We start from the raw sequence: 56,454 nt of genomic DNA, 5'->3' as shown, positions 1-56,454 counted from the left end.
CGTACAGCGTCCGCGACGGCCGCCGGATCTTGTCGAAGTAGGCGCCCAGCAACGCGTCGACCGCTTGCTGCGTCGCGGGGAACGGCAGCTCGACGAGATCCTTTCGCGCGAACTGCTGCCCCAGCTGGACCCCCGGCACGACCGGACGGCGCTGCGTGGTCTCCATGATCTTGCGCTGGGTGTCCGGCGTCCGCAGCCGTTCGGCGAGCTTGCGGTGCGCGTCCCGCGCGTCGGAATTCGCGCTCTGCAACAACGTCAGCGGATAGTCCGCGGTCACGACACCGTCGGAGGGATACACCAGCGTCAGCGGTTCGGGCAGTTTCCCGCTCGCGTTCATCGAAAGCAGGACGGACTCGTAGTTGATCAGGCCGTCGACCTTCTTGCCGGGATCCTGGCCGCTCGCCCGTCGTTGGTAGGCCTCGGAAAGCCAGCCCGACGAGCCCGCGGACATCGCCTGCGCGCTGAAGAACTCGGTCAGTTTCGGGGTGACGGAAGCGATCTGCTGAGCGTCGATCGCGTTGCCCGCCCCCGCGAGCGCCGACGCCACCCCGACGAGCGCCGAGAAACCGGAGTTCGACGCGGACGGATCCGTCATGCCGTAGGTGAAGGCCTTCTTGCCTGCCTGTTCGGCGATCTCACCCCAGCCCACCGGGCGCCCGGCCCAGCCGAGCCGTTGCGCCGCCGACGCGGACAGCCCGAGCACCACCGGCGAGCTCATGATCTTCACCTGCTCGCCCAGCCGTTTCGCGGCCTCCGGAACCGCCGCCGGATACCGGTTCGACGAGAACCAGACGGCGTCGTACTGGCCGTCCACCTTGCCGTTCGCGAGCGACTCGGTACCTTCCAGCGTCCCGGTGAACTGGAACTTGACCTTGACGCCGGTCGCCGCCGCCTCCTGTTCCAGCAGCGGCCGCAGGTCGGCCAGTTCGCTGCCCGCGAGCACCCGCAAGGTGCCTGCTTCGGCCTCCCCCAGCCCCGTCCCACCTTCGCTCGAATCACAGGAAACCAGTGACAGCGCGCAGATCGCCGCCACCGTGAGCACAGCCCAGCGTTTCACGATGCCCCCTCGGCCGCCGCCGTCTCGTGAGACCGGCGCAGATGGTCTTCGGCCCGCCGGATCTCCCCCGACAGCGCCTCCACGGTCGCCGCCATCGTCGAGACAGCCCCCGCCTTGAACTCGTCGATCGCGTCGATGCTCCGGTAGATCCGCTCGAACGACTCGCGGATCGTCGCCACCGCCACCGCCGGATCGCTGCCCGCGCGCCGGATCTCGGCGCTGCGCAGTTCCAGCATTTCGGCGTTGGCCCTGATCAATCCGTCGGTGGTCGCCTGCACGGCCTGGATTTCGTCGAGCACGTCGCGTTGCCCGGCGAGCGCCCCGCTCACCACCAGCGCGACCCGCAGCGCCGCGACCGTGGTCGATACCGCCCGTTCGATCCCGCGGATCAGCTCGTCGTTGTTGCGCCGCACCAGATCCAGCGCGAGATAACCCTGCGCGCTGACGGCGAGCTGGGTCAGCAGATCCTGATGCCGCTGCCGGATCGGATGCAGCGCGTCCGCCCGCAAGGCCTTGGCCCGCGCGGGGTCGGTGAAGTCGAAGATCCCGGCTTGGCGGTCGACGGCCGTGTCGACGGCTTCGGCGAACGCTGCCGCTTCCGACAGCTTGCCGAGCGTCGCCCACAGGCGTTCTCGTTCACCCTTGAGCGCGGCGTTGTCCCGTCGCAGATGGTCTTGCCGCGCCCGCAGATCGAGTACGAGCGCGTTCACCGGCTCGTTGGCCGCGCGGTAGCGGTCCAGAGCCTTCTTCGCGCTGCTCGCGACCGGGATCAGCCCCATCAGCTTGCGGCCGGTGATCGGCAGTTTCGCCGGATCGATCTCCGCCACGGCCCGCCGGAGCCCGGCCAGGCTCACCGTCGCCTGGTGTTGTGGCGACCCGATTTCCGTGAGCGCCCGCGTCGACCGGTCCAGCAGCGCACCGGCGACGGTCGCCGCCGCGCGCATGTCGGACTCGCCGACCGCGAGCAGTTCGTCCAGGACGCGCGTGAAGTCGGGCGACCGGACGTCGAGCGCTTCGAGGCGGCGGGCGAACCCCTCCGCGCGCTTCGCGATCTCAGCGTGGACCTCCGGCGCGAGGGTGACCAGGCCGGCCGCGCGCTCGGCCGGGATCGCCTCCACCGGTTCGGGTGGAGTGAGCGTGAAATCGTCCATCAGTACTGCTTCTTCACCGCGTCGAGCAGACGCTCCAGCGTTTCGTACGACGGCGGCTCGACGGCGTCCACCAGATCCGCGGGCACCGGCGCCTTGGCCGCGGCGACGACGTCGGCGAACAAACGCGGATCCCCGGTACGGAAACCGAAGGTCGCGGCGAGTTTCCCCAGCTCCGGGTCGGTCGCGAGCAGCCTGCCCACCTGGTCGCCGTTCGGTTTCAGCGGTACGAGCGTGTGCTTGGAGTACACCGTCGGCGCGGTGTAGAGCAGCCGCATGTCCGGCCGGATCGACCCGTCGGCGCGCACCAGCCGGTCGACGAACTGCGACTCGTAGATCAGCGCCATCGGGGTCTTGCCCATCCCCGCCGCGAGGTAGTCCTCGAACGGGCCTTCGGTGCTGTTCTGCGTGTATCCCTGGTCGATGAACAGCTTCGACACCGCGGGCAGCACCTTCGCCTCGGCTTCCGGCGTGCTGACGACGTTGTTCCCGTTGGCGACGAAGGAAACGATCGACAGATACATCGCCGCCGAGTTCGATTCGCGCGGGTCCGTGGTCGTGACCAGCACGTTCTTGCGCGCGGGGAACGCGGTGTTGCCGGGAAGCTGGTCCCAGCGCGTGCCCTTCTGGGCGGCTTCCAGGTACTTCGCGATGTCGAGCACCTGATACTCACCGGCGCCCTTGCGCACGATCCCGTTGGCGCTTAGGAGGTTCACGATCGGCTCGAACGTCGCGACCGCCATCGGCGACTGGAACGGCGTGTGCACGCCGGTCACCTGGTGATCGCGCTGGATCCGCTGCGCGGCGGGCGACGAGGACGGGAACGCGAACTCGTACTTCCCGAGGTCCATGCTCGCGATCTGCCGCGAGCCCGCGGTGTCGACCTCGACCTTCAGCCCGTGCTTCGCGAACGCGTCCGCCACCCGTTTGTCGGAGAAAAAGGCGAGCTTCTCCGAACCGATGACCCCTCGCACCGTGGTCAGATCCGTGCCCTGCGCGGTGTTCTCGTCACCGTCCCGGCCCCAGACGATCACCGCGGCCACGGCCAGCAGCAGCACCACGGCCAGACCGATCGACAGACGGCGTTTCACCGGCCAACCCCCTCGTTCACAGGCTCGATCTTTCAGCCCGTACGACTCTTTTGACGCGCGGGCGAGCCATTTCGAAGTGAACGATCGATGAACGGAAGCCGTCGGTAGTTTCTGGCGAAACCTTGGGGGATAAGGGAAATCAGATCACGGACTGCTCCGAGACCGGCAGGCACACGGTGAACCGCGTGTCACCCGGCGCCGAATCGACCCGCAGATCGCCCTGATGCCGTTCGACGACGATGCGCCAGGAGATGTCCAGGCCGAGACCGGTCCCCTGCCCCACCGGTTTCGTGGTGAAGAACGGCTCGAAGATCCGCTGCCGCACCTCCGCCGGGATACCGGGCCCGGTGTCGCCGATCTCGACGTGCACGTGATCGTCCACCCGGGACGTCCGCAGGGTCAGCGTGCCCTCGGTCCCCATGGCGCCGAGCGCGTTGTCGATGACGTTCGTCCACACCTGGTTGAGCTCGCCCGCGTACGCCGGGATCCTCGGGATCGTGTGGTCGTACTCCTTCACCACGCGGATCCCCGGGGCGATCTTGCCCGCCAGCATCACGAGGGTCGAGTCGAGGCCTTCGTGGACGTCGATCCACTGGTGCGGGGCGCGGTCCATCTGCGAGTACTGCTTGGCCTTGCCGACCAGTACCGAGATCCGGGTGGTCGAATCCTCGATCTCGCCCATCAGCATCTCGGTCTCGAGCGCGTACGCGAGCCAGCGGACGGCGCCGTCGAGGAAGGTCTCGCCGACCGCGTCGAGCAGCCGGTCGAGATCCGGCACCGTCAGCCCGGCGCGGACGTAGATGTCGGCGAGATCCCAGCCCTGGTCGATGCCGTGGTCGTCGAACCAGTCGCCGATCTCGTCCTCGCGGTCGGCCTGCTGCATCGCGGTCAGCTTCGGCGCCGCCGCGACCTGTTTGACCAGCTGTTCCTGGATGTCGAGCAGCTGCTCCAGCAGCGTCGGGTCGACGTTCTTCTTCGCCAGCATCGCGAGCTTGTGCCGCATCCCGGCGACTCGCTCCCGCAGTGACGCCGTCGCGCGGACGGCGGCGGCCGCCGGATTGTTGAGCTCGTGGGTCAGCCCGGCGGACAGCTCGCCGAGCGCCAGCAGGCGCCGTCGCGAACCGATGACGGTGTCGCTGTTGCGCCAGCCGAGGTACATGCCCTCCAGCAGATGCGTCGCCATCGGGAACCAGCGGCGGAACTCGGTGGCGAATTCGGCCGCGGGCAGGGTTAGGAAGGTGATGTCGCTGACAGCGTGCACCGAAGCGCCGTAGGTGTGCTCGGTCTCCTGGTGCACGAAGAACTGCGTCGCGCCGCAGTACGCACCGCGCTGGTCGGACCGGATCGTCTCGACCTCGGTGCCGCCGACGAGCCGCGTCATCCGCAACGCGCCCGACAGCAGGAGATAGAAGCACGTGGCCGGTTCACCCTCGCGCATGACCGTGGTGCCGCCGGTGTACTGCTCCAGCACGGCGTGCTCGTCGATCCAGTCGAGCTGTTCCTCGCTGAGGTGCTCGAAGAGGAAGAGCCCGCGCAGTTCTTCCCTGGGCAGAACGCTCATTGCTCCTCCAAGTACCGGTGGACCAGGGTGACCGCCATGGCGCCTTCGCCGACGGCCGACGCGACACGCTTCACCGACGCGGCCCGGACGTCGCCCGCCACGAACACGCCCGGGATGGACGACTCCAGGTAGTGCGGGTCGCGGTCCAGCGGCCAGCCCGGCGGCGGGCCGCCGTCGGTGAGCAGATCGGGCCCGGTGCGCACGAAACCGTGGTCGTCCCGCTGGATCTCGGTGCCGAGCCAGTCGGTGCGCGGGGCGGCGCCGATGAAGATGAACAGGTGCCCGGTGGGCACGGTCTCGGTCGCGCCACCGTTCTCGCACAGGGTCAGCCGTTCGAGGTGATCGTCGCCGTGCGCCTCGACCACGGTGGTCCGGGTGCGGACGTGGATGTTCTCGATCCCGGCGATCTGCTCGATCAGGTAGTGCGACATCGACGCTTCGAGCGACTGGCCGCGGACGAGGATGGTGACGTCGGCGGCGTGTTTGGAGAAGAACACGGCCGCCTGCCCCGCCGAGTTCGCGCCGCCGACGATGTAGACGTGCTCGCCCTTGCACTCGGGCGCCTCGGTCGCGGCCGAGCCGTAGTACACGCCGCGCCCGGCTAGCTCGGCGACACCGGGAGCCTCCAAGGCCCGGTAGGTGACGCCGCTGGCCAGCACCACGGAATGCGCGGAGATCTCGGTGCCGTCGCCGAACATGACCACCCGCGCGGAGCCGCGGGCCTCCAGGCCGACGACGTCGCGGGCGGTGAGCACTTCGGCGCCGAACTTGAGTGCCTGCCGCCGCGCGCGGTCGGTGAGCTGCGCACCGGAAACGCCGTCCGGGAAGCCGAGGTAGTTCTCGATGCGGGAGCTGGTGCCCGCCTGCCCGCCGGTCGCCTTGCGCTCGACGATGACCGTGCGCAGGCCCTCCGACGCGCCGTACACGGCCGCCCCGAGCCCGGCTGGCCCGCCGCCGATCACGATCAGGTCGTAGAACTCCTGGGTGGGCCGGGTGGAGAGGCCGACGGCGTCGGCGAGTTCCGGCCCGGACGGCTGGCGCAGCACCGTGCCGTCCGGGGTGACCAGCACCGGGATGTCGTGCGGTGCCGCGTCCGCCGCCTCGAGAATCCGGCGGCCCTCGTCGTCGTCGACGGAGTACCAGCGGTACGGCACGGCGTTGCGCGCCAGGAAGTCGCGCAGGTGGAACGACGGCGAGGAGTACCGGTGGCCGATGAGCTTGATCTCGTCGACCGGCCGCTCCCCCACCGCGCGCCATGTCTCCACCAGCGCGTCGACGACCGGATAGAGCTTCTCCTCCGGCGGGTCCCACGGCTTGAGCAGGTAATGGTCGACGTCGACGACGTTGATCGCCTGGATCGCGGCGTCGGTGTCGGCGTACGCGGTCAGCAGCGCGCGGCGCGCGTTCGGGAACAGGTCCATCGCCTTCTCGAGGAAGACGATGCCGTCCATCTGCGGCATCCGGTAGTCGGCGAGGATCGCGGCCACGGCGTCGCCGCGCAGCTTGATCTCGCGCAACGCGTCGAGGGCGTCGGCGCCGGAATCGGCCCGGATGATCCGGTAGTCCTTTCCGTACCTTCGGCGCAGGTCACGGGCGACCGAGCGGGATACGGCGGGATCGTCGTCGACGGTCAACAGGATCGGCTGGCTCACCGGATCAGCCTAAGCCCTCTTGCCGAGCCCCTAGCCCTTCAGGCTTGGGTGAGTTTCCGCAGCCGGAAGGCCAGGACGAGCAGCATCACGCCGTACAGCAGGGCGTAGATCCCGACCAGGAGGGCGATCCCGTACGCGCCGGCGATCGGGTTGAACACGATCACGATGCCCGCGATCAGGGACAGCGCGCCCGCCGCGATGAGGAACGCCTCGCCTTCGATCTGCTTGCGCAGCCGGATCGCCGCGACGATCTCGACGATGCCCGTGAAGATCGCCCAGAAACCGACCAGGAGGGCCAGCACCAGCACCGTGATGCCGGGCCAGATCAGGACGAGGACACCGGCGATGATCCCGAACGCGCCGAGGACACCGTAGGCGGCGCGATGAGCGGCGTCGCCCGGCCGGAAGGCCTGCATGATGCCGCCGATGCCGTCGAAGATGGCGTAAATGCCGTAGAGGATCGCGAGGGCCAGGACGGTCGTTCCCGGCCAGACCAACGCGAGAATGCCGAACAGGAGGGCGAAAACCCCGCGTACGGCGGCGAGCGGCCAGGCCAGGCGGGGTTCGACGACGGTGAGACCGACGAGAGGCATGTGCCGAGTATCGGAGCGCCCGCCCGGGAGCGCGCGGCACGCCACCCGTTGGGGTGAGGCCGGTGCGCGCCGCGACCGCCATCACGACGCGCACCGGGGTCATCAGGGATAAGCGACCAGGTTGGCCACGTTCGATCCCGAATTGGCCGGTCCACCGCGGTCGTTGATCACCCGGGCGATGGTCCCGTTCCCGCCGAGGGAGACGGCGACCATGCTGCGGAACCGGACGTTCACGTTGTTCGGCACCTCGATCGCGCGATCCGCCACCACACTCGGATTCACGTTGAAGAAGCAGTAGCTGCCCAGCCCGTAGGCCTCGTGGTTCGTCACCGAATCCGCCACCTTGTAGGCCGCGTAACCCCGCGTCGAGCCGTTCATCCAGGCGGCCTGATTCGGCGGGTCGTAAGGCATTTCGTTCTGGTAGAAGTACGTCCGGCCGCGTTCGCCGGTCCAGATCGTCTGGTACTTCTGGTAATGCTCGACGAACAGGCCGTACATCGTGACGTCGTCGCCGCTGACGATCAGGCCCGTGTCGGCGGTGTTGGTGCTCCACCCGACCCCGCTGCCGTGATCGGCGCGCCAGATCCACAAGTGGTCGCCGATGACGTCGTCGCTGTTGACCACCAGGCTGTTCGTGGCCTTGCCGACGCCCGCCCCGCCGATGCGGAAGAACACGTCGTGCAGCGAAGTCGGATTGGCCGCGTGGTCCTGCGCGGAGTTCGCCGGGCCGACCTCCATCAGCGTGTTCGAGTTCGCGGTGCCCGCGTCGATCAGCACGCCGGCGATCTTGACGCCGTCGACGTCAGCCACCGTCATCGCCGTGATGCCGTTGTCCGGGATCAGCGTCGCCAGGCCGAGTCCCAGCACGACGGTGTCGGGCCGCGTGACGCGCAGCGTCTCGTTGAGGTGGTACACGCCCGGCGTGATCAGGAGGTCCTTGCCTTCGGCGAGGGCCGCGTTGATCTGCGACGCCGTCGTGCCGGGCTTCGCGATGAAGAACCGGCTGATCGGCAGCGAGGATCCCGGCTGGCCGGCGCCCCAGGTGATCCCCGAGGCGTTGGTGCGCTTGGAAGGCACGAAGACCTGGTACGCACCCGCGGCATCGACGTAGAGGAACGGCTTCTCCCGCACGACCGGCGTCGTGTTCACCGTGGTGTACGGCGGAGTGGGGAAACTGGTCGACGGCGCGCCACCGACTCCGGCGAACACCATGTTCCAGTTGGAGCCGCTCCAGCTCCCGAACTGCGAATTGCGCGAGATCCACTGCTGCTGCGAGCCCGACCGCACCTGGCCGTCGACCTTCACGTCGGACATCCACCCACCGCTGGACCAGCCACCGTCGTCGAGCTGCAGGTTGCCGCGGACATGCATGCGGCGGTACGGCGCGGCCTGCGAAACGGCCCACCGATCGGTGCCGCCGTTGGGGTTGACGGACAGGTTTTCGGCGCCACGCCAGAAGTTCTGCGTCGCGTTGCCCTGGAACCAGTCGGCCTCCGCGTGCACCGCCCCGTTGATCGTCACGTTGTCGGGAGACAGGCCGAGCCCCAGCACCTGCGTGTAGAACCCGACGTTCACATCGACGTTGTACGAGCCCGGCTTGAACAGCAGTGCCTTCCGGTTCGGGCCGAACTGACTGGTCTCCTGCTGCGAGAACACGCTGTTCACCTGGGACTGGATCGCCGACTGCGACATCCCCGGATCGAAGACGAGCACGTTCGGCCCGAGGTCGGGGTTCGCGGCGCCGGAGACCGGGGTGAGCCGGAAGGACTGGGCGCCGGTGCCGTTGCAGGCGTACTGCTGGAGCTGGGTGCTGTCCTGGGTCGAGAGGCCGGGGATGTCCAGGCACTTGCCGCTGTTGCGGCTCACGAAGTGATACGTCCCGCCCGATTCCTCGACCGGCTGCCACTGCTGGTTGTTCCCGCCGCCGTAGGCCCACAGGTGGATCAGCCCACCGTCGGCCGTCGACACCTCGGCGACGTCCCACACCTGCGCCGGGGCGTTGCGGGTGTTGACCCGGTAGTAGCCGCCCGAGGTGGGCTGGAACTGCCAGTGCTGGGAAAAGGTCTGGTTGCAGGCGTACTGCTGGACGACCGTCCCGTTCGCCGTCCCGGCGGCGCGCGCGTCCACGCATTTCCCGCCGGTGGTCGACACGGTGTACCAGGTGTCGGGAACGATGGCCGCCTGCGCTGCCGGAACCACCACCAACAGCGCTCCGACCAGGGAAAACAGGGCTACCAGGACTGCTCTGGCCCTCATCAGGGTCTCCTCCGCGTCATTCGGGCAGGGCGAGCTGAGGCGGAGCCCAGTGGAGACGCGGCGTAGCGGGCGGGGACCTCGGCGTCACGATGCTCGAAAAGTAACGGCGGTCACACGCGGAGTCAATACACGGCTAAAAATAAGTCGCAAAGATGCAGGTCATCGACGTTCGACCGGCTCCCGGGCGCATAGAGTGACCCCCGAGTGAACGGCCTTCGCGGGCGGTGTAATGTATGGACACACGAGATGCGGAGAACAAATCCGCTCCGGGGCTATGGCGCAGCTGGTAGCGCACCTCACTGGCAGTGAGGGGGTCAGGGGTTCGAGTCCCCTTAGCTCCACAGTACGAAACACCGCCCACCTGGCAGATTCGCCGAGGTAGGGCGGTTTTTTCGTTGCGCCTCACTTTAAGAATTGACACGGCGAACCTCAGTCGGGCGGCGTGGTCAGCCATTCGTTTGGCTGGACGTCGCTCAACAGTCGATCCGCCATAGCCGGTGTCAGCACCATGTCGTCTTCCTTGTGCCATGTCGTCTTGGCCGGCTTGAGTCTGCCGTCACCTTTCCGTTTGAGCTCTCCACGTTTCGGTCGTTCGTAGATCCTGTTTTCCTCGGTTCGCACGCGGAAGTAGTACCGGTCGTAGATCGCTTTGACTTTGTTGTTGAGCGTGGTGAGGGTGATGTCCTGGCCCGACCCCCCGTGGTGGGCCCGGTTCCGCAGGACAGTGAGGGCGAGTACCGCGGCTGCGGCACCGGGCACGCGGTGATGCTCGTTCGCCGGCGTCAGATTGTGCGGATTGGAGACGATGTTCTCGATGTGACCGGCGGTCTCGTCTCTCCACTCGACGACCGCCTGGAGTGCTTCCGCTTTGTACACCGCGCGGAACCTGCGAAGGTCCTCCTTGCTCGCGTGCTTCAGTCCTACCAGCAGCACCGAGCACTCCCGGATGACACCGTCCATGTGCTCGTAGGTGGTCCTGAAGGCCTTGTACTGCTTGCGGAAATCTTGGTGGGCGGCGTCCTCGTAGTACTGGTTTCCCAGCTTGTTCCGTGCGGCGGTCCACTCGCTGTGTTCTTCGCTCGCGTCATCCACCCACTTCTTGGCATAGTCGTGCCACTTCGCCAGGGTGAGTTCGATCCCGGCGCGGGTCTTGCGGGTGATGACCTCGGCGTTCATCCTGGGGTAGCGGAGCCCGGACACCGGCTTTTCACCGGATCCAGCGATGGCGATCAACGCCCGGCAGAGCGCGGTGACCCCTGCTTCTTCGTCGAGATCAATGAGCCCGTGGTCGTGCACCGACTCGTCAAGCGCAGCCAGGGCGCCGCGCAGCGCTGTGAGTCGCACCGCGCTGGGATCTCCCCACCGTGGCGGGATCTCCGGGTGCAGGAACTCACGCGCCGCGAAAGCGGCTTGCAGGTCCTCGGTACGTACGTCTATCGCGCGCTTCGGCTGCCCGCCCGACTTGAACGTCACCTGCCGCTGGACAGCAACATTGACCGCGCGGTTTCCTGCCGCTCGCTGCAAGGCCAGCAGATTGTTGTGCGGCGGTCTTGGCGCACAGGGCTGTGCGGAGCAGGCGAATCGGGCTATTCGGTCTAGTTTCGCGCGCATTCGCCCAACGCAACCGCAGGGCGCACAGCCGCGCACTGTCCGAAAGGGCGGTCGTGAGGGCAGAAAATCCCGTCAGATGCCCGGACGCCGTACCGATGTGGTCGACGGGACCTTCGTGGTCTTCGTCCCGAAAGAGGTGAACGATCCGTTCCCACAAGGGGTCCACCTTCAAGCGCGCGATGCCGACGGCACCGTCGTATTCGAAGGGACTCTGTAGCCGACCACGCGAACGACTCAGCTGATGAAGCCCGCCGACTTGAGCCACTCGCGGGCGACCGTCGCCGCCTTCTGTCCATCGACACTGACCTTCTTGTTCAGGTCCGTGAGCGTCGCGGTGTCGAGCTTCGCGGCGATCGGCGTGAAGACCTGCTCCAACTGCGGGTACTTCTGGGCGAGCGGAGTCGCGATCGTGATGGCCGGGTTGTACGTCGGGAAGAAGTGCTTGTCGTCCTCGAGCACGGTCAGCTGCTGCGCGGCCACGCGACCGTCGGTGGAGGCGACCGAGCCGAAGCCGCACGGGTCCCCCTTGCCGATGCTCGGGTAGACGACGGCGTCGTTGAGCAGGTGCACCTGCGGGTCGGGCAGGGTGAACCCGTAGGCCTTCGCCAGACCGGGGAACCCGTCGTCCCGGCTCTTGAATTCCGGGCCCATACAGGTCGAGGCCGCGGCCGGGTCCCGTTTCACGAGGGCCGCGTAGTCGGACAGCGTCTTCACGCCGGTCCGGGTCACTGTCGCCGGGTTTCCGGCCAGGGCGTAGGTGTCGTTGGCCGGCGAGCGTGCCCACCAGGTGACGCCGTTCGCGGTGTCGGCCTGTTTGACCGCGTCGTACTGCGCCTGCGGGTCGCTGATCGGCTTGGTCTGGTTGAGGTAGCTGATCCAGGCGGTGCCGGTGTATTCCCAGTACAGATCGACCGCGCCGCTCGTGAGCGCTTGGCGGACGTTGCTCGAACCGGTGATGTTGGTCTTGTCCTCCGGGCTCGCCCCGGCCGCCTGCAGGGCGACGATGGCGATCTGGCCGAGGAGCAGTTGCTCGTCGAACTCCTTGGAGCTGACGCGGATCCGGGCGCCGTTCAGCGCGTCGATCTTCTTGATGGATCCCGCGCCCACTTGGGCAGCGGTCTCGTCCTTGCCGATGGTGCAACCCGCCGCGAGCGACGCTGACGCGACGAGCGCGAGTACGGCGGCGGTCGTGCGCTGAAGCATCCGCATGGGTGGGGCCTCCTTGAGTAGGTCGAGCTACATTCCGCGCGGGCGCAGGACCTCCTCGGCGACCAGCCCCAGCCAGTCGGCGAAAAGCGCCAGGGCGGCGACGATGATGCCGAAGGTCAGGCTCAGGATCGGCCGGTCCAGCCCGATCCCGGCGACGAGCCCGCCGCCGAGGCCGCCGCCGTCGATGAACGTCGCCAGTGTCGCGCTCGCGACGGTGAGCACCAGCGCGGTCCGGATCCCGGCGAGAATCACCGGGACGGCCAGCGGCAGTTCGATCCGCCACAGGACGGCCGTCTTGCCCATGCCCATCCCCCGCGCGGCGTCGACGAGGGTCGGGTCGACGCCGTCGAGTCCGACGATCGTGTTGCGCAGCACCGGCAAAGTCGCGTAGACGACGAGAGCCGTCACCGCGGTCGCGGTGCCCGTGCCCATCCAGAGCGCGAGCAGCACGACGAGCCCGATCGACGGGATCGCCTGGCCGAGGTTGCCCAGCCCCAGCCCGATGGGCCGCGCCCAGCGGGCACCGGCGCGGGTGAGCAGGACGCCGAGCGGGAGGGCGATGGCGATGGTGCACGCCGTCGAGATCAGGGTGAGCCGCAGGTGCTCGCCCAGTTCGGTGAAGATCGCGCCGGCGTTGAGGAAACGCTGTTCGATCGAGTCGATCGGATGTGCGCGCACGATCATGAAGAGCGCCAGCAACGCGAGTGTCAGCAGAACCGGGCGTACCAGCAGCCCGAGCCGACGTCGACGAGGTCGCGCGGGCAGCGTGGGGTCCGGCCGAGGCGTCTCCTCCACATCGGGGATCGCGGGAGCCTTTTCGGTGGACCTCAGCGCCGCGACCAGGATGGACACGTCGCACACCCCTAGCGGCCGCGCGGTGTCGCCTTCGGTGATCACGACGGCGGTGCGGCCGGTCCGCACCATCACGTCCAGCACGTCCCGCAAAGTGGCGTCGGGCCGGACCGCGGGCGAGCCGTCCGGCCCTTCTTCCTGCCAGAGGTCCAGGTCACCCACCCGGATCAGCGCGAGCCGCTTCAGGTTCCGCTTCGAGCCGGCGAAACTCGCGACGTAGTCGTCCGCCGGCGCGGCGAGGATCGCCTGGGGCGTGTCGTACTGGGCGATCACCGATCGCGGCCGCAGCACGGCGATCCGGTCGCCGACCTTCAGCGCCTCGTCGAAGTCGTGCGTGACGAACACGATCGTCTTGCGCACTTCCCGTTGCAGGCGAAGGAATTCGTCCTGCAGCCGGGCGCGCGTGATCGGGTCGGTGGAGCCGAACGGCTCGTCCATCAACAGGACCGGCGGATCCGCGGCCATCGCCCGCGCCACCCCGACGCGCTGCTGCTGACCGCCGGAAAGCTCACGCGGGTAACGGAAACCGTGCTCGCGGGTCAGGCCGACGACGTCGAGCAACTCGCGCACGCGGCCGGCGACGCGCTGCCGGGTCCAGCCGAGCATCCGCGGCACCACGCCGATGTTGGCGTCCACGCGCAGGTGCGGGAAGAGCCCGATCTGCTGGATGACGTAGCCGGTGTTGCGCCGATGTTCGTCGACGTCGAGCGCCGACACGTCGGTGCCGCCGATCGTGACGGCGCCCGAGGTGGGCTCGACGAGCCGGTTGATCATCCGCATGGTCGTCGTCTTGCCGCATCCCGACGGACCGGTCAGCACGACGATTTCGCCCGCGGGGATGCGCATCGTCAGGTTTTCGACCGCCGGTACCGCCCGGCCGGGGTAGTGCTTGCCGACGCCCAGCAGCTCGATCGTCGCACCGCCCGTTCCGGCCGCCGCACCCGAAGTCGCCGGTGCCGCCGTTCCGCGGACGCGGGGACGTCGTCGTGTGGTCAGCTTCCCGACCACCACGAAGGCCAGGTCGAACAGCAGCGCCAGCACCATGATCCCGAGCGTTCCGGTGAGGACCTGGTTCAGCGAGTTGACCGAACCGAACCGGCCGAGCCCGTCGAAGATCTCGTTGCCGAGGCCGGGACCTTTGACGTACGCGCCGATGGCCGCGATACCGATCGTGATCTGCGTGGAGACCCGGATGCCGGAAAGGATCACCGGCCAGGCCAGCGGCAGGCGTACGCGGAACAGCAGCCGCGTGCGGCCGAAGCCCATCCCCCGCGCCGCGTCCACCACGGCCGGATCGACGCCGCGCAGCCCGACGATCGTGTTGCGCGTGATCGGCAGAAGCGCGTAAAGCACCAGCGCGCACAGGACGTTCGTCAGCCCCAGCCCGAACGGGCCGATCAGAATGCCCAGCAGCGCGATCGACGGGATGGTCAGGAACGCCGCCGTCGTCGTGGTCGCCATCGCGCCCAGCCACCGCCGCCGGTAGGTGAGCAGGCCGATCGTCATCCCGATCAGCACGGCCAGCGCCATCGCCGCCAGAGTGAGATCCACGTGCAGGATCGCGTCGTTCACGACGTCGATCCAGTTCTCCCGGAGGTACTCCGACAGGCTCAGGGCGCCGCTCCTCGACGTCGCAGGTCAGAAAAAAGCCGACCACGTCAGGTCCGGCCCGGTCTCAGCCCAACATGCCCGCGGTACTCCTGTCCACAGCCCGACGTAAAGATCCGGTCCGAACGGAGCGCGTCACCGGCCGACCATCTCGTTCATCCAGCCGGTCACCGCGTCGTGCAGCAGCGGCGCGTTGGGCCCGAGGTTGATCGAATGCCCGTAGCCCGGCACCACGAACGTGCGTAGCCTCGCCCCGGGGGAGTAGTACCCGGCCTCGCCTTGCCGCAGGACTTCCGCGCCGGAGCAATCGCTGGCCAGCGGGCCGCAGAACACGCTGTCCTTCTCCCCCATGGCCACCAGCACCGGGACGTTGATCCGCCTGCTGTACGGAAGCACCAGACCGATCAGGACGGCGTCCACCATCTCGCCGGGCGCGATCAGGTCTTTGGTCGCCTCGTCCACGTCGATGACCTGCTGGTCGAACGGCCCCGGATTGTGGAAAGCGGTGTACCGCGTACCCGTCATCGTGGTCAGGTAACCCGGGTCCGGTCCGGCGACCTTGGACATCTTTTCGTCCAGCGCCGCCGGGCTCAGCGCGGCCACCGTGGGCACCACCGTCAGCGGGGCGATCCGGTGGGTGAACCCGGTGATCACCACGCCGTCCACGTCCTGGAAGGTGGCCGCCTCGATGATCGTGGCGGCCGACCCGAGCGAGTGCCCGACGAGGACGATCTTGTCGAACCTGGGTCCCAGCTTGCCCGTCCGCATCGCCTGGATGGCGTGGTGCACCGCGTTGGCCTGCGCGCTCGCGGTGAGCAGCCCGCTCAGCGGTTTCGAGCTGCGTCCCGAGCCGACCCGGTCCACCGCCAAGGTCGCGTACCCGGCGTCGTTCACCGGCTTGCGGAACGATCGGCTCTCCGACAGGCCGGGCGGGTCGTAATAGGTCGAGTTGTACGTACCACCCGGCACCAGTACCTGCAGGGTGCGGCTGCCACCCGGCGGGACGCACAGCCTGCCGTACATGGTCTGATCCTTGAGTCCCAGCAGCGGCACATTTACCAGCGAAACGGGGATGTCCAGGTCCTGGCAGGCCGCCTCGACGGCGGACGCCGGCACGGGGACGAGCACCGCACCCGCGCACAGCAGGGCCACCGCGGCGGCGAGGCGACGCAAACGAAAACGCACGGAATTCTCCTTTGTGGGGCCTAATCCCGCGGGCGCGCCGTCATCGGCATGCCGCGCGGGTAGGCGATGGTGGTGTAGCGCACCCGGACCGGGCCGGCGGGTTCGAGGCGCCATCGGGCGAAGATCGTGGCCAAGCCGATGACCACTTCGGCCCTGGCGAACAGGCGGCCGACGCAGTGCCGGATCCCGTTGCCGAACGGGATGAACACCCCCGGCGGCAACGACCGCACCCGGTCGGTGGACCAGCGGTCCGGATCGAAGACGCCGGGGTGGTCCCAATACCGGGGATCGGTGTGCAGGGCGAGCGGGCTGAACATCACTTCGTCGCCGGGCCGCAGCCGCACCGGGCCGAGGTCGATCTCCTGCTCGGTCCGGCGCATCAGGATCCACAGCGAGTACATCCTCAGCACCTCGCTGACCACCTGTCCGGTGTAGGCCAGCGCAGGCAGGTCGTCGAAGATCGCCGGGCGCCCGCCCAGTACCTGATCCACCTCCGCCCGCAGCCGGTCCGCGACGCCGGGGTGACGTCCCAGCTCGTGGCAGGCCCACGCCAGGATCAGCGCGGTGGTCTCGGTGCCCGCGGTGAGCAGGGTCATCACCTCGTCGTGCACCTGCTCCCGGGTCATCCGCTCCCCGGTCTCGGCGTCCCGGGCCAGCAGCAGCGTGGAGAGCAAGTCACCGTGATCGGTCTCGGCGTCGCGGCCCGCCATCAGCTCGTGCACCACGGCCTTCATCCGCGTGATGGCTTCGTCGAAGCGGCGGTTGAACGGGAGCGGCAGTTTCTCCACGAGGCCAGGGGAAAGCACCCGGTACATACCCAGCTGGATGACCAGCGGGATCGAGCGGCGGGCCTCGCGGATCGCCGCCTCCCCCAGCTCAGTGCCGAACAGCGTCTCGCCGACGTTGGTCATGGCCAGCGCCTGCATGTCCGCGTCGATCCGCCGTACCTCGCCCGGCCGCCAGGACTCGGTCAGCGCGGTGGTCGCCCGGACCCAGATCTCGGCGTAGCGGCGCAGGTGCTTCCGGTCGAAGGCGGGCAACATCAGCTTGCGTTGCCGTCGGTGGAAAGGCCCGTCGGACAAGGCCAAGCCGTTGCCCACGTACGGACGAAATTTACGGAACATGATCCCGGTGCCGAAGCTCGATCCGTTCGTCACCAGTACTCGGTGAATTAATTCCGGATTCGTGAGGAAATAGGTTTGCAATGGCCCCAACGACACCTTGACCACGTCACCGTGTTCCCGCAGTCCGGCGGTGAATCGGACGGGACGGCGGACCAGTGCGAGTGTGTGTCCCAGCAAGGGCCACCGGCCGGGTGCCACCCGGACGGACACGGGAACTCCTTGGCATTGACGGAAAATCCGGAAGGCCGCCACGGTACGGGCCCCTCGGCCGCGACGGCAGCGCCCGATCGGGTGTATCCCGGCCACGAAAGACGGATTAAGCCGATTTCCCTGCAGTGGGTATGCTGTTCCGTCTCCCGAACCGATTGAGGTGCGCGATGGCGGGTACACGGGACTGGGTCCCGGCCGGAGTCGATACAGCCACACCGAACGTCGCCCGGATCTATGACTATTGGCTCGGCGGAAACCACAATTTTGAAAAAGATCGCACTACGGCGGACCATCTCGAGCGGACCCTGCCGTGGGTCCGGCAATCGGTGCGGCTCAACCGGGCCTTCCTCGGGCGCGCGGTGCGTTTCATGGTCGCGCAGGGCATCCAGCAGTTCCTCGACCTGGGCGCGGGTATCCCCACCGTGGGCAACGTGCACGAGATCGCCCAGCGGGAGGCGCCCGAGGCCCGGGTGGTCTACGTCGACAAGGAAGCGGTGGCGGTCGCGCACGGCGAGCTGATGCTGGCGGGCGACGACCGCACCGCGGTCCTGCACGCGGATGTGCGGGATGTGGGGCGGGTGCTGGGCAGCTCGGAGGTCCGGCGGCTGATCGACTTCTCCGAGCCGGTCGGCCTGCTGTGCATGCTGCTGCTGCACTGGATCCCGGACGAGGACGACCCGGCCGGGCTGGTGCGCGCGTACCAGGAACCCCTCGCCCCGGGCAGCCTGCTCGCCTTCACCCACGTCACGTCCGACGTGCACCACGAGTTGTTCACCGCGGTGACCAACCAGATGGCCGAGCGGCGCGGCGAGGTACCGCTGGCCCGTTCCCATGACCAGGTCCTCGGCCTGCTCGGGGATCTGGCACTGGTCGAGCCGGGCCTGGTGGGCTGTGGAAGCTGGCGGCCGGCCGGGCCCACCGACATAGCCGAGGACCCGATTTGGAACGAGCTGCTCTACGCGGGCGTGGCACGGAAGTCCTGAACCCATGACCGACCCCGGCAGTCTGCCGTTCCAGGAGCCGTCCGAGAACGTGCGCCGCGAACGCGCTCTCCTCGCGCGCAAGTGGGCGTACCTGCTCGGCGGGATCGGTTACGTGCCGCTGGTGCACGCCAGTTTCGAGGCCGAGCTGGCCGCGCTGCTGGACGCCTTGTGCGCCGAGGTGTACGAGAGCGGGCAGGAACATTCGCCCGGCAGCACGGGTTCGCTGGAGGCCGCGGGCGCGCGGCTGGCCGAGCTGAACTGCGCGAGCGGGCAGGCGATCACCGTCACCATGGGCGTCTTGGGCAAGGGCCTGCTCACGCTGCCCGAATTCCAGCCCGCCGAACGATTCGCCGAACGCGTGGTGGGTGTGCTCGGCGCGCTGGCCGCGAGTGTGGTGGTGGCCGCGCAGAACGCCACCTTGGCACAGCAGGAAAGCCTGAAGCTGTCCATGCTCAAAGCGGTACGGGACGCCAAATACGAGCTGCGGACCGCGCAGGCGCGGTTCGACGAGGTCGCCACCTCCTCCGCCAGCGGCATCCTGGTCACCGACCTGGACGGCAAGCTGGTCACCGTGAACGCCGCGGCCGGTGTGATGCTCGGGCACGCCCCGGACGAGCTGACCGGCTGCGACCTGTTCGAACTGGTACACCCCGACTACAAACTGGTCCTGCGGGAGGATTACCGCGCGCTGCTGACGGGCGAGGTCGAGCGGATCAAGCAGTCGCAACGGTTGCTGCACCGCGACGGCGAGCCGGTGTCGGTGTCGTTGACCGCCTCGCTGCTGCGCGGCGCCGGTGACGAGCCCAGCCATTTCGTCACCGTCGTCGAGGACGGCACCGAGCTTTCGTTGCTGCAGAACGAACTCAGCAAGCAGGCCCTGCACGACGTGCTCACCGGCCTGCCCAACCGGCAGTGCTTCGGCACGCGGATGGAGAACCTGCTGGGCGCGGCCGATCCCGAGCTGGGCGTGACGCTCCTGCGGCTGGAGCTCGACTCCTTCGCGGTGGTGCGCAACGGCCTCGGCGAGCGTGCGGCCGAACAGCTGCTGATCGCCGTGGCGAAGCGGCTGAAGTCCTTGATGGCCAAGGAAAAGGCGCTCCTTTCCCGGTTCGACGGCGCGGAATTCGCGGTGCTGGTGGAGAACGGGCCGGGCACCCCGGACCCGGTGCGTCTGGTGCATGAACTGCGTCAAGCGTTGACCGAACCCACCTACGTGGACGGGCACGGGCTGGCGCTTTCGGTCAGTGTCGGCGTGGTCAATCGACCAGCCCAGGACCGCGAAGCCGCCGATCTGCTGCGCGAGTCCCATCAGGCGTTGCGCCGGGCGAAGGCCAACGGGCACGGGCAGTGGGAGTTGTTCCACCCCGAGCAGAACCGGCTGGATCGCGAGACCGACGCGCTGGCCGCGATCATGCCGGGCGCTTTCGAGCACGGGGACGTGGACGCGCGATACCGGCCGCTGGTGCGGCTGACCGACGGCGCGGTGCACGGGGTGGAGGTGCAGCTCAGCTGGGACCCGCCCGGTGTGGGCCCGCTGTCGGACCAGCACTGCCGCCGCTTGGCCGAGAAGACCGGGCTGATGCTGTCGCTGGGCGAATGGCTGCTGAGCACCGGATGCCGCCAGGTGGGCTGGTGGCGGCAGCGGCTGGACCGCGACCTGCGGTTGCTGATCAGTCTGAGCCCGCACCAGGCCGCCGACACCGACTTGCTCACCCGGCTGGTCGGCGTGCTGGAGGCGACGCGGTTCCCGCCCGAGCGGCTGCTGGTCGAGTTGCCCATGCTGGCCCTGGCCGCCGACCTCGGCGAAACGAGGGACAACCTGGGGGCGCTGGCCGACCTCGGGGTGCGGCCGGTGATCAGCGTCCGCGGACTGGGCGACGGCGCGCTGGCCTTGGTGGCCGACCTGCCGGTGCACGGCGTGCGACTGGACTGCGGGCTGCTGGACGGGATCGCGCCGGACTCGCCGGTGGCCGGTCTGCTGCGGGACCTGCCGGAGCTGGCGCACCGGACGGGCGCGGACGTGATCGTGGACGGTCTGGCCACCGCCGACCAGGCGCGATTCTGGCTGGCCGCCGGGGCCGAGCTCGCGGTGGGCGATCACTACGGCGGACCTTGCCGTCCGGACGAGCTGGCGGGCATTTTCGGCGACCGGGGTCAGGAGGAGCCCCCTGCCTGAAACGCCGTGCGGAGGGCGGACCGGAGATCGGTCTCGCCCTCCACACGGGGATACAGCCGGTCATCGCCGGACCGCCGGTTCACCTCCGCCGACCTCACTGGGAGTGCGCAGGGTCGCCATGGCCAGGAAGCCACCGGCGATCGCGATCCCGGCGGCGCCGAGGAACGCGGCCGAATAGCCGCCGGTCAGTGCGACCGGGTCGCCGACCCGTCCCGCACCGGCCGACACGGCGACCGCGGTCATCGCGGCCAGGCCGAGCGCCGACCCGATCTGGTACGAGGTGTTCACGATCCCGGACGCGAGGCCGCCTTCCTCCGGTTTCGCGCTGGAGATCGCGGTGCCGAGCGACGGGATGAACGCCAGCGCCTGGCCAAGGGCCGCGACCAGCGACGCGGGCAGGACATCGACGACGAAGTTCCCCGTCGGGCTGACGAAGGACAACCACACCAGGCCCGCGGCGAGCGCCCACAGCCCACCGATGATCATCTTCTTCGGTCCGAACCGGCCGATCAGCTTCGGCGCGACCGCGACCATCAGCACGACGATCAGCACCGTCATCGGCAGCAGCGCCGCACCACTGGCGAACGCGCCGTAGCCCAGGACCTGCTGCAGGTACAGGTTGAGGAAGTACCACATCGGGATCCACGCCGCGCCGAGCAGGAACTGCGCCAGGTTCGCGCCGCCGAGGTTCGGCGTCCGGAAGATCCCCAGCCGCACCAACGGGACTTCGCGCTTCCGCTGGATCGCGACGAACACCGCGAGCAGGGCGATGCCTCCGGCCAGCGCACCCCACGTGCCCGCCGAGTCCCAGCCCGCTTCCGGGGCGCGGACGACGCCGAACACGGTCAGGCCGAGGCCCGCGGTCGCCGCGATGGCACCGGCGATGTCGACCGAGCCACGCCGGGCCGGAGCGGACGGCATCAGCTTGCCGGTCGCCACGATAGCGACCAGCGAGATCGGGACGTAGAGCCAGAAGATCCACGGCCACGACAACCATTCGGTGATCACGCCGCCGAGGAACACGCCCGCGGTGCCGCCCGCGGGAGCCGCCGCGCCGTAGAGCGCGAGTGCCTTGGTCAGCTCACGCGGACGCGCGCCGAACAGCATCATCAGCAGGGTCAGCGCGGACGGCGCGATCAGTGCCGCTCCGGCGCCTTGCAGCACCCGGCCGAGCAGTTCGACCCAGGCGGTGCCCGCGACCGCGGCGACCACGGAACCGCCGAGGGTGACGACCCAGCCGGCGGTGAACATCCTCCGCGCGCCGAACAGGTCCGAGAGGCGTCCGCCGAGCAGAAGCAGCCCGGCGAGCGCGATGACATAGGCGTTGAACACCCACGACAGGTCACCCGGGGAGAACCCGAGGTCCTGCTGCATCGCCGGGAGGGCGACGCCGATGATCGAGGTGTCCATGATGACCATGAACTGGGCCAACGCGATGAGTCCCAGCGCCCACCACCGTCGTGGGTCCGGGGTTGTCTCCGCCATGACGACCGTCCTTTCAGGATTTCGATTACCCCTAGGGGGTATTGCGGAGTTGAAGTTAGACCGATCGGACACCGCCGCACAAGTACCCCTAGGGGGTATTAATGTAGTGGTGATCACAGGCGCTCCCTGGCGGAGAACCGTTGTGCGACACCAAGTAGGTCGACAGTTACCCCTTACAGGTATAAGGTTCCGGCGACCCGACAGAGAGGAGGAGCCGTGCAGCGTCTCAAATCGCTTGATCCGGCCGACGCGCCGTCGAAGTCCGCCGAGTTGCTCGGCGACCTCATCGAGCGGCATGGCTCGGTGGGCCCGATGGTCTCCGCGATGGCCAACTCCCCCGCGCTCCTTCAGGGCTACCTCGACTTCTCGCGCGCCATGAAGCGGGCCAAGCTTCCCCGGGCGCTCGGCGAGAAGATCTCACTCGCCCTGCAGGAGTGGATCGGTTGCGCACTGTGCCTGCAGGCGCACACCCAGGCCGCGCGGGCCGCCGGACTCGGCGACGACGACATCGCGCTGGCCCGCCAGGGCACTTCCATCGATCGGCGCGAGGCCGCGCTGATCGCCTACGCGGTGCGGGTCCTCGCCGAACCGTCGTCGATCGGCGACGAGGACGTCGCCGAATTGCGGCGACACGGCTGGAGCGACCGGCACATCGCCGACACGGTGGGGCTGGTGTCCCTCAACCTGCTCACCGGTTCGTTCAATCTCGTCGCAGGACTCGAACCCGCGCCTGCCGAGCAGTCCACAAAGGAGAAACACGATCATGTCGGCTGAACACGACCACGCGCACCACGAGCACCAGCACCACGGTGCCCACAGTGGACATTCGGGCGACGGGGGTCACGAACACCACCAGCAGGGCAAGGTGTCCTGGGGTATGGCGGCGTCGGCCACCCTGCACTGCCTCACCGGCTGCGCCATCGGCGAAGTGCTCGGCATGGTGATCGGCACCGCGCTGGGCTGGGGCAACCTCGCCACCATCGTGCTCGCCGTCGCGCTGGCGTTCGTCTTCGGCTATGCACTGACGATGCGCGGCGTCCTGCGCGCGGGTGTCGGGTTCAAGCAGGCCCTCAAGGTCGCGCTCGCCGCCGACACCGTCTCGATCATCGTCATGGAGATCATCGACAACGGCGTGATGCTCGTGGTCCCCGGCGCGATGGAGGCCGGTCTCACCAGCGGGCTGTTCTGGGGCGCGCTCGCCTTCGCCCTCTTCGTCGCCTTCCTGCTCACCACGCCGGTCAACAAGTGGCTCATCGGCCGCGGCGCCGGACACGCGGTGGTGCACGCTTACCACCACTGATTCACGACGGATCAAGGGCCGCCCTTGGTGCTTTTCGCACCGGGGGCGGCCCTTTGTCGTTGCTGCGTTCTGATCGGCGGTGGGCAGGTTGCGAAAGCCACTTTCGCAACGTTGAAGGTTGCGAAAGTGGCTTTCGCAACGTCAGCGGAGGCTCGCCGTGCTGCGGAATCCCTTGAGCCGCAGGCTGTTCGTCACTACGAAGACCGAGCTGAACGCCATCGCGGCGCCGGCGATCATCGGGTTGAGCAGCCCGGCCGCGGCCAGTGGCAGCGCCGCGACGTTGTAGGCGAAGGCCCAGAACAGGTTCCCCTTGATGGTGCGCAGCGTCCGCCGCGAGAGCCGGATCGCGTCCACCGCCGCCCGCAGGTCACCGCGGACGAGGGTGAGATCCGACGCCTCGATGGCGACGTCCGTGCCGGTGCCCATGGCCAGGCCGAGGTCGGCCTGCGCGAGCGCGGCCGCGTCGTTGACACCGTCGCCCACCATCGCGACCACCTTGCCCTCGCCCTGCAGCCGCTTGACCACGTCGACCTTGTCCTTGGGCAGGACCTCCGCGATCACCTCGGTGATCCCGACCTCCGCGGCCACCGCGCGGGCCACGGCCTCGTTGTCCCCGGTGAGCAGGACCGGGGTCAGGCCGAGCGCCCGCAGCTGCGTGATGGCTTCGGCGGAGGTCGGCTTCACCGTGTCGGCGACGACGAGGACCGCGCGAGCTTTCCCGTCCCAGCCGACGGCGATCGCGGTGCGGCCGTCCTTCTCCTCGGACGCCTTCTTCTCCGCGAGATCCGACGGCAGGTGGTGCGCCCACTCCTCCAGCAGCGCGCTGCGTCCGGCCAGCACCGCCTTCCCGTCGACGATCCCTTGCACGCCAAGGCCTTCGACGTTGGTGAACTCCTCGACGGCGGGCAGCTCACCCACCCGCTCCCGTGCCGCGCGGGCGATGGCCTGCGCGATCGGGTGCTCCGAAGCGTTCTCCAGCGCACCGGCCAGGCGCAGCGTCGTCTCCTCGTCGACGTCTTCGGCGACGTGGACGGCCACCAGCGACATCTGCCCGGTGGTCACGGTGCCGGTCTTGTCGAGGACGACCGTGTCGACCGAGCGCGTGGACTCCAGCACTTCCGGGCCCTTGATCAGGATCCCGAGCTGTGCGCCCCGTCCGGTGCCCACCAGCAGCGCCGTCGGCGTCGCCAGCCCCAGCGCGCACGGGCAGGCGATGATCAGCACGGCCACCGCCGCGGTGAACGCCGCCGCGACCGAACCACCGGCCCCGAGCCAGAACATCAGCGTGCCGACGGCGAGCGCGATCACGATCGGCACGAACACACCCGAAACGCGGTCGGCCAGCCGCTGGACCTGCGCCTTGCCGGTCTGCGCGTCCTCCACCAGTTTCGCCATCTGCGCCAGCTGCGTGTCCGCGCCGACCCGCGTCGCACGGACGACGAGCCGTCCGCCCGCGTTCACCGTCGCACCGACCACGGCGTCGCCGGGCCCGACCTCGACAGGGACGCTCTCGCCGGTCAGCATGCTCGCGTCGACGGCGGAGCTGCCCTCGACGATCACGCCGTCGGTGGCGATCTTCTCCCCCGGCCGGACCACGAACCGGTCCCCGACGACGAGCCGGTCGACCGGGATCCGCTCTTCCTTGCCGTCACGGAGCACGGCGACGTCCTTCGCGCCCAGCTCCAGCAACGCGCGCAGCGCGGCACCGGCCCGGCGCTTGGACCGCGCCTCGAAGTACCGTCCGGCGAGGATGAACGTCGTCACCCCGGCGGCGACCTCGAGATAGATGTTGCCGTCCCCGGCCATCCGTTCGACGGTCAACTCGAAGGCGTGCGTCATCCCCGGCGTCCCCGCGCTGCCGAACAGCAGCGCGTAGAGCGACCACAGGAACGCGGCGAGCGTGCCCATCGAGATCAGGGTGTCCATGGTGGCCGCGCCGTGGCGCAGGTTCGCCCACGCCGCCTTGTGGAACGGCCACGCCGCCCACACCAGCACCGGCGCGGCCAGCGTCAGCGAGATCCACTGCCAGTAGGTGAACTGGAACGCCGGCACCATCGCCAGCAGGATCACCGGCACCGACAGCACCGCGGAACCGATCAGCCGCTGCCGCAACGGCGCGATCGGGTCGGCCTCCTCGGCGGGCCCGCCCGGTCGCTCCTGCTCCTGCTTCGGCGGAGCCGGCAGGGCGGCCGCGTAACCGGCCGCCTCCACCTGCTCGATCAACCGCTGGGGTTCGATGTCCCCGCTGTAGGTGACTTTCGCCTTCTCCGTGGCGTAGTTGACCGTGGCGGTGACGCCGTCCAGCTTGTTCAGCTTCTTCTCGATGCGCATCGCGCACGACGCGCAGGTCATCCCGGTGATCGCGAGTTCGACCTCGGCCGTGGTGGCCTGGTCCAGATCGGAAGTCATCGTGGTCACTCCTTTCCGGCTCGGCCTCAGCCGTGTCCGCCGTGGCCGTCGCCGGCCGCCGGGGGTGGGGTCTGGTTCTGGGGCGCCGAAGCGGCCGGGGCGGGTGTGCCCGCGGTGGCGACGGTGAACTCGGCGGTGCGGACCTTGCCGTGGTGCTGGAAGTCCAGGAACAGCCGGTACGTCCCGGCCGAGGGGACTTCGGCGAAGAAGGTCACCGTGGGGCCGGGTTTCGTGCGGCCGTCTCCGGGCTCGCCGTCCGGGTGGACGTGCAGATAGGCGAGGTCGCCACCGCGCAGCGCCACCAAATGACCGTAGGCGCCCAGGTACGGCTGCAGATCGGTCACGTCACGGCCGTCCTTGGTCACCGTCAAGGTCACCTTCGACGACTTGCCCGGCGCCAGCTCGCCGTCCAGACGGACCTGGTAGCCGTCGACGTTCGCGACCCGCGAGGGCTGGTGCTCGACGGGTTCGAACTCCCCCGCCGCGGCCACGTCGACACCGAGTGTCGAGGCCGAGCCGCCCGTCGGCTTGAAGTCCGCGAAGACGCGGTAACTGCCCGCCTCGGGCAGGGCCAGCGGGACACTCCACACGCCGTCGGGCGCGAGTTCGGGATGCACGTGCTGGAATCCGGCCGTGTCGCGACGGACGACGATCAGGTGCATCCGCTTTTCGTGTTCGACGTCGTACGCGGTGACCGGTGCGCCGCCGGGGCCGAGAATCCTGAAGGAGAAGGGCTGGTTCGTCCCCGGCGTGAGCGTCGTGGTGGTGGGCGTGAGGGTGTAGCCGCCCCTGGACGACGCGAGCCCGCCGGGCTCGTCGGTCGGCGCCGCCTCCGCGACGGTGCCGCTGTGAGCGTCCCCATGCCCGGCGTCCTCGCCGCCGGGAAGGCCGGCCGCGCCGGCGAAAGGACCGACAGCGGTGCCTGCGGCCCAGGCGCCACCGGCGACCAGGGCAAGCGCCACACCGTAGGCGGAGAGCTTCGCAACTGTGTTCATCGTGAAGTCCTTAGTGCGGGCCGTGACCCGCGATCGGGAGCGAACCGCGGCTCAGGCGGTCAGCTCGTATCCGGCTTCTTCGACGGCGGCGCGCACATCCGCGACGGCGGGCTCCCGGGAGCCGGTCACGGTCACCGCGCCGGTGGGCAGATCCACGCGGACGCCGGTGACGCCGTCGATCTTGCCGACCTCTTCGGTGACGGAACGGACGCAGTGGTCGCAGGTCATGCCGGTGACGGTGTAGGTGGTCTCGCTCATTTCTCTTCTCCTCCGGATTCGTTGCGGTGCTTCAGGAACGGACGAGGCGGGCGATGACGTCGGTCGCCTCTTTGATCTTCTCGTCGGCCTCGTCGCCGCCCTTGGCGATGGCGTCGGACACGCAGTGCCTGAGGTGCTCGTCCATCAACCCCAGCGACACCGACTGCAACGCCTTCGTGGCCGCGGACACCTGCGTGAGGATGTCGATGCAGTACTTGTCCTCTTCGACCATTCGCTGCAGGCCCCGGATCTGTCCTTCGATCCGCCGCAGCCGGGTCAGGTATTCGTCCTTGCCTTGCGTGTATCCGTGCATCTCGACCTCCTGAAGAGGACTCTACATACCCTAGGGGGGTAGGGCAACAGGCATACCCCGGTGGCGTATGTCACCACCCGCTCCCGCGGCAGCCGCCTTCGACGCGCCACCTTCGGGCGGGCATGATTGGGACGTCCGCGAATCCCGACTCGAGGAGTGAGCGTGGCCGATCACGGCGACGACAAGGAGCGCCAGCTCAAACGCCTGCGACGCGTCGAGGGGCAGATCCGGGGGCTGCAGAAGATGGTCGAGGAGGACAAGTACTGCATCGACGTCCTCACCCAGGTTTCAGCGGCGACCCGCGCCCTGCAATCGTTCTCCCTCGAACTCCTCGAGCGGCATATGGCGGGCTGCGTCGTCGAAGCCGCCGCGAAGGGCGGTGCCGAGGCGGACAGGAAGATCCGGGAAGCCTCCGAAGCGATCGCGCGCCTGGTGCGTTCCTGACCCGTCCACACAAACGAGCGGGCGGGTGACCTCACGTCACCCGCCCTCTTCGCCGAATTACCGCACCGGCACAGCAAGTGCGTGCGGCCGCCGATCTCGTATTCGTTTGTCGGCCATCGTCGTCAGCCGACCACCTCGTAGCCGACCTCTTCGACCGCGGACCGCACCAGCCGCGCGTCGACCAGTCCCTTGTTCATGCAGCCCGAGCAGGTCCGTGCGAACGCGGCAAAGTCCCGATACGGGGTAAGGGTTTACAAGTCGGACTTCAGGATCTCGTCGGCGTCCTTCACCAGCACCATCACGTCCTGGTGGCGATCCCACGCCGCCTCGTCGTACCCGGCGAGACGCAGGCCGGGAGCCTCCAGCGCGCGCTGCACCGCCCAGCCGGGCGAGCTGAGCGAGATGCCGTAGCCGTCGTTGCCCGCGTAGTCGTTGTAGCCGAACCCGCACGCCTTGTACGCGGCGAGCATGCGATCGGTGGCACGGGAGTCCAGCCCGTAGTCCTTGCCCGCCTCGGCGCGCATCGCCATCCGGCGGCCGTGCGTGGTGACCACGGCGACGCCACCGGGAGCGAGCGCGCGCGAGAAGTAGCGCAGCAGCGGACCCCAGTTCGGGGCATCGAGATGGGTCAGCACCGAACCGCACCACAGCAGGTCCACACCGGTCACCTGCTCGATGTCGTCGACATCCGGGGCGCCGGGCACCGCCCGCGCGCCGAACGCCTCCGCGCAGGAGGCCAGCGCCGCCGGGTCCATGTCGCACGCGATCAGCTCCGCCGCCGGGAAGGCAGCGCGCAGCGAACGCATCACCCGGCCGTAACCACACCCGAAGTCCAAGACCCGCTTCGGTTCCGGCCTCCCCGTGACCTGCAACGCGGCGAGCACCGCGCGCAACGCGTCCCTGGACACGCTCATGTAGTGCGCGGTGTTGTTGCCCGCGAACATGCTGTCGCCCTCGGCGATCGTCGTGCTGACCTCGGGCATGATGCCCGCGACGGTCTCGTCCAACGTCTCGCTCATTCGTCCCCCTGGAAGGTCGGTCCCGAACGGGAACCGTAGCGGCCACGGCGCTCGCGCCGAACTTCGCCCGCGTTTCCGGAATGACGTGAATGTGGACGGAATCGCGCGGCCGTCAGCGTCTGCGAGTGGGAGTGGAACGGCGCGGGGTCGTCGGGCGGTTCGCGGTCGTCGGGGCGCGGTACGTGGTGGTCCGTGTGGTCCCGGGGGTGATCCGGGTCGTCGTGGTCGTCGCCGGGGTCTGCGGCGAGGCCGTCGTGACCGGACCGGTCGTCGTCGGAGCCGTCGCCGGGGCCGTCAGCGAAGTCGTCGCCGGGGACACCACCTGGCCGCGCCCCTGCCCGCCCCCGGCACACGCGCCGAGCAGCGCCACCACGCCCACGACCAGCCCGCACAGCCACACCCGCATGGCGCGGACCTTAACAGTCCGCAGGCCGGGAATCCGGCCGAACGACCGAATCCCACCCACCCCTCGGCTAGGCCGCGGCTCGCAGGCGATACAGCTCGGCCAGCGTGGCGCCCTCGGCGCCGATGTCCGCGCCGTTCTCCGTGCCCAGCCACGCGGCCGCCTCGTCTCGCGGCAGCGGGCAGACCTCGATCTCCGCGAGACAGCGGCCGGGCCGGACCACCGCAGGATGCAACCGCGCGACGTTCTCGTTCGTGGTCAGGCATACCAGGATGTCCAGGCCCTGGCCGAGCAGGCCGTCGGTCAGATTGAGCAAACGGGACAGAGCCTGGCCGGAGTCGCGCTTCGCGTCCGCGCCGACGAGTTCGTCGCAGTCCTCGAGGATCAGCAGGCGCCATTTCCGCTTGTCCGCCCGCTCTTCACCGAGCACCACCGATGTCAGGTAGCCCGGATCGGCGAACAGGACCTCGGGGTCGAGGACGTTGTCGACCTGGCACCAGTCCCGCCATTCGTGCGCGAGCGCGCGCACGGCGGTCGTCTTGCCGGTGCCCGCGGGGCCGTGGAGAAGGATCAGCCTGCCGGTGATGTCCTCCGGGCGCGCCGCCATGAGCGTGTCGAGCGCGGTCACCGCCGACCGCGGGTAGTTGCCGCGGATCGCCTGCCACGGCGGCAAGTCCATCGTCCTGGGCGCGCGTACGCCGGCGCCGCCGCATCCCTGCACGTGCCAGAACCCGACCGGTACGGCCGATTCCCCGGGAAGTCCCGTCCGCACGGTTCCGACCGCGGCCGCGAGCACCTCCTCGGCGAGCTCGCCGGAAGTGGCGCATACGCACACGGTCGCGGCGCCGGCGCGGCGGCGCATCGCGACGAGTGTCCAATCAGGACCGGAGGCGAGATGCGAGCGCTTGCCGTCCAGTTCGTACGTCAGATCCGCGGTGACTCCTGGCGGCAGCAGCGTCGCGTCCGGAGAGACCTCGGTGATTTCGGCGGCCCGTGAATGCGGCTTGGCCCCGGTGATGAACGGTTCCATGGCCAGCGCGTTCAGCACGCCCTCCATCGGCACGTTGCCACCGAAGAACATCCCGCGATCAAGAGACTGGGGTGATTCCGTTGTCCTTGCTGTCACCCCATCACGGTCCATCGCGCGAGGCGGGCGCACATCAGGGAGCGTCCCCGATTCACCCCTGACAGGGATCTTCACCGGACCGCCTGTCCGCCACGACCGCCGGGATGATTGTCTCTGGTCTGACACTGGACCGTTCGCGGAAGGAGGTGCGCGGTGAGCGATGACGGTTTCATCGAGGTGATCGCCCGCGAAGTGGAGGCCGACCCCGGCAATCTGGCGCTGCGTGAGGACTTCATCACGCTGCTGCTGGAGAAGGACCCGGACCGCGCCGCCACCGAACTGACGGCGTTCGAGGCCCACGGTGGTGATCAGGCGCGGATCCGCCTGCTGCGCGCCCGGCTGATGGCGGCGCGGTTGCGGACCTCGACCCCACCGCCCGCCGAGGCCGTGGCGGCCCCGTCCGATGAGGACCGTCACGCCGTGAGCGCCGGCGCTTCGGAGTCGCTGTGGGACACCGAGCGCCCGGCGGTGACGCTGGCCGACGTCGTGGGGCTCGCCGAGGTCAAGCAGCATCTGAACACCGCGTTCCTGACGCCGCTGCGCAATCCCGAACTGGCGGCGGCGTTCGGGCAGAAACCGGGCGGATCGCTGCTGATGTACGGCCCGCCCGGCTGCGGCAAGACGTTCATCGCCAGGGCGATCGCCGGTGATCTCGGCGCGTCCTTCATCCACGTGACCCTCGCGGACCTGCTCAGCAAATGGATCGGTGAAAGCGAGAAGGCGATCCAGAGCGTGTTCCGCCACGCCCGCGCGGCCGCACCGTGCGTGATCTTCTTCGACGAGTTCGACGCGCTCGGCGGACGGCGCACCTCCGGTGGCGGCGGGTCGCAGGCGATGCGGATGCTCGTCACCCAGCTCCTGGAGGAGCTCGACGGTGTGGCGGGCGCGAACGACGGGGTCTACTTCCTCGCCGCGACGAACCGGCCGTGGGACATCGACTCCGCGCTGCGCCGCCCGGGCCGGATCGACAAGACGGTGCTGGTGCTGCCCCCGGACGCGGTCGCCAGGGCGGCGATCGTCCAGGGCGCGCTGGACGGCAAGCCCGCCGACGACGTCGACGTCGTGGCCGTCGCGGCGGCGACCGAAGGGTTCTCCGGTGCCGATCTCAGTCACCTGACGACCACCGTGCTGCAACAGGCGATGGTCGAGTCGATGAGCAAGGGCGAGCTGGTCCCGGTCACCACCGGCGCGCTGCTGGCCGCCGTCCGCGGCATCACCCCGTCCACGACATCCTGGTTCGACCAGGTGGCACCGGTGCTGGAGTTCGGCGTCGACGACGGCACCTTCGACCAGCTCCGGGCGTACCGGGTCAAGCGGGGCATGCGATGAGCGACACCGTCGAGCGGGACCTCGACCTGGCTTGGGAACTCCTTGAGGCACAGCCGACGCATCCCCGCGTCGCCGAGCTGGCGGTGCGGGTGCTCGCGGCCCAGCCGGAGCGGAGCAGCGCGTCGATGGTGCTCGGCTATCACCGCGAGTCCTGCGGCGACACGGACGAAGCGCGGCGCCTCTATCTGCGGGTGGCCGGTCGCCGCGACAACCAGTTCATCTGGGCGGCTCGTGCGCTTCGGCATCTGGAGTCGGGGGAGCACAACCACCAAGACGCGTTGCGGTGGGCACGCACCGTACTGGGCCAGAACCAGGATGACTGGGACGACTGGATGCAGCTGGGCCACGCCCAGGCCTGCGCCGGGGAACACGAGGCCGGGTGGCGGCAGCTCGACGAGGCGGTGGCGCTGTGCGCGCGGACGGCGCCGGACGATCTCCCCAAAGCGCTGGCGAAGCGCGCGGAGTACCTGCTGGCCGGCTGCGCCCCGCCCGAACGGTTCGTTCCCGCGGCCGAGGAGGCCATCCGGACCAACGTGGCGGACTCCTGGGTCGCCATGCTGCTCGGCTACGCCTACCTGGCGCAGTACCGGTTCGACGACGCCGAACGACTCGGTCTCCGGCTGCTGCGTGAGGACCCGACCGACGACCTGTTGCACACCCTGGTGGAGACCGCTCGGACGATGCTGACGATCGTCGAAAAGGCGCGCGGCGACGACATCAGCCTGGCGGACATCCAAGCCACCGGCGCGCTCGAGATGGCTTGGCAGCAGATCCGCGACCTGAAGCTGGGCATCGACCTGGCCTCCGCGCTGGCGGCACTGGACGCCGTGATGCCCGCCGAACTGCGCGACACGCTACGGCCGGAAGCCTCGGCCGCGGAGCTGGCCGAGGGCGAGGACAAGGTCGGCTCCATGGCCGCGAGGGATCTGCTCACCTGGCACGACGGCCAGCCGCCCGGCTCCGGCGCCTCCTGGGGCTGGACCGAGCCGTTCCGCCTGATGTCGGCGGCCGAAATCATCGCCATGGACGCCGGGATCGAAGCCGACCAGGCGGCGCACCCCGACTGGCCCGAAAAGGAGGTCTGGGAGCAGGTGATGACCGACGACGCCGGGGCCTACCTGGTCGCCGTCGCGTTCGGGAAGCTGGTGAAACGCCGGCCAGGACAGCCCGACGAGCCCGTCGCCGACTCGATGGCCGACTGGATCTGGGACCGGGTGGCGAACTTCGGCGGGCAGGATCCGCGGCCGGCACCGCTGAAGACCGAGGAGCCCACGGCCGATCCGCTTCCGGCCCCCGGGACGCCGTTGACCGGTGTCATCGTCACGATGTGCGCCTCGTTGGGCGAGCCTGAGGACTCTCCCGCCTTCGCGGAACTTCGGCGGCTCTTCCCCGGCTCGACCGTCAGGCGGAGTGAGCTGGTCCCCGACGAGCCGAGCACCGACGGCGTCTACATCGAGGCGCTCGAAGGGCTGGTGACGAAGGTCAGCGTGGATGTCGCGGTCTGCCCGGCCGCGGACCGGCTGATCTCCGGGCTCGACCTCGGCGGACATCGTGGGTCCGTCGATGCCTTCGTGCGGGCGCATGGGGCCGTTCCGCACGACAGCTGGGTGAACCGTGCCAACGGCGAAGCCACGGTCGTCTACCACGTCGACGGGCATCGGCTCTGCTTGTGCTGGGCGGACGGGAGTATCGCCCGGATCTACGTCACCGGTGGCTGAGCGGCGGCTGGCGCTTTGACGGCTTGCCGTTCGTTGCCGCTTTTCGGCGACGGGTTCAGAACGGTGGTGGCTCGTCGGCTGCCGGGCGGGGTTCGTGGAGTGGCGGTGGTGCTGCCCGGTGGGTGTGGTGATCGTGAGGGTTCGGGTCTTTCCAACGCTCGCGCTTTCGCCGACCCTTGCCACTTTTCGGCGACGGCTCAGAACGGTGGCGGCTCGTCGGCCGCCGGGTGGGGTTCGTGCAGCGGTGGTGGTGTGCTGTCGTACTGCTGCCCGGTCGGTGTGGTGATCGTCAGAGTGCCATCAGAGGCAAGGTGGTAGATCCAGCCGGGTTCATCCTTCAATCGGTGGTCGCGGCGGCAGAGGTCGATGAGGTCGGTGTCGGTGGTGTGCCCACCGTGCTGCCACGGCACCGCATGATCGATGTCGCACGCCTGCGCCGGGCGATGGCAGCCGGGTCTTCGGCACTCCCGGTCCCGCACCCGCACGAACTCGGCCAAACCTACGGTCGGCCGGTACCGGTCCCGGCCCAGATCGAGCACTTGCCCGGACAGCGGATCGGTGACGATCCGCCGCAACACACTGTTCCCACCCGCGGCGATCTCCCTGGCCAACGCGGCAGGGATCGTGCCGTGCCCGGCCAGCTCCTCATTCAGCCCGAGATAAGTGAACAAATCCATATAGAGAAACACTTCGCTGCGCTCACTCGCCCCGCCCTGGCCACCGAGCAGAAGATCGAGCGCGACATCCGCCCGTACCTGCTCCAACGTACGAGTCTCACCACCAGCTCGGAGAGCCCGCGCTTCACGGTCGATCCGCTGATACGCGGCAGCGACTTTCTCCACCGGCCCATCCTCGACCTCGATCGACGCCACCCCCGTCTCACCATGCCGCACAGTCAGACGGCGGCCTTCACGATGACGCTCGGCCCGTTTACCAGCACCCTCAGGGTCAATAGTGTTCGCCGCATGGTTCGCGGCTTTCCGCACCTGATCCGGGTTCTTGTCCGCGATCCGCTCTTCCAGCAGCGCATCGACCGCTTGAGCGTCCTCGTCGGAGAGGCGGCTTGCGCCAACGCCACAGAATCCTTGTCATCCAAAGAATCCACCACGGAGTTCACCGCGGTCAACACCTCGGGATCGGTGAGACTTTCCAGGAGCGCCACAGGCGCGGTATGAGTATCCACCCCACGAACGACCAAAGCATCGCCGATTTTCGACAACACCGCACCAGCAAATAACGTGAAAGCAATTCCGGGGACTCGACTGTGAAGAAACCGGGCCGGCCGCACCGGAATTCAAGAGGCCTTGACCTCCGCCAGTGCGCGTTCGCGTACCTCCCGCACGACGCGGGACCGCGTGAACGCGGACGAAACCGCGCCCAGCCAGGCGCTTTCGTCCCGTGCGCTGGGATGCGGCCCCGCCGATCGGTTCGGCCAGCTCCGGCCGGCCTGCCGCATCACCAGTGCGGCGGCGAGTTCGGCGGCGGCGCGCGTGGGTTCGTCGACCGGGGTGCGCAGCCAGTCCCCGACGTGCGGCGGGACGTGTGCCCGCAAGGCGAGCAACCCGTCACGGATCTCGATCACCCTGCGGTACAAGGTGAATTCGAGGTCGTGCCGCACGGGCAGCGCGATCTGCGGGTGGGCGGCGACGAGTTCCTTCCACAACGGTGTCACCGCCCGGATCCTCAGCCACGCACGCGCCAGCCGGAGCGCGCCGTCCCAGGTGGTGAACAGGCCACCGAGGACCCACAACACCATCGCGCAGAGCCCGACCAGGCGGGCGCGGGGCAGGAAGTCGAGGTCCGCGAGATCGGTGATCTCCAGCCACAGCGAGGGAAGCCCGGAGAACAGCGCCCAGCCGATGGTGACGACGGCGGCGCAGACCAGGATCCGCAGCCCGGTCCGGAACGCCCCTCGTGGACGGCCCGCGGCGCTGCGGACGAGCGTGCGGATGAACAGCACCAGGCACGTGACCGCGTACGTCGTGAGGACCACCTGGTACGCCACGATGCTGAGGCGCCACTGGAACTCGGGTGTGCCCGCCTCGGACCGATGCGGCGCGAAGTCCAGGTAGCACACCACCATCAGGGTCCAGCACACCACGATCGGCCAGAACGGCGTCGGTTTCTCCGGCGACCGGGTGCTGCGGACCAGTTGCAGCAACGCGCGCATCGCGAGCAGTTGCAGCGCGTTGGTGACCAGCCGCGGGAGCAGTTCGTCACCGAGCAGCCGGACCGTGTCCTCGGCCGAGACGGCGAGGGCCACCGCCATGCTGAGGAAGAACGTGGCCAGATACCCCGGGCCGGCGCGGACCGTCATCAGCCGGGTGAGGCCGATCAGCGCCAGCAGCGCGGCGGACAGGTAGCTGATCATGAACCGAGGGCGTGGCGCAGCCGATCGTTTTCCGGCCCGGTGCGCGCGGCGCGGCGCATGAGCAGCGAAGCGACGAGCTCGGCTTCCTTCTCCTGTTCCCGCGCGTAGGTGGTGCGGCCGAGGACGCGGCGGACCAGGTCCACCGACAGGCTGGGCGCGACGATCTCCGCGATCGCCTCCGGCCGCACCTCGCCTTCGACGTGCCCGCAGAGCAGGTGACCGAGTTCGTGCAGCAGGATGTGCCGCTGGTGCAGCGGGGACGTGTCCCGCGTGTAGAACACGTAGTCCGCCCGATCGGTCGCCGCGAGCACGCCGCACGGCGCCCCCGTCCGCGCTTCGAGCGGCACCAGTTCGATGGGCCGCCCCCGCATCGCCGCGACCTCGCCGAACAACGTGGTGACGTCGAACGGCTCCGGCAGCCGTACGCCGCCCGCGATGCGCTCACATCTGCGCCAGAGCGCACTCTTCCTGCCCAGCATGGCTACTCCCCCTGGTCACGCTTGGACTCGCGCCGCTTGATCGCCTCGACGATGTCGGTCACGGTGCCGAGCCCCTCCTCGGACAGCGTCACCGCACGCAACGCCAGGTTGCGCACCGCGCTGTTGCGCAACGCTCCCAGCAATTCGACCTCCTCGGCAAGGGCCCTCCCCTGTTCGTCGTCGAAGAAGTACGCGGGCGGCACCTGAAAGAACGCCGCGAGCGCTTCGAGATGCCGTTTGGTCGGGTTGTCCCGGCGACCGGTCCGCAGTTGCCACAGGTAGGCGGCGGAAAACGACTCGCCGGTGCTCTCCCGGCAGGCCCGCGCCACCTCCTCGTGGCTGTGCTGCTCGCCGTTGGGCCGCCGGACCACCTGGAAGAGGCGGTCGATCCGGTCGGTGAGCGTGGTCGCCCGTGGTTCGGTCATCTTCACCTCCGTTAGCTGAAATGAATGACATGCGTTGCTTCGTTCATCTGGGTTGACATCCAGACGGCCGTCGCCCTACGGTTTCCACGTTAGCTGAGATGAATGACCAAGGGGAGTCGGTCGATCCTGGCTGACACCCGGAAGGGGGATCTCCCATGAAGAAGTTGCTGACCGCGGCCGCCCTGGTGGTGGCCGCGGTGACCATGTCGGCACAGCCGGCGCTCGCCGTGGAGACCGGGGACTTCTACGCGACCGGCATCGGCCCGGGACCGTCGGACGCCGTCGCGTCGGCGGAAAAGGTCGCGCGCTTGTACGCGCGCAACACGGGCTGGCTCGACTCGCAGTGTTACGTCCGCGGCTCCGACATCCGGTCGCACTTCGACTACTACAGCGCGCGCGTCTGGCTCTACTGCCAGCGCTGAAACCAGGAGGGGAAAACATGAACAGGACGATCGCCCGCGCCACGGGGGCCGCCGTGGTCCTCGCGGGACTCATGACACTCGCGCCGTCGACGGCGAGCGCCGAGGAGACCCGGGCGTTCCTCGGGACCACGGTGGAGAAGACGTCGGCCTCGGCCAAGCGGACGGCGTTGCAGCAGGCCTACGACCACGCTTCCGCCTACGGGTACACGCAGGATCAGTGCGTGATCATCCATCTGTACTCGGTGAAGATCAGCTTCGTGATGTACCGGGGTGAAGCCGGGATCCACTGCACGAAGTAGGGGCCGTGAAGGCCTCCTTGAGGGACTCTGGGTCCCTTAAGGAGGCCTTCACGGATGTTCAGGCTAGGTTGGCCGGGTGAGTCTTCTCGACGACGTGGCCGAACGCGACGGCTGGCGCTGCTGGGTGTGCGACGAACCGGTCGACCCGGACATGTCGGTGAACGACCCGCGGGGCCCGAGCGTCGACAGCCGGACCGCGGACCGCAAGGCCAAGATCGCGGAGCGGCTCGCGCACCGCGGTTGCAACACCCGCAAGGGCGCGGTCAAGGTGGTCATCGCCTGGCCGGACCGGCTGCACGTGGTCGAGCCCGCGCCGCTGATCACCGTCGCCGGGCGGCTGGAACGCAAGGGCGGCCGCGAAATGGTGGCCCGTTGCCCGACGAAACAGGACGCGCAAGAGGCGGCGGACTGGCTGGTGGACCGCTTCTCCCGGCTGGTACCGGGATTGCCGGTGACCGCCGCCGTCGAGCCGGGCGGTGGCCAGTTCCTCGTCATCCTGGCCGCGGGCCGTCGCTGACCGGATAACCGGGTCCTCGCCCTCGCGCAAGCCCTGAACAAACCATTGTCGGAGCCGTGGCCTGCCTGTTTAGTCAGGGACGCCCGGCCGATGGCAGGGCGTCGAGCGCACGGAAGCGAGGGACACATGAGCGGAAAAGCGTTACCGCGCAAGCTGATCACGATGGCGGCCGCGGTACTGACGGCGGCGGGCCTCTCGATCGCCGGCTCCGCCACGGCTTCGGCCGCGGACTTCTACTACGAAATGCCGTACCCCGAGGGTGAGGCCTACACCATCTCGCAGGGACCGGAGGGCACCTTCTCTCACACCGGCCCCTACAACGAGTACGCCTGGGACATCGCACTCCCGGCCAACTACGAGGTCTCCGCCGCACAGGGCGGCCAAATCCTCGTCTCGGGTTGGTCGCCGTACGCGTCGAACGGTATCGAGGTGATCATCCGGCACTCCAACGGCACCTGCACGCAGTACATCCACTTGAACCGGGCCATCTACGACGCGGGCGCCTGGGTCCCGCAGGGCCGGATCATCGGCTGGTCGGGCAAGACCGGGGCGGCCACCGACTATCACCTGCATTACCAGGTGATCAACTGCGCCAACCGCGTGAGCATCCGCTCCACCTTGCAGGGCTGGACCCCGCCGACCGGTTCGCGACCGGTCAGCGTCAACACCAGGGCCTGAGCCCGCGGATCCGGCAGGACACCCGTGGCGCCGCGGGTGCTCCCCCGTCAGCCCGCCGATTTCGTGATGGTGACGCGCGCCGAGCCGGTTTGTTCGTCCTGCACCAGGATCTTCAGCCCGTTGCCTTCGTAGCGGGCGATGGCGAGGTTCGCGTTGTGGGTGTCGGTGTAGCCGAGCTTCGGCAACGTCTCCGCGTAGAAGGTCTTCGCGCTCTCGGTGTCCACGCCGTCGACCCGGAACGACACGACACTGTCATCCGCGCGCGAGGCGGGCGCCGTACCGCCCGGCGGCAGCGGGAACTCCGCCAACGGCCAGCCCGCGGGCATCGGATACGCCGACCCCGTGGTCGCCGCTTGGCTCGATGCCGGCCCTGCCGCGGGAGCGGACGGCTGGGGATCACCACCACAACCGGCGATGGCCAAGCAAGCGAACAGTGCGGCCAGTGCCGGCATCGAAATCCCTCGCCTTTTCGTCATGGCGGAAAACTACCTCTCGCCGAAACTTCACCCGAAAGCGGGTACAGCGCCGCATTTCATCGGTATTTCATCCGCGCTCATTAACGTTCGGCGCGGCAATACGACAGTGGGGAGAAACCGATGAAAAGAACCGGAGCGCGTTTGCTCGCGACCGCCATCCTGTCCGTCGTCACCCTGGTCGGCGCGATCGCCGGCACGGGAGCGGCGCAGGCGGCACCCGCCCGGCCGGACGGTCCGTGCGGGCCCGTCATGTTCGTCGTCCCGGGATATCAGGACGGCGGCGCGCAAAAGCTTCTCGACCGGGGACTCGCGCCGGGCGGCGCCGACCCGGTGCGCATTCCGTATCCGAACAGCGCCGGGGACATCAATCTGTACGCCGACGTCGACGCCGGTGTCGCCAATCTCCGGACCGCGCTCTACAACCTTTATGTCACCTACGGCTGCGACCTCGAAACGAAGGTGTACATCGTCGGATTCAGCCTCGGCGCGCTCGTCGCGGGCACGGTCCTGGAGACCGAGCCGCCCGGACGGAACATCCAGGGCGTGTTGTTCGCCGACGGGCGGCGGCAGCCCGTCGAGTCGAACTGGCCGGGTGACCCCGGCGGGCTGATCGGGCATCTTCCCGTTCCCGGTCCCGGTGGCGCCGGTTTCCGGCCGGTGGATTCCTTCCGCTACCCGACCTTGAGTCTCTGCAACGGCCCCAATGCGGCGGGCGGCGCGGATCTGATCTGTTTCGGCGGCACCAATCTGGACAGCTATTTCAGCTCACACCCGTACTACAGCTTCGAAGTGGCCAACGAGCTGAACATCCACGGCGAAGGCCCGTACCCGAACAACCTGCGCAACCGCGTCATCCCGTAACCCGCTTCGCAACCCCTTCCCGGTGGACCCGCCGGGAAGGGGTTGCATCCCTGCGCAGTTTCAGATGATCTGAACATCTGTTGCTAACATCTCGACCATGCGTGTCCTCTTCGCCAGCCTCGCGTCGGTCGGCCACACCTATCCGCTGATCCCGCTCGCGATCGCCGCCAGGGACGCCGGGCACGAGGTGTTCTTCGCCGCCGGCGAGAACGTCCATCCGCCACTGCTCAGGAACGGCCTCCGACCGTTTCGGCCGGCGGACGCGTTCTACGAGATCTACGCCGAGGACCTCGAACCGGAACTGGCTCGGCTACAGCCCGACCTCGTCGTGCACGAGTGGGGACAACCGGGGGTGGCCGTCGCCGCGGAACGCGCCGGGATCCCGGGACTCTGGCACGGTTTCGGCCGCATGTTCCCCGACGGGATCGGACTCCAGCCGCCGACGCGGCCCGACCGGCCGCATCTCGACATCTGCCCGCCGTCCTTGCAGGACAAGGACTTCCTCGCGACGGCCGAACGCGTCGAACTACGTCCCGTTCCGTTCTCCGAACCGGCGGCGCGGCTCGAAACGACCGCGCGACCGTTGATCTACCTGACCCTCGGCACCGCGTTCGGCACGCCGGAAGTGCTCGCCACGGCCATCCAGGGGCTGGCCCCGCTCGGCGCACACGTTGTCGTCGCCTCGGGACGGATCCGCCCGGAGGAACTCGGCGCCGTCCCGGACAACGTCACGGTGCGGGCCTGGATATCGCAACCGGACCTGATGCCGCACGTCGACGCGGTGGTGCACCACGGCGGCAGCGGCACGACGCTCGGCGCGCTCGCCGCCGGTGTCCCGCAACTGGTCCTCCCCCAGGGAGCCGACCACTTCGCCAACGCCGGAGCGCTGTGCGCCGCGGGGGCAGCGCTGAGCCTTCAGCCCGACGAGCTGAGCGCGGAAGCCGTCGCCGCGCACACACTGACCCTGCTGGGGCAGAACGCGCATCGCGACGCAGCCCGGGCGATCGCCGAGGAGATCGCCCGGATGCCCTCGCCCGACGAGGTCGCCCGCACCCTGCCGGAATGGACTCGGGCCTAGAAGCCGAACAGCTCCTGCGGGATTTCGTAGTCGTCCGGCCAGGTCAGCCACGCGACGTCGGTCGGGCCGATGGCGCAGTTGGCCACCCGCCAGGACCGCGGGTCGTCGTCGACGCCCGTTTCGCTCTTCTTCTTGAGCAGGGCGACGTAGACGTCGGACATGACGCCGTCGGCCCGGCGGTTCTCGTAGATCGTGCCGGCGTAGTACGGGCGGCCCGCTTCGGCGGGACGCATCGTGCCCTGCAGGAAAACCCAGGGGCCGAGCCGGTCGAGCTGTTCCACGGCCACCCGGACCTGGTCGCCGAACTCCTCGTCGAGCCGGGCGGTGGCGGCCTGGAGCACCGCCTCCCGGACCGGGTCGCCGGGATTCAGCGCCACCGGAAACGGTCGTGCGGACGGGGTGTACATCAAGCTACCTCCCACTGGCGGGCGGGGACGCGAGCGCTCGCGTCCGCCTGCCCGGTGCTGCTACGGCGTTCTGTCGGATCAGGTCGGCGGGGTGAGGATCTTCACGAGGCCGCCACCGCCACCCATGCTGATCTTCTGCGAACCGTCGGGGTTGATGTTGTTCGAGCCGATGAACTGACCATCGCCCGCGTACAGCACGACGTGCCCGCCGTTGTTCGAGATCACCACGTCGCCGGGCTTCGCTTCGGAAAGCGGCACCGACCGCCAGCCGTCCGCTTCGAGGTTGGCCGTCAGACCCGCGACCGAGGCACTGGCCTGCCCCTTGTCGATCAGGCCCGCCGCCTCGAGACAGCCGGAGACGAAGTTCGCGCAGTTGACGTTGTTGGGCACCCACGACTGCATGGCGGGGAGCTCACCGCTGCCCTTGAGATCGCCGGCGTTGCGGCCGAGGAACTTCTCCGCGATCTTCGCCGGGTTGTCGCCGCGGGCGTCGATCGGCTTGGCGGGCCTGCCGTCGCCCGGAACCCCGGCGTGGCCCCCACCGCCACCGCCGCCGCCGCCTCCGCCACCGTCTCCCCCGCCGTAGCTGGGGGTGGCGCTCAGGTGCTGGTTGACCGGCTTGGCGTGGACGCTCGACGCCGTGGTCTGGCCGTCGTCGGCCGGGATCAGCTCGAGGAAGCCGCCTTCGATCTCCAGGCCGAGCGGCTTGAGAAGCTCGTCGATCTGCTTCTCGGCGTCATCCAGCGCCTTTTCGATCTCGTCCTTCTTGCCGTTCGAGTCTTTTTCGTTGAGCTGCCGGAGCCGCTCGATATCCGACGCGGCCGCGGCGATCTCGTTGTCGTCCTCGGAAGTGTTCTTCCGGCGGCGGGCCGAGTCGATCAGCTTGCGGTTGTCCGCGTCCTTGTCGTTGGCTTCCTGGGCGAGTTGTGCGACCTTCTTCTTGACCTCGTCCATGATCTCGGACACCCGCTGGAGGATGTTCTTGGCCGCCTCGGCCTTGTCACTGACCTTGTAGCTGGCCTTGCCGAGCTTTTCGAGATGGTCGGCGACGGCGTCGGCGTCCTTGCCCTCCCAGTGGCGCAGCACGTCGTCACGGAAGGCCTTGAGGTCGTCGCCGAGGTCGTTGGCCCGGGTGGCGGCTCCGCCAACCTTCCTGGCCTGGTCGTTGACCGCGCCCGAGTTCAGCTTCTGCGTCTGCTGGGCGTGCTTGTCGATGGCGTCCAGCGACTTCGGGCGGTCGTGCGACGGGTCGTCGAGCGTGCTCGGATTCCGCTCCGCGGTGGTCATCGGTAAATCCCCCTGGTTCCCGTCTTCAGTCCGATCAGTCCCGCTCGCGCGCGTGGCCGCGGAGGGTGTCGACACCCGCGGCCTCGTCGTTGCGCATCCGCTGCGCGGCGTTGGCCAGCGCGTTCGACGCGGCGTCGACGAGCTTCGCGGCGGCCGCCAGTTCGGCGTTCACACCGCGGTGGAAACCCTTCATCGTGGTCCCCGTGCTGGCCGCGTTCTTCAGATCGCCGAACGCCGCTCCGGGATCACCGTCGCCCAGGTCCTTGCCCGTGCCGGTGTAGCCGTCCTTGAGCCCGCCGACCTTCTTGGCCAGCGCGGCGATCTGCTCTGGATCGAATCGGCGAGTCATGAATGATCCTTCCGGCCCGTGCTTGCCTGACCCATGTTGCTCTACCGCGCACCCTATGAGTTCCCACCCACGCGTGCGCACCGTTTCCGTAAACGCGATGACGCCGTTCGTGTACACCGACGCATCCGGCCGCGCGTTGGTTCCCGGAAGATTTCCACGGCGTCCCCGGAGGGGAGATCTTACCCTCCCGGTGGGCACCGACAGCAGCCGAAGCTCACCCGGTCGGGGGCTTTGCCAGAATGGGCCGCGATGACCATCGATCGGCGCACTCGCGCCTTGAACTCCCTGTACGGCTTGACCCTCGGCGACGCGCTGGGTTCCCAGTTCTTCGTCCCCGCCAATCGCGACCACTGGGCACGGCGGCAGCCGCCGCCAGGGCCGTGGCAATGGACCGACGACGCCGAGATGGCGTGTTCCGTTTTCGCCGTCCTGGACCGGGCCGGCCACGTCGACCAAGACCTGCTCGCCGCGAGCTTCGCGGCGCACCACGACTTCGACCGCGGCTACGGCCCGTCCATGAACCGCTTGCTGCGTCTCGTCCGCGAGGGCGGCTCGTGGCGTGAACTCGTCGCGGATCTGTTCGACGGGCAAGGCTCCTGGGGCAACGGCGCGGCGATGCGCGTCGCGCCGCTCGGCGCATGGTTCGGCGGAGATCCCGACGAGGCCGCGCGCCAGGCCGCGCTTTCGGCCGAGGTGACCCACACCCATCCGGACGGGGTGGCCGGCGCGATCGCGATCGCGGTCGCCGCCTCGCTGGCCGCCGCCCCGGACCGGCCGTCACCGAAGGACTTCCTCGACCAGGTGCTGCGGTGGGTGCCGCCGGGCCGCGTGCACGACGGTGTCCGAGCCGCCATCCGCCTGGCCGACGAGCCCTCCGCCGCGACCGCCGCCCACGAACTGGGCAACGGCAGCCACACCGGCGCCCACGACACGGTGCCCTTCACCCTGTGGGTCGCGGCCCGCCACCTCGACGACTACGAGAAGGCCTTCTGGACCACGGCGGGCGCCGGTGGCGACGTGGACACCACCTGCGCCATCGTCGGCGGCATCGTCGCGACCCGTATCGGTGCCGACGGCCTGCCGCCGTCCTGGCGGGACGCGTGCGAACCGCTGCCGGACTGGGCGGGCGTCTAGACCAAGCCGAGCTCGCGCGCCCGGACTCCGGCCTGGAAGCGGGACTCGGCTCCGAGGGCGGCCATCAGTTCGGCCACCCGGCGCCGGTAGGTCCGCACGCCGAGGCCGAGGGTCCGGGCGGCGGCTTCGTCCTTGACGCCGCTGCCGAGCAGGTCCAGCACCGCGGGCGCGAGCCGCCGGATCTCGGACACCTGCGCGTCGAAGACGGCGAGTTCGGTCGCCGATCGCCAGGCCGCCTCGAACAGCGACGTCACACCTTGCACGGTTTCGGGCTGGGTGATGACGCTGTAGCCGCGCTGCCCGGCGCTGAGGTCACCGGCGAGGATGATGAGCCTGCCGTCCAGGACGATCGTCTCGTTGAGGTCCTCGGTGGAGATCCGGACCTGGGCTCCGTGCCGGTCGCGGACCCTCGCGAGCTCCTGCGCGGCGCCCTCGTCGAGCAGCAGCCCGGCGCGGTAGATCTTGCGGATCCGGACCTGGCCCGCCCGGCGCTCGGCGAGCTCGCCGGCTCCGTGGGCGGCGACCCAGGTCGCGAGGTCGTTCGCGGCGCACGCCAGGTCGGTCACGGTCGAGAACAGGTGCCCGACGCGGCGGAACAGCTCCTCCTCGCCGCGCACGACCGTCACCGCATCACTCGTCCGCATGACACCGATACTGCCCCAGCCTCGCCAGTACGTGGCAGCTTGTTGCCATTTTCTGACTACGGACGGCCTCCTCACGACGCTGATGGTCATGACGAATCTTCACGACACCTGGCGGCTCGGCGACCTCACCGTCAACCGCCTCGGGCTCGGCGCGATGCGGCTGACCGGGATGCCCTGGGACGAACGACCCAAGAGCCGCGAGGACGCGATCACCGTCCTGCGCCGCGCGATCGAACTCGGCGTCAACCACATCGACACGGCTTCGTTCTACTTCACGCCCACGCGCTCGGCGAACGAGCTGATCGCGACCGCGCTCCAGCCGTATCCCGAAGACCTCGTGATCACCACGAAGGTCGGCGCGGGCCGCGACCGCGACGGCGAGTTCTCCTTCGCCCGGCCGGATCAGCTGCGCGGCCAGGTCGAGGAGAACATCCGGCAACTCGGCCTCGACCACCTCGACGTCGTCAATCTGCGCTGGGGCGCCGCGATGGGCAAGGAGCCCGGCTCGGTGGCCGACCATTTCGGCGCGCTGGCGGAGCTGCGCGAGGCGGGCCTGATCCGCCATCTGGGTGTCTCCAACGTCGTGGCGGACCAGCTGACCGAGGCTTTGTCGATCGCTCCGGTGGTCTGCGTGCAGAACCGCTACGGCCTGACCGACCGCGAGGACGACGCCCTGCTCGACCTGTGCGGGGAGCTCGGCATCGCGTTCGTGCCGTTCTTCGCCGTCACGACCTCGATTCCGGGAGCGGCGCCCGGCGCTGTTCGCGGCGAGGCCGAGGTCGCGAAGGTCGCCGCGGCGCATGACGCGACTTCGGCGCAGATCCGGCTCGCCTGGACGCTGCACCGCGGCGCGCACGTCCTCGCCATCCCCGGGACCGGCGATCCCGGGCATCTGGCGGAGAACGTCGCGGCGGGCGGGCTGCGGTTGAGCGAGGAGGAGCTCGCTTTGCTGGATGGCGTGGGTCGAGGGTGACCTGTCCGGCCTCGCGTGGGTCGTGAGTGGCGTTCCCTGCCGCCGTGCGCGGATGGACGACACGCGTGATCAGCGGGACGACACACGTGTCCAGAAGGACGGCTCGCCGTGTCGTCCACCCAGTCACGCGTGTCGTCCATCGGCTCACGCGTGTCGTCCAATCAGTCACGTGAGTGCGGCCGTGGTGCGGGTGGTCGTGAGTGGCGATTCGGGTTAGAACCCGAAACGCCACTCACGACCCACAGCACCGAAGCCTCACCAGCGGATCCGGCGGTCCACGGCGACCCAGTTCGTCTCCCAGGTCGCCCCGCCGTCGGCCGAGAACGCCTGCTCGAATCGCGCTTCGTCCGCGCCTTGCCTGAAGACGAGGAAACGCACCTTGATCGGACGGCCGCCGAGCTGGTCGTCGCCGTGGAACTCACCGACGCCGTCATGGAACCCGCCATAGACCGACGGGGTGAGCAGACCGTCGCGCATGTTGACGAAGGTCAGGCTCCACCTCTGCGCCTGCGGTTCGTACAGCCGCAGGTTGAGCGCGTCGATCCGCCCGTCCGGGCCCGAAACCTCGAATTCGAGGGCGTTCGCCCGCCGGTCCATGAGCGGGCGGACGGTGCTGGTGCCCGCGAACTGGAGCCACTGGTCCGCGGACTCCGAAAGCGGCTCGGCGAGCACCCGCACCGTCGAGCGCCAGGTGCCGATCTCCCAGTCGAACGCCCGCTGGGGATCGGTGCCCGAGGTCGACGCGTCGCCCGACGCCGCCGTCGCGACCAGCATCAGGGCCGCAAGGCCCACTGTCAGGATTCGTTTGTATGGCACGGTCATGGTCCGAACTATCCGAGCGGAGGACGACCATGGACAAGAAGGCACTTCCGGGTAACCTTCCCCGTCCCAACCCGCTGCCGGGCTGTCCGATGGCCGCGGCGTTCGCCGCGATCGGCGGGAAATGGAAACTGACACTGCTGTACTGGCTCGCCCACGGCGAATCCCATTTCGCCGGCCTCCGCCGCCGGGGCGCCCCCATCACGCCCAAGGTGCTGGCCGAACAGCTCCGCGAACTCGAGGCCGACGGGCTCGTCGACCGCGTGGTCACCGGGCCGGTCCCGGCGCGTGTCATCTACCGGCTCACTCCTTACGGCTCCACGGTTCTGCCGGTGGTCGAGGGAGTCAGGGTCTGGGGCGAAGCGCATCTCGAACGCACCCGTGGCGACGCCGCGCCGAACGCCGCGATGGGCTGCGCCGACGCGATCGGATAGCGATCTCACGTGATTGAAGAGCGATCTCGCGTGATTGAACGGCGATCTCGCGTGATTGGGGGGCGATCACGGGTCAGCGCAGTCCGGAGCGGCGGGCGGCGGTGGCCGTGGCGAGGGTCTGCAAGACCTCTTGGGTGGTGGCGAGGTCGATGCAGGCGTCCGTGATGGACTGGCCGTAGGTGAGCGGCCGGTCGGGGTGGAGGTCCTGGCGGCCCGCCTGGAGGTTGGATTCGAGCATGACGCCGACGATGCCGCGCTGGCCGTTCTTGATCTGTTCGGCGATCTGGCCGGCGACGACGGGCTGCCGGAGGTGGTCCTTGCGGCTGTTGTCGTGGCTCGCGTCGATCACGACCCGGCGGGGCAGTCCCGCGTTCTGCAGCGTGGTGAGCGCCGCGCGGACGGACGCCGGGTTGTGGTTCGGTGCGCTGTTGCCGCCGCGCAGCACGAGGTGACAGTCCGGGTTGCCGACCGTGTGCAGGATCGCGGGCAGGCCGCTGGGGTCGACACCGGGGACGACGTGCCGGGCCTCGGCGGCGCGGATGGCGTCGACCGCGACGCCGACATCGCCGTCGCGGCGGTTCTTGAACCCGACCGGCATGGACAGGCCGCTCGCCAGCATGCGGTGGTTCTGGCTTTCCACGGTGCGCGCGCCGATCGCGCCCCACGAGACGGTGTCGGCGAGGTACGCCGGGATCGTGGTGTCCAGCCATTCGCAAGCGGCGGGCAGACCGCCCTCGGCGAGTTCGAGGAGCAGGTCCCTGGCGACGCGCAGCCCGCGGTTGACGTCGCCGGTGCCGTCGAGGTGCGGATCGTTGATGAGCCCCTTCCAGCCGCCGACCGTGCGGGGCTTTTCGAAGTACACGCGCATGACGACCAGGAGTTCGTCGACGAACCGGCCGGCGAGCGCGGCGAGCCGGTCGGCGTATTCGAGTGCCGCGGCGGGATCGTGGATGGAACAGGGCCCGGCGATCACGAGCAGCCTGTCGTCCGTGCCGTCGAGCACGCGGAGGACGTTTTCCCTGCCGTGGCGCACCGTGTCGGCCGCGGTCGCGCTGAGCGGCAGTTCGTGGTGCAGCAGGGCGGGCGTGACCAGCGGGACCATCCGGTCGATACGCTGGTTGTCGAGTTCGACCGTGGCGAGGGTTGTCATCACAGATATCCAGGGTTTCTGCCGGTACCGGGCGCGGGAAAGCCGGGGTTTCCCGGCCCGGACGGCGGTCTCGGGTGAACTAAGAAGCAGGCCCGGCATTTACTCGAGCGAGAATTCTCTTACCCCGAATGTTCCATCATCCGCCACACGGAACAATGGTCCAACCCGAATTCAGCGACCGGTCCAGATCGGATCCCGTTTCTCGGCGAAGGCACGGGCGCCTTCGCTCGCGTCCGCGCTCGTCCGTCGCCGTTCTTCCCACGGATACGAGGTTTTGAACGCTTCTTCGAGCGGGAGGTCGAGCGATCGCAGCGCGGCCTCTTTGATCGCCCGCACCGAAAGCGGAGCGGCGCGCACCAGGTCGTCCGTCCATTCTGCGACGCACCGATCCAATTCCGGGAACGGGACGACCTCGTTGACCAGCCCGTGACGCAACGCCGTCGCCGCGTCCATTCTGCGCCCGGTCAGCAGATATCCCATCGCCACCTTCTGCGGAAGCTGGCGCGGCAACCGGAACACCCCGCCCGCCCCGGCGATCAGGCCGAGACGGACCTCCGGCAAGCCGAAGACCGCTTCTTCGGAAGCGACGACGATGTCGCACGCGAGCACCAGTTCGAAACCGCCGCCGAGCGCGTAGCCGTGCACACGCGCGACCACCGGTTTGGACAGCGTGAACCGGTCGGTCAGCCGGGGATGCCCCGGCTGACCGCTGCTGCCGAACGTCGACGCTTCAACGCCTTCGTCGGTCAGCCGCGCGCGTTCCTTGAGGTCCTGCCCGACGGAGAACGCCCGATCCCCCGCCCCGGTCAGGACCACGGCCCGGACGTCGTCGTCGGCTTCGACGTCGTCCCAGATCCCGGCGAGTTCCGCGTGCATCCGCCGGTCCATCGCGTTCAGCGCCTCGGGCCGGTCCATCGTGACGTAGGCGACGTGGTCCTTCTTCTCGTACCGGACGCCGTTCATCGCGAGCCCACCGCGAAGCCGTCCACCTTGCCGATCACGTCCGCGCCGTAGATGCGCAAAGCCTGCTGCAGCGCGAATTCGGCGATGTACCGGCGGAATTCCTCCGGTGGTTCCTCGGAAAGGTTCACCATGCGCCGGTTGGCGGCGACGGCTTCCCCGTCGAGCCGGGCGAGCGCGCCGTCGATGGCCGCGTCCATCTCCTCCGGCGGCACGACCTCGTCGACGATCGAGCGGGCGTCCGGCTCGTCCGCCCGGAGCTTGCGGCCGCCGAGGATCACCTGCCGGGCCACCCGCGGCCCGGCGATCCGGGAAAGCCGGAAGTTGGACACCCCGGGGATGATCCCCTCCTTGGCCGCGGGCAGGCTGAGGTACGCGTCGGACGCCGCCAGCACGTGGTCGAAGACCAGCAGCAGCTGGGTCCCACCGCCGATGGCGAAGGAATCGACGGCCGCCATCCAGGGTTTGCCGGTGAACCGGGAATGCCAGGAATCGTCCGTCAGCAGACCGCGGAAGATCTTCTGGATGTACCCCGTTTCCCGCCGCAGCAGGAAATCCACCAGCGGGATGTCACCGGAGCTGAGCTTCTTGAGGTTGATCCCCGCGCAGAACACCCGGCGCCCCAGGTAACGGGGATGGCTCATCACCCCGCCCCGCAGCAGTCCCACCCGGACGGACGGATCGAGCAGCACCAGGTCGACCGCGGTCTCCATGTCGTCGACCTGCTGGGCGTCCTCGGCGTTCAGGCAGTCGTCCCGGCACAGGGTCAGGTGCGCGACGCCGTCCCGCCGCTCCAGCCGGACGGCCTCCATCCGCACGACCCCGGTTTCGAGGAACTCCGGGAGCAGCCGTTGAGCCCTGGCGGTGGGCCGGAGCATGGCGTCGAGCAGATGCGGGCCCGCCTTCGGCGCGCGCAGGATCCCGCGCAGGAAGATGCCCTGATCGATCTCGCGCCCTTCCTTCTCCGCCTGCGGCCGCGCCCGCTCGGCCGCCATCTGCTCCTCCGACGGCACCAGACCGGGGAAGGCGAGCGCGGCGGCGCGGACGAGTTCGTCGAGCCGCAGGTACCGCGTCCGGCCGCCGGTGAGTTCGGCGTAGAGCTCCTCGGCGTGCGCCTCGACGAAGGCCGCGCGCAGCGTCCGGACCTCGTCGTCGACCCGGTGGGCCTCCCCCGCCAGGGCCCGGAGATCGAGCCCTGGCGAAAGAGCCGTCACGACTTGGCTTCCCGCCGCAGGGCCCGGTCCGCCGCGGCCAGGTGGGAGCCGAGCGCCTCTTCGAAGGTGGTCGAGCCCGCTTCGAAGATCAGCTGCCGCCGGATCGCCGTCTCGGCGCCGTCCACGACGACGCCCAATTCGGCCAGCGTCTTCGCCGGATCGTCGGACACCTCGTCGATCAGGTCGAGGGCGAGCGCCCGATCCGTGCCGAGCGGGGTTCCGAGCAGCACGGCCCGGCGGATGCCCGCCGCCCCGGCCTGTTTGGTGAGCCGGTAGACGGTCATCCCCGGCCAGGTGCCACCGCCCGCCGACGCGAGCCGCAGCGTGGTGCCCGGTTCGGCGATCCGGATGTCGGCGGCGAGGAGGAGGTCCAAGGCCGTTCCGGCGCATTCGCCCGACGCGACCGCGGCCGTGAGCCTGCCGAGGCGTTCGAACCGGCGCACGACCCGCTCCCATTTGGACACGAGCCCGACCGCCAGCCCCTTCGCCCAGTCGGCGGGCGGGGCCCCCGTGACGTGGATGGTCACCGGTCCCGGTTCACGCTGGTCCTCGGCCCGATCGCAGAACGCGCCGATCTCCTCGACGACCGCGGCCGACAGCGGACGGGATCCGTCGAAGCGCAGCACCAGTTCGCCCTCGATTTCGTTACGCGTCACCATTGAATTAGCGCCATTTCGATTGTGGAGCCAGGCCCCATGGTCATGAGCACGCCGTAGTCCCCCGGGCGGGCGACGTCTTCGTCGGCGAGCCGCTCGTAGGAGAAGAGGAAGGAGCCGCTGGAGAGGTTCCCGTAGTCGCGGAGCACACCGGTGGTGTGGCGCACGTCGTACCGGCTCAGGCCGAGGTTGACGACGACGGCGTCGATCACCTTCTTCCCGCCCGAATGCACCAGCCAGTGGCCGATGTCGCTGCGGCGCAGGCCCGTCCCGGACAAGAGCCGGTCGATGACGATTTCGGCGTGCGCGCCGACCACGTAGGGGATCTGCGGGTCGAGGAAGAAACTGAACCGGTCCTGGTCACGGTCCCAGTCGTAGCGCATCGCGTCGACCGCGTCGGTGATGATGTAGCTGGCGAATTTGAGGACGCGCGGACCCGGCACGCGCCCGTCACCGGAAACGAGCGCGAGCGCCGCGGATCCGTCGCCGAAAAGACTGTTGACCACCGCGGTCCGCATCGTGCCGTCCAGCGCGTAGGCGGCGGAACACGCCTCGCTGCACAGGACGACGCCGAGTTCGCCGGGATGCGCCGCGGACCAGCCCGCGACCACGTTGAGCGCGTTGAGACCGGCGTTGCAGCCCATGCCCACGATGTCCGAGCGGCTGCAATGCGGGTCGATGCCCATTTCCCGGATGATCAGCGCGCTCAAGCCGGGCGTCAGGAAACCGGTCGAGGTGACACAGCACAGGTGACGCAGATCCGAAAGCGTCGCGCCCGCCGACTTCAGGCAGGCTTCCAAGGCGCGGCAACCCATGTCGACGGCGATCCGCTTGTGCTTGTCGAGGAGGTCGCCCTGCGGTTCGGTCGCGCGGGCGCCGCCGGGACCCTCCGGCGGCAGGGTGAGGAAACGCCGGTCGATGGCGCTGTTCAGGAAGACCGAGCGGATCTTCGGATCCTCGATGTCGAGGATCTCCAGGAGTTCGGTCTGCGAGTACGACGACTCGGACACCGCGGTGCCCACGCCGGCGAATCGGGTGATCTCGGTGAGTCCGGTGAGGACGGAAAGGTCCTCGGCCGGTTCGACGATGGCCGTCATCGGTACATCCACCCCCATGTTCTGAGCTTGCTACGGAGCAGCTGCTTGACCTGCGCAGCGGGCATTGGTCTCACCTTTCGCGGATCGCAGTGGACATTTCCGAAATTAGGCTTCGGTGAACTCGATGGTCAACGCGTCCAATCCCGGTACGGCAAGGGAAATGAGGCGATCGACCGTCTCAAGTGGACTAATGGCGCGTTACGGGCGGCGGTAGATCGTCATGGAATGGCCCACTCGCTCGACCGGCGTACTGCCGGCGATCAGCGAGCCGAGGTCGCTGCCGTGGCCGTTTCCGGGCGCCCCTCCCCCGCCCATCGGATCGGCGAACGCGCCGAGGACCGCGGAATCCGACACGGCGAGCACACCGTGCACCTGATCCTCGGGCACCGTCAGCGGATCGGCGGCATCGATGCCGTAGTAGGACGGCAGACCGCTTCCCTGGTAGACGAGCCAGGTCCGCTCGCCCGCGTAGTCCTGTTTCAACCGATCCGCCAGGCGGCCCAGATCCTGCCCCCAGTCGACGTTCGAGTCCAGCAGGTACTTGTGCGTGTTCTCCGGTCCGCCGAACGCCTCGTTGGAGTACGGAAGGTAGTACGGGAACGTCATCAGCGAACTGACCGCGGCGAAGGCCACCACGGCCACCGCCGCGACCTTCACCCACCGCCGTCGCACGACGAGCACGGCGGCCGCGGCGACGGCCAGGAACATCGGCGCGAAGGCGAGGTACCGCACGCCGTTGTCGCGGACGATGACCATGGCCGTGGCCATCAGCAGGGCGGTCGGGACGAGCACGTACGGCGCCGCCGGGCGCAGGCGCCGGACCGACAGCAGCACGGCGGCGCCCGCCAGCCAGATCGCCAGCGCCCCCAACGGTGTCTTCACCAGCAGCGCGGCGGGTCCGTAGTACCAGAGCGACCCCGTGTAGTGCCTGCCGAACAGGAAGTTGTGCCACACATGGTCTTCGAGTTCGAACTGGAAGCGCATCCCGTCCCGCAACGGCTGCGGGAACGGCAGCCACTCGACGAGCGTGCGCATCCCGTGCAGGGGCTGCATACCCGACGGCGTCTCCCAGCGCAGGCCCGGATCCACGACGAGATACGACGCCCACACCACGACGATCGCGATCAGCGCCATCCCGGCTCCCGCCAGCACACCGCGTCCGATCAGCAGGGCCGGGCTCTTCAGGTCGAGTCCGCGAGCGCGGCGGGCGTGCCATACGGACACCACGGCCAGCGGGATCAGGACCGGAACCACCACCAGGGAAAGCACCTTCGTGGCCGTGGCCGCGCCGAGGGCCAGTCCGGCGAGCGGGAGGTAGAGCCCGGGGCGGCGCCGGGCACGCCACACCAGCCAGACCGACGTCAGCAGGAACCCGGCCACCGGCACGTCGAGCGTGGCCAGCGATCCGTGCGCGATGACGTCGGGCGAGAAGGTGAACAGGGTGAGCGCCAGCACCCCGCCCGCGCGACCGGCCAGATCGGAGGCAAACGCGAAGACGACCAGCCCGAACAGCAACGTCAGCAGGATCACCGGGAGCCGGGCGGCCAGCATCAGCCGGTCCGGGTCGTTGCCCGCTTCGTAGACCACGTGCTTGCCGAGTTCCCACTCGTGGCCGGAGAAGCCGGGGGCGATCTTCGGATCGGTGAAGGCCACCCCGGCCGCGATGATCAGCTTGCCCAGCGGCGGATGCTCGGGGTTGTACCGCAGGCTGTGCTCTTCGAGGTAGACCACCGCGGTGCCGACATAGACCGGCTCGTCGATGGTCGGGGACTGTTCCACGGCGGTCGTGATCATCGCGATCGCCATCTGGGTGAGCAGGGCGATCACCACGCCCGCGTACAACCACCGCTGGTGCTTCCGCACCCAGCGAAGGAAAGCGTTGTCGTTCGAAGGGTCCACTGACGGCTGAAGGCCATCGGTCGTCAAGTTCGGCGTCCTTCCCCCGGCGGGCCGGTGCGCCCGGTCCGCCCTGGATATCGATTACTCGGCTATGCGGCCGCGCCGAAGAGGGCCATCACGGTCGGCGCCGCCGCTGGGGCGGCGCCGTGTCGGGTCCGTGATGGCCCTCGTCGGCCGGGTGGAAGAGCTGTCAAGAGGTCGTGGATCGCGGTGTTCCGAGCAAGACCTGCTCCCAAGCGGCATTGGGGACGTTGAGCGATGCTGTTGGTCAGTTCAAGGCCGGATGGGTTTTCGATGGAGGTCGTGAGTGATAAAGAGCGTTAGAACGCTCTTTATCACTCACGACCCCGGCGCGAAAGCATCTTTGAGCGTCCCTGACCCCACATTGGTGGCGCTGGGATCAGCGCCTTGGTGGAAGAGAAACTCAGGCGGAGAGCGAAACCCCGGTCAGCTGCCGCTCCAGCTCCACGCTGGTGGCGTAGTCGGGAAGCAGCCCCTGCCGCTCCGCCTCGGCGAGCGTGATGGCGGCCTGGTCGCGTTCGGACAGGGTCGGCTCCACCTCGGTGCCGACCGGCAGGCCCAGCGCGGGGTCCAGCGCCGAAAGGGCGAGTTCGTTCTGTGCCACGTAACCCGCGGAAAGCATGTACGACATGACGGTGTCGTCCTCGAGCGCCACGAAGGCGTGGCCGACGCCGACCGGGAAGTACATAGTCCGGAAGTCCTGCTGGTCCATCAGGACCGCGTCCCATTTCCCGAACGTGGGCGAGCCGACCCGGATGTCCACGACGATGTCCAGCGCCCTGCCGCGGGCACAGTAGACGTACTTCGCGATACCCGGCGGTGTCACGGTGTAGTGGATTCCCCGCACCACACCGCGTTTGGACATGCTGTGGTTCGTCTGCGCCACCGGGAAGAGGGGGCCGCCGTGGGCTTCGGCGAAGGCCTCTTCCTGGAACGGCGAGACGAACAGGCCCCGGTCGTCGGGGAAGACGCGCGGGGTGAACTCGATCGCGCCTTCGACGGCGAGTTTGCGTGCTTGCACGGCTTGCTCCTGTGCTCGGTCAGAGGGTGGAAAGGACTTCGCGGACGGCGTGGACGACCTTGTCCTGCAGGTCGGGTGAAAGCGCGGGGTACATCGGCAGCGAGAAGATCTCGCCCGCCAGCTTCTCGGTGACCGGCAGCGAACCCTTCTCGTAACCGAGGTGGGCGAATCCGGTCATCGTGTGCACCGGCCACGGATAGCTGATGTTCAGGTGGATGTCGTAGGCCTTGAGGCGTTCGAGGATCTCGTCACGACGCGGGTGCCGCACCACGTACACGTAGTACACGTGCTCGTTGCCCTGGACGGTCTTCGGCAGCTTCAGTTCGGTATCACCGAGGGCCTCGACGTAGCGCTGGGCGACGGCGCGGCGGCCGGCGGTGTAGGCGTCGAGCCGCTTGAGCTTGCGCCGCAGGATCTCGGCCTGGACCTCGTCCAACCGGCTGTTGTGGGCAGGCGTCTCTACCGTGTAGTAGCGCTCTTCCATGCCGTAGTACCGCAACCGGCGCAGTTTCGCGGCCACGTTCTCGTCCGACGTGATCGCCGCGCCGCCGTCGCCGTACGCGCCGAGCACCTTGGTGGGATAGAAGGAGAACGCGGCCGCGTCGCCGGTCGTGCCCGCGATCGTGCCGTTCTGCCGGGCGCCGTGCGCCTGGGCGCAATCCTCCAAAAGGGACAGTCCGTGTTTCGCGGCGAGTTCCTTCAGCGGGGCCATGTCCACGCACTGGCCGTACAGGTGGACGGGAAGCAGGCATTTGGTGCGCTCGGTGATCGCGGCTTCGACCTGGCGGGTGTCCATCAGGAAGTCGTCCTCGCGGACGTCGACGAAGACGGGAGTGGCGCCGGTGCCGTCGATCGCGACCACGGTCGGGGCGGCGGTGTTCGACACCGTGATCACCTCGTCGCCCGGCCCGACACCCAGCGCCTGGAGGGCGAGCTTGATCGCGTTCGTGCCGTTGTCCAGCCCGACGCAGTGCCCGATGCCGTGGTACGCGGCGAATTCCGTCTCGAAGCCGCGCAGGCTCGCGCCGAGCACGAGCTGCCCCGAGTTGAAGACCGTCTCGACCGCGTCGAGCAGATCTTCGCGTTCGGTCTCGTATTCGGCCAGGTAGTCCCATACGCGCGTGGTCATGTGCGAGCCTTTCCGTGAACAGGGGTGGTCAGCGCGGCGACGGTGCGGCGCACTCCTTCGGGCAGTGAGATCTCCGGACGCCAGCCGGTGATCGCCCGGAACGGCGTGGAATCGATGGTGACGCTGCGCAGATCCGTCGCCGGCGCGTGCGACGGGGGTTCCACACAGGTCACGTCCACCGGCTCGCGTCCGGTGTGGTCGGCCATTTCCTTGGCCACGAGGCGGAAGACGTCGGCCAGCTGGTCTCCGCGGCCGGCACCGAGCAGCCAGTGGCCGCCGACCAAGGCGTCCGGGGCGGCCAGCGCGGCGGTGAACGCCGCCGCGATGTCCTCGACGTGGACGAGGTCGCGGCGCACGGTGCCGTCCCCCCAGATGGTGAGGTCCTGGCCGTCGAGTGCCCGCCGCGCCATCGCGGACACGACACCGCGGTCGAGGTTCGCGCCCTCGGCCGGGTTCTCGCCGAACACCGTGGGCAGCCGCAGGCTGATCCCGCGCACGAGGCCGTCGGCCGTGGCCTTCTTGAGGACCTGTTCCGCCGC

54 protein-coding genes, 1 tRNA gene and 1 pseudogene (2 of these 56 cut by a window edge) are annotated in these 56,454 nt (G+C 68.9%); 17 read left to right on the top strand and 39 right to left on the bottom strand.

The window, feature by feature from the left end; translation table 11 throughout:
- From ED92_RS36350 to ED92_RS36320, 7 genes are all read right to left on the bottom strand, one after another.
- Positions 1-1,057, bottom strand: the 5' portion of a protein-coding gene (locus ED92_RS36350) for a VWA domain-containing protein (protein WP_037346520.1). Its footprint begins 566 nt before the window's first position; 1,057 of the gene's 1,623 nt are visible here — the first part of the coding sequence; the start codon lies at positions 1,055-1,057; its stop codon lies beyond the left edge, outside the window.
- Positions 1,054-2,208 carry a toxic anion resistance protein gene (locus ED92_RS36345; RefSeq protein ID WP_037346519.1) on the bottom strand — a complete coding sequence of 385 codons (1,155 nt, stop codon included), beginning with the start codon at positions 2,206-2,208 and terminating at the stop codon, positions 1,054-1,056. Before ED92_RS36345 ends, ED92_RS36350 begins: the two co-directional genes overlap by 4 nt.
- Positions 2,208-3,296 (bottom strand): hypothetical protein, encoded by a 1,089-nt coding sequence (locus tag ED92_RS36340; RefSeq protein ID WP_037346518.1) that lies wholly within the window; start codon positions 3,294-3,296, stop codon positions 2,208-2,210. Before ED92_RS36340 ends, ED92_RS36345 begins: the two co-directional genes overlap by 1 nt.
- 139 nt (positions 3,297-3,435) lie before the next feature.
- On the bottom strand, positions 3,436-4,857 hold the full coding sequence (locus ED92_RS36335; protein ID WP_037346517.1) for an ATP-binding protein: 1,422 nt from the start codon (positions 4,855-4,857) through the stop codon (positions 3,436-3,438).
- On the bottom strand, positions 4,854-6,509 hold the full coding sequence (locus ED92_RS36330) for an FAD-dependent oxidoreductase (RefSeq protein ID WP_037346516.1): 1,656 nt from the start codon (positions 6,507-6,509) through the stop codon (positions 4,854-4,856). Before ED92_RS36330 ends, ED92_RS36335 begins: the two co-directional genes overlap by 4 nt.
- A gap of 38 nt (positions 6,510-6,547) precedes the next feature.
- Positions 6,548-7,102 carry an HdeD family acid-resistance protein gene (locus ED92_RS36325; RefSeq protein WP_037346515.1) on the bottom strand — a complete coding sequence of 185 codons (555 nt, stop codon included), beginning with the start codon at positions 7,100-7,102 and terminating at the stop codon, positions 6,548-6,550.
- 102 nt (positions 7,103-7,204) lie between these two features.
- Positions 7,205-9,358, bottom strand: coding sequence for an RICIN domain-containing protein (locus ED92_RS36320; protein WP_037346514.1), 2,154 nt, complete (start codon positions 9,356-9,358; stop codon positions 7,205-7,207).
- A 268-nt stretch (positions 9,359-9,626) separates the two neighbouring features.
- On the opposite strand from ED92_RS36320, the gene ED92_RS36315 reads away from it, so the two are divergent.
- Positions 9,627-9,699 (top strand) — tRNA-Ala (locus ED92_RS36315).
- 88 nt (positions 9,700-9,787) lie between these two features.
- Here the strand turns inward: ED92_RS36315 and ED92_RS36310 are convergent.
- The 5 genes from ED92_RS36310 to ED92_RS36290 all read right to left on the bottom strand — a co-directional run bounded on the left by ED92_RS36310 (position 9,788) and on the right by ED92_RS36290 (position 17,157).
- On the bottom strand, positions 9,788-10,882 hold the full coding sequence (locus ED92_RS36310; RefSeq protein WP_152611095.1) for a hypothetical protein: 1,095 nt from the start codon (positions 10,880-10,882) through the stop codon (positions 9,788-9,790).
- Between the two features lie 321 nt (positions 10,883-11,203).
- Positions 11,204-12,178: a glycine betaine ABC transporter substrate-binding protein gene (locus tag ED92_RS36305; protein ID WP_037346510.1), complete on the bottom strand. Its 975-nt coding sequence runs from the start codon at positions 12,176-12,178 to the stop codon at positions 11,204-11,206.
- 27 nt (positions 12,179-12,205) lie between these two features.
- Positions 12,206-14,602, bottom strand: coding sequence for an ABC transporter permease subunit (locus ED92_RS43855; RefSeq protein ID WP_037346508.1), 2,397 nt, complete (start codon positions 14,600-14,602; stop codon positions 12,206-12,208).
- A 171-nt stretch (positions 14,603-14,773) separates the two neighbouring features.
- Positions 14,774-15,823: an alpha/beta hydrolase gene (locus ED92_RS36295; RefSeq protein ID WP_037346506.1), complete on the bottom strand. Its 1,050-nt coding sequence runs from the start codon at positions 15,821-15,823 to the stop codon at positions 14,774-14,776.
- 20 nt (positions 15,824-15,843) lie between these two features.
- A complete protein-coding gene (locus tag ED92_RS36290; protein ID WP_037346504.1) occupies positions 15,844-17,157 on the bottom strand; it encodes a cytochrome P450 in 1,314 nt (437 codons plus the stop codon).
- Positions 17,158-17,288: 131 nt separating this feature from the next.
- Here ED92_RS36290 and ED92_RS36285 point away from each other — a divergent pair, with 131 nt between their 5' ends.
- A complete protein-coding gene (locus ED92_RS36285) occupies positions 17,289-18,140 on the top strand; it encodes an SAM-dependent methyltransferase (RefSeq protein WP_369797472.1) in 852 nt (283 codons plus the stop codon).
- A gap of 4 nt (positions 18,141-18,144) precedes the next feature.
- The gene (locus ED92_RS36280; RefSeq protein ID WP_037346501.1) at positions 18,145-20,316 is read left to right on the top strand and encodes a bifunctional diguanylate cyclase/phosphodiesterase; all 2,172 of its coding nucleotides are present in this window, start codon (positions 18,145-18,147) and stop codon (positions 20,314-20,316) included.
- A gap of 60 nt (positions 20,317-20,376) precedes the next feature.
- Here the strand turns inward: ED92_RS36280 and ED92_RS36275 are convergent, their stop codons facing one another.
- Positions 20,377-21,801 carry an MFS transporter gene (locus tag ED92_RS36275; protein ID WP_037346498.1) on the bottom strand — a complete coding sequence of 475 codons (1,425 nt, stop codon included), beginning with the start codon at positions 21,799-21,801 and terminating at the stop codon, positions 20,377-20,379.
- A 216-nt stretch (positions 21,802-22,017) separates the two neighbouring features.
- On the opposite strand from ED92_RS36275, the gene ED92_RS36270 reads away from it, so the two are divergent.
- Entirely contained in the window at positions 22,018-22,575 is a 558-nt protein-coding gene (locus ED92_RS36270) for a carboxymuconolactone decarboxylase family protein (RefSeq protein ID WP_037346497.1), read from the top strand.
- Positions 22,565-23,101, top strand: coding sequence for a DUF4396 domain-containing protein (locus tag ED92_RS36265; protein WP_037346496.1), 537 nt, complete (start codon positions 22,565-22,567; stop codon positions 23,099-23,101). Before ED92_RS36270 ends, ED92_RS36265 begins: the two co-directional genes overlap by 11 nt.
- A 141-nt stretch (positions 23,102-23,242) precedes the next feature.
- On the opposite strand, the gene ED92_RS36260 is transcribed toward ED92_RS36265, so the two are convergent.
- Genes ED92_RS36260 through ED92_RS36245 form a run of 4 tightly spaced genes read right to left on the bottom strand, consistent with a single transcriptional unit; the run spans position 23,243 to position 27,076 of the window.
- Positions 23,243-25,510: a cation-translocating P-type ATPase gene (locus tag ED92_RS36260; protein ID WP_037346494.1), complete on the bottom strand. Its 2,268-nt coding sequence runs from the start codon at positions 25,508-25,510 to the stop codon at positions 23,243-23,245.
- Between the two features lie 26 nt (positions 25,511-25,536).
- A complete protein-coding gene (locus tag ED92_RS36255) occupies positions 25,537-26,505 on the bottom strand; it encodes a hypothetical protein (RefSeq protein ID WP_037346492.1) in 969 nt (322 codons plus the stop codon).
- 51 nt (positions 26,506-26,556) lie between these two features.
- A complete protein-coding gene (locus ED92_RS36250) occupies positions 26,557-26,763 on the bottom strand; it encodes a heavy-metal-associated domain-containing protein (protein WP_037346490.1) in 207 nt (68 codons plus the stop codon).
- Positions 26,764-26,794: 31 nt separating this feature from the next.
- Entirely contained in the window at positions 26,795-27,076 is a 282-nt protein-coding gene (locus ED92_RS36245) for a metal-sensitive transcriptional regulator (RefSeq protein ID WP_037346488.1), read from the bottom strand.
- Positions 27,077-27,238: 162 nt separating this feature from the next.
- Here ED92_RS36245 and ED92_RS36240 point away from each other — a divergent pair, with 162 nt between their 5' ends.
- Positions 27,239-27,520, top strand: coding sequence for a metal-sensitive transcriptional regulator (locus tag ED92_RS36240; protein WP_037346486.1), 282 nt, complete (start codon positions 27,239-27,241; stop codon positions 27,518-27,520).
- A 251-nt stretch (positions 27,521-27,771) separates the two neighbouring features.
- On the opposite strand, the gene ED92_RS36235 is transcribed toward ED92_RS36240, so the two are convergent.
- The 3 genes from ED92_RS36235 to ED92_RS36225 form a co-directional block, all read right to left on the bottom strand.
- Positions 27,772-28,539 (bottom strand): trans-aconitate 2-methyltransferase, encoded by a 768-nt coding sequence (locus ED92_RS36235; protein WP_037346483.1) that lies wholly within the window; start codon positions 28,537-28,539, stop codon positions 27,772-27,774.
- Positions 28,540-28,651: 112 nt separating this feature from the next.
- Complete coding sequence (locus ED92_RS36230) at positions 28,652-28,945, bottom strand: hypothetical protein (protein ID WP_037346480.1); 294 nt, start codon at positions 28,943-28,945, stop codon at positions 28,652-28,654.
- 67 nt (positions 28,946-29,012) lie between these two features.
- Positions 29,013-30,068 carry a DUF5925 domain-containing protein gene (locus tag ED92_RS36225; protein ID WP_235213467.1) on the bottom strand — a complete coding sequence of 352 codons (1,056 nt, stop codon included), beginning with the start codon at positions 30,066-30,068 and terminating at the stop codon, positions 29,013-29,015.
- A 153-nt stretch (positions 30,069-30,221) separates the two neighbouring features.
- On the opposite strand from ED92_RS36225, the gene ED92_RS36220 reads away from it, so the two are divergent.
- Together ED92_RS36220 and ED92_RS36215 are read left to right on the top strand one after the other, a co-directional pair.
- Complete coding sequence (locus ED92_RS36220) at positions 30,222-31,397, top strand: 26S protease regulatory subunit (protein WP_037346475.1); 1,176 nt, start codon at positions 30,222-30,224, stop codon at positions 31,395-31,397.
- Complete coding sequence (locus ED92_RS36215; protein ID WP_037346473.1) at positions 31,394-33,115, top strand: lipopolysaccharide assembly protein LapB; 1,722 nt, start codon at positions 31,394-31,396, stop codon at positions 33,113-33,115. The genes ED92_RS36220 and ED92_RS36215 overlap by 4 nt, the downstream gene beginning before the upstream one ends.
- 197 nt (positions 33,116-33,312) lie before the next feature.
- Here ED92_RS36215 and ED92_RS36210 read toward each other — a convergent pair.
- The 4 genes and pseudogenes from ED92_RS36210 to ED92_RS36195 all read right to left on the bottom strand — a co-directional run bounded on the left by ED92_RS36210 (position 33,313) and on the right by ED92_RS36195 (position 36,390).
- Positions 33,313-34,277: pseudogene (locus ED92_RS36210) on the bottom strand (DUF222 domain-containing protein).
- A 132-nt stretch (positions 34,278-34,409) separates the two neighbouring features.
- Positions 34,410-35,486, bottom strand: coding sequence for an MAB_1171c family putative transporter (locus ED92_RS36205; protein ID WP_037346470.1), 1,077 nt, complete (start codon positions 35,484-35,486; stop codon positions 34,410-34,412).
- On the bottom strand, positions 35,483-35,965 hold the full coding sequence (locus tag ED92_RS36200) for an ImmA/IrrE family metallo-endopeptidase (RefSeq protein WP_037346467.1): 483 nt from the start codon (positions 35,963-35,965) through the stop codon (positions 35,483-35,485). Before ED92_RS36200 ends, ED92_RS36205 begins: the two co-directional genes overlap by 4 nt.
- A gap of 2 nt (positions 35,966-35,967) precedes the next feature.
- A complete protein-coding gene (locus tag ED92_RS36195) occupies positions 35,968-36,390 on the bottom strand; it encodes a helix-turn-helix domain-containing protein (RefSeq protein WP_016331913.1) in 423 nt (140 codons plus the stop codon).
- Positions 36,391-36,545: 155 nt separating this feature from the next.
- On the opposite strand from ED92_RS36195, the gene ED92_RS36190 reads away from it, so the two are divergent.
- The 4 genes from ED92_RS36190 (at position 36,546) to ED92_RS36175 (ending at position 38,306) form a co-directional block, all read left to right on the top strand.
- On the top strand, positions 36,546-36,812 hold the full coding sequence (locus ED92_RS36190) for a hypothetical protein (RefSeq protein ID WP_037346465.1): 267 nt from the start codon (positions 36,546-36,548) through the stop codon (positions 36,810-36,812).
- A gap of 17 nt (positions 36,813-36,829) precedes the next feature.
- Positions 36,830-37,111: a hypothetical protein gene (locus tag ED92_RS36185; protein WP_037346464.1), complete on the top strand. Its 282-nt coding sequence runs from the start codon at positions 36,830-36,832 to the stop codon at positions 37,109-37,111.
- A 76-nt stretch (positions 37,112-37,187) separates the two neighbouring features.
- Positions 37,188-37,628, top strand: a complete 441-nt coding sequence (locus ED92_RS36180) for a hypothetical protein (RefSeq protein WP_037346462.1) — start codon at positions 37,188-37,190, stop codon at positions 37,626-37,628.
- A 126-nt stretch (positions 37,629-37,754) separates the two neighbouring features.
- A complete protein-coding gene (locus tag ED92_RS36175) occupies positions 37,755-38,306 on the top strand; it encodes a M23 family metallopeptidase (RefSeq protein ID WP_037346461.1) in 552 nt (183 codons plus the stop codon).
- 47 nt (positions 38,307-38,353) lie between these two features.
- Here ED92_RS36175 and ED92_RS36170 read toward each other — a convergent pair whose 3' ends face one another.
- Entirely contained in the window at positions 38,354-38,782 is a 429-nt protein-coding gene (locus ED92_RS36170; protein WP_152611094.1) for a hypothetical protein, read from the bottom strand.
- A 120-nt stretch (positions 38,783-38,902) separates the two neighbouring features.
- On the opposite strand from ED92_RS36170, the gene ED92_RS36165 reads away from it, so the two are divergent.
- Positions 38,903-39,643, top strand: a complete 741-nt coding sequence (locus ED92_RS36165; protein WP_037346457.1) for a hypothetical protein — start codon at positions 38,903-38,905, stop codon at positions 39,641-39,643.
- Between the two features lie 97 nt (positions 39,644-39,740).
- The gene (locus ED92_RS36160) at positions 39,741-40,721 is read left to right on the top strand and encodes a glycosyltransferase (RefSeq protein WP_037346456.1); all 981 of its coding nucleotides are present in this window, start codon (positions 39,741-39,743) and stop codon (positions 40,719-40,721) included.
- Here the strand turns inward: ED92_RS36160 and ED92_RS36155 are convergent.
- From ED92_RS36155 to ED92_RS36145, 3 genes are all read right to left on the bottom strand, one after another.
- The gene (locus tag ED92_RS36155; RefSeq protein WP_037346455.1) at positions 40,718-41,128 is read right to left on the bottom strand and encodes a hypothetical protein; all 411 of its coding nucleotides are present in this window, start codon (positions 41,126-41,128) and stop codon (positions 40,718-40,720) included. The genes ED92_RS36160 and ED92_RS36155 overlap by 4 nt on opposite strands.
- Positions 41,129-41,206: 78 nt before the next feature.
- On the bottom strand, positions 41,207-42,415 hold the full coding sequence (locus tag ED92_RS36150) for a peptidoglycan-binding protein (RefSeq protein WP_037346454.1): 1,209 nt from the start codon (positions 42,413-42,415) through the stop codon (positions 41,207-41,209).
- A 34-nt stretch (positions 42,416-42,449) separates the two neighbouring features.
- Positions 42,450-42,764, bottom strand: a complete 315-nt coding sequence (locus ED92_RS36145) for a hypothetical protein (protein WP_037346453.1) — start codon at positions 42,762-42,764, stop codon at positions 42,450-42,452.
- 249 nt (positions 42,765-43,013) lie between these two features.
- On the opposite strand from ED92_RS36145, the gene ED92_RS36140 reads away from it, so the two are divergent.
- Positions 43,014-43,898: an ADP-ribosylglycohydrolase family protein gene (locus tag ED92_RS36140; RefSeq protein ID WP_037346452.1), complete on the top strand. Its 885-nt coding sequence runs from the start codon at positions 43,014-43,016 to the stop codon at positions 43,896-43,898.
- On the opposite strand, the gene ED92_RS36135 is transcribed toward ED92_RS36140, so the two are convergent.
- A complete protein-coding gene (locus ED92_RS36135; RefSeq protein ID WP_037346450.1) occupies positions 43,895-44,542 on the bottom strand; it encodes a response regulator transcription factor in 648 nt (215 codons plus the stop codon). The genes ED92_RS36140 and ED92_RS36135 overlap by 4 nt on opposite strands.
- Before the next feature lie 88 nt (positions 44,543-44,630).
- Between ED92_RS36135 and ED92_RS36130 the strand changes: the two genes are divergently transcribed.
- Positions 44,631-45,515: an oxidoreductase gene (locus ED92_RS36130; RefSeq protein WP_037346972.1), complete on the top strand. Its 885-nt coding sequence runs from the start codon at positions 44,631-44,633 to the stop codon at positions 45,513-45,515.
- A gap of 255 nt (positions 45,516-45,770) precedes the next feature.
- Here the strand turns inward: ED92_RS36130 and ED92_RS36125 are convergent, their stop codons facing one another.
- Complete coding sequence (locus tag ED92_RS36125) at positions 45,771-46,337, bottom strand: hypothetical protein (protein WP_037346448.1); 567 nt, start codon at positions 46,335-46,337, stop codon at positions 45,771-45,773.
- Positions 46,338-46,366: 29 nt separating this feature from the next.
- Between ED92_RS36125 and ED92_RS36120 the strand changes: the two genes are divergently transcribed.
- On the top strand, positions 46,367-46,768 hold the full coding sequence (locus tag ED92_RS36120) for a helix-turn-helix domain-containing protein (protein ID WP_235213465.1): 402 nt from the start codon (positions 46,367-46,369) through the stop codon (positions 46,766-46,768).
- A gap of 73 nt (positions 46,769-46,841) precedes the next feature.
- Here ED92_RS36120 and ED92_RS36115 read toward each other — a convergent pair whose 3' ends face one another.
- The 9 genes from ED92_RS36115 to ED92_RS36075 form a co-directional block, all read right to left on the bottom strand.
- Positions 46,842-47,918: a 3-deoxy-7-phosphoheptulonate synthase gene (locus ED92_RS36115; RefSeq protein ID WP_037346446.1), complete on the bottom strand. Its 1,077-nt coding sequence runs from the start codon at positions 47,916-47,918 to the stop codon at positions 46,842-46,844.
- A gap of 171 nt (positions 47,919-48,089) precedes the next feature.
- A complete protein-coding gene (gene dpgD, locus ED92_RS36110) occupies positions 48,090-48,881 on the bottom strand; it encodes an enoyl-CoA-hydratase DpgD (RefSeq protein WP_037346444.1) in 792 nt (263 codons plus the stop codon).
- Complete coding sequence (gene dpgC, locus ED92_RS36105) at positions 48,878-50,092, bottom strand: (3,5-dihydroxyphenyl)acetyl-CoA 1,2-dioxygenase DpgC (RefSeq protein ID WP_037346443.1); 1,215 nt, start codon at positions 50,090-50,092, stop codon at positions 48,878-48,880. The genes dpgD and dpgC overlap by 4 nt, the downstream gene beginning before the upstream one ends.
- A complete protein-coding gene (gene dpgB / locus ED92_RS36100; RefSeq protein ID WP_037346441.1) occupies positions 50,089-50,751 on the bottom strand; it encodes an enoyl-CoA-hydratase DpgB in 663 nt (220 codons plus the stop codon). Before dpgB ends, dpgC begins: the two co-directional genes overlap by 4 nt.
- The gene (dpgA, locus tag ED92_RS36095; protein WP_037346439.1) at positions 50,745-51,845 is read right to left on the bottom strand and encodes a 3,5-dihydroxyphenylacetyl-CoA synthase DpgA; all 1,101 of its coding nucleotides are present in this window, start codon (positions 51,843-51,845) and stop codon (positions 50,745-50,747) included. Before dpgA ends, dpgB begins: the two co-directional genes overlap by 7 nt.
- Before the next feature lie 198 nt (positions 51,846-52,043).
- A complete protein-coding gene (locus ED92_RS36090) occupies positions 52,044-53,708 on the bottom strand; it encodes a glycosyltransferase family 39 protein (protein WP_235213464.1) in 1,665 nt (554 codons plus the stop codon).
- A gap of 460 nt (positions 53,709-54,168) precedes the next feature.
- A complete protein-coding gene (locus ED92_RS36085) occupies positions 54,169-54,786 on the bottom strand; it encodes a dTDP-4-dehydrorhamnose 3,5-epimerase family protein (protein ID WP_037346437.1) in 618 nt (205 codons plus the stop codon).
- Between the two features lie 19 nt (positions 54,787-54,805).
- Complete coding sequence (locus ED92_RS36080; RefSeq protein ID WP_037346435.1) at positions 54,806-55,915, bottom strand: DegT/DnrJ/EryC1/StrS aminotransferase family protein; 1,110 nt, start codon at positions 55,913-55,915, stop codon at positions 54,806-54,808.
- On the bottom strand, positions 55,912-56,454 hold the 3' portion of the coding sequence (locus tag ED92_RS36075) for an NAD(P)-dependent oxidoreductase (RefSeq protein ID WP_037346432.1). 426 nt of this gene lie beyond the right edge of the window; the window shows 543 of its 969 coding nt (coding positions 427-969); its start codon lies beyond the right edge, outside the window; the stop codon is at positions 55,912-55,914. Before ED92_RS36075 ends, ED92_RS36080 begins: the two co-directional genes overlap by 4 nt.

Source organism: Amycolatopsis sp. MJM2582 (assembly GCF_000754115.1).
Taxonomy (GTDB): Bacteria; Actinomycetota; Actinomycetes; order Mycobacteriales; family Pseudonocardiaceae; genus Amycolatopsis; species Amycolatopsis japonica.
The sequence above is the reverse complement of the archived record's forward strand: the minus strand, read 5'-3'. Positions and strand labels throughout refer to the sequence as shown.

Bases quoted from the DNA above. Each gene is read 5' to 3' on its own strand.
- ED92_RS36345 (WP_037346519.1), bottom strand. From the start codon at position 2,208: ATGGACGATTTCACGCTCACTCCACCCGAACCGGTGGAGGCGATCCCG.
- ED92_RS36335 (WP_037346517.1), bottom strand. From the start codon at position 4,857: ATGAGCGTTCTGCCCAGGGAAGAACTGCGCGGGCTCTTCCTCTTCGAG.
- ED92_RS36325 (WP_037346515.1), bottom strand. From the start codon at position 7,102: ATGCCTCTCGTCGGTCTCACCGTCGTCGAACCCCGCCTGGCCTGGCCG.
- ED92_RS36320 (WP_037346514.1), bottom strand. From the start codon at position 9,358: ATGAGGGCCAGAGCAGTCCTGGTAGCCCTGTTTTCCCTGGTCGGAGCG.
- ED92_RS36305 (WP_037346510.1), bottom strand. From the start codon at position 12,178: ATGCGGATGCTTCAGCGCACGACCGCCGCCGTACTCGCGCTCGTCGCG.
- ED92_RS36285 (WP_369797472.1), top strand. From the start codon at position 17,289: ATGCTGTTCCGTCTCCCGAACCGATTGAGGTGCGCGATGGCGGGTACA.
- ED92_RS36280 (WP_037346501.1), top strand. From the start codon at position 18,145: ATGACCGACCCCGGCAGTCTGCCGTTCCAGGAGCCGTCCGAGAACGTG.
- ED92_RS36275 (WP_037346498.1), bottom strand. From the start codon at position 21,801: ATGGCGGAGACAACCCCGGACCCACGACGGTGGTGGGCGCTGGGACTC.
- ED92_RS36265 (WP_037346496.1), top strand. From the start codon at position 22,565: ATGTCGGCTGAACACGACCACGCGCACCACGAGCACCAGCACCACGGT.
- ED92_RS36260 (WP_037346494.1), bottom strand. From the start codon at position 25,510: ATGACTTCCGATCTGGACCAGGCCACCACGGCCGAGGTCGAACTCGCG.
- ED92_RS36255 (WP_037346492.1), bottom strand. From the start codon at position 26,505: ATGAACACAGTTGCGAAGCTCTCCGCCTACGGTGTGGCGCTTGCCCTG.
- ED92_RS36250 (WP_037346490.1), bottom strand. From the start codon at position 26,763: ATGAGCGAGACCACCTACACCGTCACCGGCATGACCTGCGACCACTGC.
- ED92_RS36245 (WP_037346488.1), bottom strand. From the start codon at position 27,076: ATGCACGGATACACGCAAGGCAAGGACGAATACCTGACCCGGCTGCGG.
- ED92_RS36235 (WP_037346483.1), bottom strand. From the start codon at position 28,539: ATGAGCGAGACGTTGGACGAGACCGTCGCGGGCATCATGCCCGAGGTC.
- ED92_RS36230 (WP_037346480.1), bottom strand. From the start codon at position 28,945: ATGCGGGTGTGGCTGTGCGGGCTGGTCGTGGGCGTGGTGGCGCTGCTC.
- ED92_RS36215 (WP_037346473.1), top strand. From the start codon at position 31,394: ATGAGCGACACCGTCGAGCGGGACCTCGACCTGGCTTGGGAACTCCTT.
- ED92_RS36205 (WP_037346470.1), bottom strand. From the start codon at position 35,486: ATGATCAGCTACCTGTCCGCCGCGCTGCTGGCGCTGATCGGCCTCACC.
- ED92_RS36200 (WP_037346467.1), bottom strand. From the start codon at position 35,965: ATGCTGGGCAGGAAGAGTGCGCTCTGGCGCAGATGTGAGCGCATCGCG.
- ED92_RS36195 (WP_016331913.1), bottom strand. From the start codon at position 36,390: ATGACCGAACCACGGGCGACCACGCTCACCGACCGGATCGACCGCCTC.
- ED92_RS36190 (WP_037346465.1), top strand. From the start codon at position 36,546: ATGAAGAAGTTGCTGACCGCGGCCGCCCTGGTGGTGGCCGCGGTGACC.
- ED92_RS36185 (WP_037346464.1), top strand. From the start codon at position 36,830: ATGAACAGGACGATCGCCCGCGCCACGGGGGCCGCCGTGGTCCTCGCG.
- ED92_RS36175 (WP_037346461.1), top strand. From the start codon at position 37,755: ATGAGCGGAAAAGCGTTACCGCGCAAGCTGATCACGATGGCGGCCGCG.
- ED92_RS36170 (WP_152611094.1), bottom strand. From the start codon at position 38,782: ATGACGAAAAGGCGAGGGATTTCGATGCCGGCACTGGCCGCACTGTTC.
- ED92_RS36165 (WP_037346457.1), top strand. From the start codon at position 38,903: ATGAAAAGAACCGGAGCGCGTTTGCTCGCGACCGCCATCCTGTCCGTC.
- ED92_RS36160 (WP_037346456.1), top strand. From the start codon at position 39,741: ATGCGTGTCCTCTTCGCCAGCCTCGCGTCGGTCGGCCACACCTATCCG.
- ED92_RS36155 (WP_037346455.1), bottom strand. From the start codon at position 41,128: ATGTACACCCCGTCCGCACGACCGTTTCCGGTGGCGCTGAATCCCGGC.
- ED92_RS36150 (WP_037346454.1), bottom strand. From the start codon at position 42,415: ATGACCACCGCGGAGCGGAATCCGAGCACGCTCGACGACCCGTCGCAC.
- ED92_RS36145 (WP_037346453.1), bottom strand. From the start codon at position 42,764: ATGACTCGCCGATTCGATCCAGAGCAGATCGCCGCGCTGGCCAAGAAG.
- ED92_RS36140 (WP_037346452.1), top strand. From the start codon at position 43,014: ATGACCATCGATCGGCGCACTCGCGCCTTGAACTCCCTGTACGGCTTG.
- ED92_RS36135 (WP_037346450.1), bottom strand. From the start codon at position 44,542: ATGCGGACGAGTGATGCGGTGACGGTCGTGCGCGGCGAGGAGGAGCTG.
- ED92_RS36130 (WP_037346972.1), top strand. From the start codon at position 44,631: ATGACGAATCTTCACGACACCTGGCGGCTCGGCGACCTCACCGTCAAC.
- ED92_RS36125 (WP_037346448.1), bottom strand. From the start codon at position 46,337: ATGACCGTGCCATACAAACGAATCCTGACAGTGGGCCTTGCGGCCCTG.
- ED92_RS36120 (WP_235213465.1), top strand. From the start codon at position 46,367: ATGGACAAGAAGGCACTTCCGGGTAACCTTCCCCGTCCCAACCCGCTG.
- ED92_RS36115 (WP_037346446.1), bottom strand. From the start codon at position 47,918: ATGACAACCCTCGCCACGGTCGAACTCGACAACCAGCGTATCGACCGG.
- dpgD (WP_037346444.1), bottom strand. From the start codon at position 48,881: ATGAACGGCGTCCGGTACGAGAAGAAGGACCACGTCGCCTACGTCACG.
- dpgB (WP_037346441.1), bottom strand. From the start codon at position 50,751: ATGGTGACGCGTAACGAAATCGAGGGCGAACTGGTGCTGCGCTTCGAC.
- dpgA (WP_037346439.1), bottom strand. From the start codon at position 51,845: ATGACGGCCATCGTCGAACCGGCCGAGGACCTTTCCGTCCTCACCGGA.
- ED92_RS36080 (WP_037346435.1), bottom strand. From the start codon at position 55,915: ATGACCACGCGCGTATGGGACTACCTGGCCGAATACGAGACCGAACGC.